At 48.4% G+C, this 57,671-nt stretch carries 44 protein-coding genes and 1 pseudogene (2 of these 45 cut by a window edge); 12 read left to right on the forward strand and 33 right to left on the reverse strand.

Annotated elements, in window-relative coordinates; genetic code table 11:
- From DXD12_RS07900 to DXD12_RS08000, 21 genes are all read right to left on the reverse strand, one after another.
- Window positions 1–205, reverse strand: partial view of a penicillin-binding transpeptidase domain-containing protein gene (locus DXD12_RS07900; RefSeq protein ID WP_118638028.1) — the start only. 1,256 nt of this gene lie to the left of the window's left edge; 205 of the gene's 1,461 nt are visible here — the first part of the coding sequence; its start codon is at window positions 203–205; its stop codon lies off the left edge, out of view.
- On the reverse strand, window positions 189–1,529 hold the full coding sequence (locus DXD12_RS07905) for an FtsW/RodA/SpoVE family cell cycle protein (RefSeq protein WP_117795001.1): 1,341 nt from the start codon (window positions 1,527–1,529) through the stop codon (window positions 189–191). Before DXD12_RS07905 ends, DXD12_RS07900 begins: the two co-directional genes overlap by 17 nt.
- Window positions 1,530–1,576: 47 nt before the next feature.
- Window positions 1,577–3,961 carry a DUF3656 domain-containing protein gene (locus DXD12_RS07910; protein ID WP_118638030.1) on the reverse strand — a complete coding sequence of 795 codons (2,385 nt, stop codon included), beginning with the start codon at window positions 3,959–3,961 and terminating at the stop codon, window positions 1,577–1,579.
- 13 nt (window positions 3,962–3,974) lie between these two features.
- Window positions 3,975–5,180: a cell division protein ZapA gene (locus DXD12_RS15290; protein WP_182457044.1), complete on the reverse strand. Its 1,206-nt coding sequence runs from the start codon at window positions 5,178–5,180 to the stop codon at window positions 3,975–3,977.
- An 88-nt stretch (window positions 5,181–5,268) separates the two neighbouring features.
- A complete protein-coding gene (ruvB, locus tag DXD12_RS07920; RefSeq protein WP_107001650.1) occupies window positions 5,269–6,291 on the reverse strand; it encodes a Holliday junction branch migration DNA helicase RuvB in 1,023 nt (340 codons plus the stop codon).
- Window positions 6,292–6,449: 158 nt separating this feature from the next.
- A complete protein-coding gene (ruvA, locus tag DXD12_RS07925) occupies window positions 6,450–7,073 on the reverse strand; it encodes a Holliday junction branch migration protein RuvA (protein ID WP_022360178.1) in 624 nt (207 codons plus the stop codon).
- A 256-nt stretch (window positions 7,074–7,329) separates the two neighbouring features.
- Window positions 7,330–8,856: an FGGY-family carbohydrate kinase gene (locus tag DXD12_RS07930; RefSeq protein WP_118638032.1), complete on the reverse strand. Its 1,527-nt coding sequence runs from the start codon at window positions 8,854–8,856 to the stop codon at window positions 7,330–7,332.
- A 3-nt stretch (window positions 8,857–8,859) separates the two neighbouring features.
- Window positions 8,860–9,681 carry a BtpA/SgcQ family protein gene (locus DXD12_RS07935; protein ID WP_118628788.1) on the reverse strand — a complete coding sequence of 274 codons (822 nt, stop codon included), beginning with the start codon at window positions 9,679–9,681 and terminating at the stop codon, window positions 8,860–8,862.
- Between the two features lie 14 nt (window positions 9,682–9,695).
- Window positions 9,696–10,532 (reverse strand): sugar phosphate isomerase/epimerase family protein, encoded by an 837-nt coding sequence (locus tag DXD12_RS07940; RefSeq protein ID WP_118492038.1) that lies wholly within the window; start codon window positions 10,530–10,532, stop codon window positions 9,696–9,698.
- A 29-nt stretch (window positions 10,533–10,561) separates the two neighbouring features.
- On the reverse strand, window positions 10,562–11,398 hold the full coding sequence (locus DXD12_RS07945) for a sugar phosphate isomerase/epimerase family protein (RefSeq protein ID WP_118638034.1): 837 nt from the start codon (window positions 11,396–11,398) through the stop codon (window positions 10,562–10,564).
- A gap of 108 nt (window positions 11,399–11,506) precedes the next feature.
- A complete protein-coding gene (locus DXD12_RS07950) occupies window positions 11,507–12,874 on the reverse strand; it encodes a sodium:glutamate symporter (protein WP_118638036.1) in 1,368 nt (455 codons plus the stop codon).
- Window positions 12,875–12,905: 31 nt separating this feature from the next.
- Window positions 12,906–13,316: a hypothetical protein gene (locus tag DXD12_RS07955; protein WP_022360184.1), complete on the reverse strand. Its 411-nt coding sequence runs from the start codon at window positions 13,314–13,316 to the stop codon at window positions 12,906–12,908.
- Between the two features lie 391 nt (window positions 13,317–13,707).
- Window positions 13,708–14,685 (reverse strand): SIS domain-containing protein, encoded by a 978-nt coding sequence (locus tag DXD12_RS07960; RefSeq protein WP_118523858.1) that lies wholly within the window; start codon window positions 14,683–14,685, stop codon window positions 13,708–13,710.
- Window positions 14,686–14,724: 39 nt separating this feature from the next.
- Window positions 14,725–15,582 carry a fructoselysine 6-kinase gene (locus DXD12_RS07965; RefSeq protein ID WP_022360186.1) on the reverse strand — a complete coding sequence of 286 codons (858 nt, stop codon included), beginning with the start codon at window positions 15,580–15,582 and terminating at the stop codon, window positions 14,725–14,727.
- A gap of 259 nt (window positions 15,583–15,841) precedes the next feature.
- Window positions 15,842–16,603, reverse strand: a complete 762-nt coding sequence (locus DXD12_RS07970; protein WP_338108872.1) for a GntR family transcriptional regulator — start codon at window positions 16,601–16,603, stop codon at window positions 15,842–15,844.
- A gap of 379 nt (window positions 16,604–16,982) precedes the next feature.
- Window positions 16,983–18,290, reverse strand: a complete 1,308-nt coding sequence (locus DXD12_RS07975) for an AMP-binding protein (protein WP_118628790.1) — start codon at window positions 18,288–18,290, stop codon at window positions 16,983–16,985.
- A gap of 104 nt (window positions 18,291–18,394) precedes the next feature.
- The gene (locus tag DXD12_RS07980; protein ID WP_107001661.1) at window positions 18,395–19,540 is read right to left on the reverse strand and encodes an acetyl-CoA C-acyltransferase; all 1,146 of its coding nucleotides are present in this window, start codon (window positions 19,538–19,540) and stop codon (window positions 18,395–18,397) included.
- 135 nt (window positions 19,541–19,675) lie between these two features.
- On the reverse strand, window positions 19,676–20,245 hold the full coding sequence (locus DXD12_RS07985; RefSeq protein ID WP_022360190.1) for a biotin transporter BioY: 570 nt from the start codon (window positions 20,243–20,245) through the stop codon (window positions 19,676–19,678).
- A gap of 182 nt (window positions 20,246–20,427) precedes the next feature.
- Window positions 20,428–21,069 (reverse strand): hypothetical protein, encoded by a 642-nt coding sequence (locus DXD12_RS07990; RefSeq protein WP_118696022.1) that lies wholly within the window; start codon window positions 21,067–21,069, stop codon window positions 20,428–20,430.
- Between the two features lie 84 nt (window positions 21,070–21,153).
- The gene (locus DXD12_RS07995) at window positions 21,154–22,290 is read right to left on the reverse strand and encodes an FAD:protein FMN transferase (protein WP_243105362.1); all 1,137 of its coding nucleotides are present in this window, start codon (window positions 22,288–22,290) and stop codon (window positions 21,154–21,156) included.
- A gap of 21 nt (window positions 22,291–22,311) precedes the next feature.
- A complete protein-coding gene (locus tag DXD12_RS08000; protein ID WP_147354018.1) occupies window positions 22,312–26,757 on the reverse strand; it encodes a hemoblobin-interacting domain-containing protein in 4,446 nt (1,481 codons plus the stop codon).
- Between the two features lie 451 nt (window positions 26,758–27,208).
- On the opposite strand from DXD12_RS08000, the gene DXD12_RS08010 reads away from it, so the two are divergent.
- A complete protein-coding gene (locus DXD12_RS08010) occupies window positions 27,209–28,624 on the forward strand; it encodes a spore germination protein (RefSeq protein WP_022360194.1) in 1,416 nt (471 codons plus the stop codon).
- Window positions 28,625–28,721: 97 nt separating this feature from the next.
- On the opposite strand, the gene DXD12_RS08015 is transcribed toward DXD12_RS08010, so the two are convergent.
- Window positions 28,722–30,224 carry a PLP-dependent aminotransferase family protein gene (locus DXD12_RS08015; protein WP_118638040.1) on the reverse strand — a complete coding sequence of 501 codons (1,503 nt, stop codon included), beginning with the start codon at window positions 30,222–30,224 and terminating at the stop codon, window positions 28,722–28,724.
- A gap of 188 nt (window positions 30,225–30,412) precedes the next feature.
- Here DXD12_RS08015 and DXD12_RS15295 point away from each other — a divergent pair, with 188 nt between their 5' ends.
- The gene (locus tag DXD12_RS15295) at window positions 30,413–30,739 is read left to right on the forward strand and encodes a transposase (RefSeq protein ID WP_207665262.1); all 327 of its coding nucleotides are present in this window, start codon (window positions 30,413–30,415) and stop codon (window positions 30,737–30,739) included.
- Between the two features lie 618 nt (window positions 30,740–31,357).
- On the opposite strand, the gene DXD12_RS08030 is transcribed toward DXD12_RS15295, so the two are convergent.
- From DXD12_RS08030 to DXD12_RS08040, 3 genes are read right to left on the reverse strand one after another with little or no spacing between them, the layout of a single operon-like run.
- On the reverse strand, window positions 31,358–39,952 hold the full coding sequence (locus tag DXD12_RS08030; RefSeq protein ID WP_118638044.1) for an S-layer homology domain-containing protein: 8,595 nt from the start codon (window positions 39,950–39,952) through the stop codon (window positions 31,358–31,360).
- Window positions 39,953–40,327, reverse strand: coding sequence for a hypothetical protein (locus DXD12_RS08035; RefSeq protein ID WP_118467306.1), 375 nt, complete (start codon window positions 40,325–40,327; stop codon window positions 39,953–39,955).
- On the reverse strand, window positions 40,302–40,691 hold the full coding sequence (locus DXD12_RS08040; protein ID WP_118638046.1) for a response regulator transcription factor: 390 nt from the start codon (window positions 40,689–40,691) through the stop codon (window positions 40,302–40,304). The genes DXD12_RS08035 and DXD12_RS08040 overlap by 26 nt, the downstream gene beginning before the upstream one ends.
- Window positions 40,692–41,033: 342 nt before the next feature.
- Between DXD12_RS08040 and DXD12_RS08045 the strand changes: the two genes are divergently transcribed.
- From DXD12_RS08045 to DXD12_RS08055, 3 genes are read left to right on the forward strand one after another with little or no spacing between them, the layout of a single operon-like run.
- Window positions 41,034–41,762 carry a LytTR family DNA-binding domain-containing protein gene (locus DXD12_RS08045; protein ID WP_182457047.1) on the forward strand — a complete coding sequence of 243 codons (729 nt, stop codon included), beginning with the start codon at window positions 41,034–41,036 and terminating at the stop codon, window positions 41,760–41,762.
- Window positions 41,759–43,753: a hypothetical protein gene (locus DXD12_RS08050; RefSeq protein ID WP_118638050.1), complete on the forward strand. Its 1,995-nt coding sequence runs from the start codon at window positions 41,759–41,761 to the stop codon at window positions 43,751–43,753. Before DXD12_RS08045 ends, DXD12_RS08050 begins: the two co-directional genes overlap by 4 nt.
- A 1-nt stretch (window position 43,754) precedes the next feature.
- A complete protein-coding gene (locus DXD12_RS08055) occupies window positions 43,755–45,656 on the forward strand; it encodes a GHKL domain-containing protein (RefSeq protein WP_118638052.1) in 1,902 nt (633 codons plus the stop codon).
- 58 nt (window positions 45,657–45,714) lie between these two features.
- Here the strand turns inward: DXD12_RS08055 and DXD12_RS08060 are convergent, their stop codons facing one another.
- The 8 genes and pseudogenes from DXD12_RS08060 to DXD12_RS08090 form a co-directional block, all read right to left on the reverse strand.
- Window positions 45,715–46,194, reverse strand: coding sequence for a hypothetical protein (locus DXD12_RS08060; RefSeq protein ID WP_118482267.1), 480 nt, complete (start codon window positions 46,192–46,194; stop codon window positions 45,715–45,717).
- A gap of 116 nt (window positions 46,195–46,310) precedes the next feature.
- Window positions 46,311–46,466 carry a hypothetical protein gene (locus DXD12_RS15305; RefSeq protein WP_182426611.1) on the reverse strand — a complete coding sequence of 52 codons (156 nt, stop codon included), beginning with the start codon at window positions 46,464–46,466 and terminating at the stop codon, window positions 46,311–46,313.
- A 245-nt stretch (window positions 46,467–46,711) separates the two neighbouring features.
- Window positions 46,712–47,410 (reverse strand): annotated as a pseudogene (locus tag DXD12_RS08065) (site-specific integrase).
- A gap of 40 nt (window positions 47,411–47,450) precedes the next feature.
- Entirely contained in the window at window positions 47,451–47,819 is a 369-nt protein-coding gene (locus DXD12_RS08070; protein WP_118628800.1) for a hypothetical protein, read from the reverse strand.
- Between the two features lie 12 nt (window positions 47,820–47,831).
- A complete protein-coding gene (locus DXD12_RS08075) occupies window positions 47,832–48,071 on the reverse strand; it encodes a hypothetical protein (protein WP_005609451.1) in 240 nt (79 codons plus the stop codon).
- A 116-nt stretch (window positions 48,072–48,187) separates the two neighbouring features.
- Entirely contained in the window at window positions 48,188–48,544 is a 357-nt protein-coding gene (locus DXD12_RS15650; protein ID WP_243015324.1) for a winged helix-turn-helix domain-containing protein, read from the reverse strand.
- A 372-nt stretch (window positions 48,545–48,916) separates the two neighbouring features.
- On the reverse strand, window positions 48,917–49,441 hold the full coding sequence (locus tag DXD12_RS08085; protein WP_118638054.1) for a flavodoxin family protein: 525 nt from the start codon (window positions 49,439–49,441) through the stop codon (window positions 48,917–48,919).
- A 301-nt stretch (window positions 49,442–49,742) separates the two neighbouring features.
- Window positions 49,743–50,207, reverse strand: coding sequence for a hypothetical protein (locus DXD12_RS08090; protein WP_055215903.1), 465 nt, complete (start codon window positions 50,205–50,207; stop codon window positions 49,743–49,745).
- Between the two features lie 399 nt (window positions 50,208–50,606).
- On the opposite strand from DXD12_RS08090, the gene DXD12_RS08095 reads away from it, so the two are divergent.
- The 7 genes from DXD12_RS08095 to DXD12_RS08130 form a co-directional block, all read left to right on the forward strand.
- A complete protein-coding gene (locus tag DXD12_RS08095; RefSeq protein ID WP_003499594.1) occupies window positions 50,607–51,767 on the forward strand; it encodes a hypothetical protein in 1,161 nt (386 codons plus the stop codon).
- Window positions 51,764–52,315, forward strand: coding sequence for a hypothetical protein (locus DXD12_RS08100; protein WP_003499596.1), 552 nt, complete (start codon window positions 51,764–51,766; stop codon window positions 52,313–52,315). Before DXD12_RS08095 ends, DXD12_RS08100 begins: the two co-directional genes overlap by 4 nt.
- A gap of 250 nt (window positions 52,316–52,565) precedes the next feature.
- Window positions 52,566–52,967: a hypothetical protein gene (locus tag DXD12_RS08110; protein ID WP_003499603.1), complete on the forward strand. Its 402-nt coding sequence runs from the start codon at window positions 52,566–52,568 to the stop codon at window positions 52,965–52,967.
- Window positions 52,968–53,007: 40 nt separating this feature from the next.
- The gene (locus DXD12_RS08115) at window positions 53,008–53,718 is read left to right on the forward strand and encodes a hypothetical protein (protein ID WP_003499607.1); all 711 of its coding nucleotides are present in this window, start codon (window positions 53,008–53,010) and stop codon (window positions 53,716–53,718) included.
- A gap of 13 nt (window positions 53,719–53,731) precedes the next feature.
- A complete protein-coding gene (locus tag DXD12_RS08120) occupies window positions 53,732–54,727 on the forward strand; it encodes a hypothetical protein (RefSeq protein WP_003499609.1) in 996 nt (331 codons plus the stop codon).
- Entirely contained in the window at window positions 54,728–56,104 is a 1,377-nt protein-coding gene (locus tag DXD12_RS08125; RefSeq protein WP_003499611.1) for a C39 family peptidase, read from the forward strand.
- A 33-nt stretch (window positions 56,105–56,137) separates the two neighbouring features.
- A protein-coding gene (locus tag DXD12_RS08130) for an ATP-binding protein (protein WP_003499613.1) crosses the window boundary here: on the forward strand, window positions 56,138–57,671 show its 5' portion. The gene runs 1,523 nt beyond the window's last position; only the first 1,534 of its 3,057 coding nucleotides appear in the window; its start codon is at window positions 56,138–56,140; its stop codon lies off the right edge, out of view.

Consider the following 57,671-nt stretch of genomic DNA (forward strand, 5'->3'; position numbering starts at 1 on the left):
CGCGGGTCACCCGGTCTGAGAGGAGATCGAGTCTCGCATTATAAGAGCTGCCGATCACATTTTCACTCTTAAACTGGATAAACCAGCCAAAATAAACGGCCATCGCGATAAAGAGCGCCGCAATCCCATAGGTCAGCCACAGAATATGACGGTTTGAACGCGCTCTCGCATTTTCAGTTCTTTCCATTTCATCCTTCTGCCTCATCAAACTGCTGCTCCTCCTCTTCTTCCTCATTCCGTTTCAGGACATATAGTCCCTGTATCACGCCAAACAGGATAAATGTGCTGAGAATCGAACTGCCTCCATAACTGACAAGCGGCAGCGTCACGCCGGTAGACGGAATGAATTTCGTCACGCCGCCGATCGTCAGGAACACCTGCACCACATACTCAATTCCCAGACCAAACGCGATCAGCTTGTAAAATAATGCCTGCATCCGGGTCGCAATCAGCATGAACTGCATGAAACAGCCCAGACAGATCAGGAGAATACAGAGCGCATAGATGCCGCCCAGCTCCTCCGAGATCGCCGCGAAAATGAAGTCCTTCTCAACAACCGGGATCTTCTTCGGCATCCCCTGGTAAAGTCCCATGCCAAACCAGCCGCCTGTGCCGATCGCAAAGAGCGCCTGCGTAACCTGATATCCTTTTCCTGCGATGTCACTCCACGGATCCTGCCATGCTTCCACGCGGACACGCACATGCGAAAACAGCTTATACGCCAGCATCGCAGCCGCACAGCCGCTTCCAAGACCGCCTGCCAGATACAGCCAGTTGGAGGTTGCAATAAACAGCATCAGGACATAGGCGAGGAAAAAAATCAGCGCACTTCCCAGATCCTTGGATAACACCAGAATCAACACGTGCGCCGCCGCCACGCCGGTCGTGATCGCCACATTTTTAAACTCCGTTGAGCGGTAAAACATCGTCGCCACGAAGAATACAAAGCTGATCTTAACAAACTCGGACGGCTGGAACGAAAATCCGCCGATACTGATCGAAAGCTGCGCGCCGAAGCTGGTATTGCCGATCACACAGACAACCAGCAGCAGCGCCAGACCTATCAGGCCGTACACCCACGGTATCTTAGCGAGCTGCCAGGTTCTATCTATCACATATGGTATAATCATTGTGATAACCGCTGCAACTGCCATGATGATAAACTGGCGGACCGCCTTGTCCATCGAGATGCGCGTCAGCATGATAAAACTGGTGCACAGAAGCATACACGTGTTGTTCAGCAACAGTCTCGACGCATTCCGGTAAAACAGCCGGTATAAGAGCTGGTACAGGACAAAAAAGACAAGCTGCGCGCCGAAAAACAGCACAACTGCCTCATCCTCGGTTTGTAGATAAATGATCGTACCCGACAGAAGAAATATCAAAAACAGCGGTACATTCTGCAGACGACAGAGCCGGAGTTTCGACTCGTCATCCGGCAGTGAAAAAAAGCGGAAATTATAATATGTATAAATCAGTATCAGCAATATCATCAGATACCTGGACATCGTTGTCACAAGATTTATCATGGTGATCCTCCTTTTCATGTGTACCCGGAAGATTCCCGGTACACACGCTACTCTACGCCCCTCTTAAAATGACCTCTTGTAAATTCGCCCTCCAGCTCCACCGGTTCCTGATGGAGGAAGGTCTTCACGTAGGCATCCAGCACTTCCCCGGTCTGTGCCGCACTCTCCGACGTAAATGCCAGACGCAGCACCTCCGGCTGCAGGCGGTCTATCTGCTTTTTATCCTTCAAAAGCGACAGGGGGCTGGAATTGTAGATCGTATTGCAGCAGAAACGGCACTGGTTCCTTACCGGAAATACCTTCTTTTTGCGATCCCGCAGATACAGATATTCCGGACATTTACTGCATCCTTCCACTGTTTTCCGGATGCACTGGGCGGTTACCATGACCGGGATCGAACCATATACGAGAAGTTCCCGTTCCCGGCTGTCGCGCGCCTCCAACTCCCGGCTGTTGAGCTCGACCGGAAGGGTAAAACGCATCGAAAGCTCCGGCGCCATCTCCCGCACAAAATCCTCCGCCCGGTGATTCATCGTATAAATACCATAATCCATCACAAGCGGGATGGAAATCTTCCACTCGCGCACCAGTTCCAGCTCTTCCCATGCCCGGATGACAAGACCGTCAAATCCCGCCGATTCCAGCCTGGAACGATGTGTTTCAAAATATTCCTTTGCCCGATCGCGGAAAATATGCGGCATTACCAAAAGACACTGCTTGTCTGCCTCATGGCAGCGCGATACCCATTCGTTCCACTGTTCGACGCCAAATTCAGCACTATCCAGATAGATGGCTCCGACTTCCGGTACGGATAACGCCACTTTTAACTGTGCCGGGTGTTCGACCGAAACGTGGATGTGGTACAGAGCTGTTTTATTCCCTTTTTTATTCTCAAACAGCATTTTCTGGCTCTGTACAGGTAAACCCGCTGTGAGTTCAACGTCCTGAGCCGGGCTGGTTTTTTCTGATTCCGAACCTGTCTGGTTATTTTCTTCCAGATTCTTTTCTTCCGGATTTTGCCACCCTTTTCCTGTCCCGCACGCCCTATTTTCCGGTATCTCCCGGCGGTATGGACGCAGTATCTCCTCGGTCAGCTGCTCAAACGCAGAGCGGCGGAGTTCATTTAACTCCTGCACCGGCACAAAGGGGCTGCCGCCTGTCTCCACTTCCAGATTTTCAAAATAATACGGCGTATTTCCCGTTTTTCCGAGCTGTTTCTCAATCCGTTCCTTGCTCATCGGCTGTTTCACTGCCGTCTGGACAACTGCTCCGATTCCGCCTGCCATCCGGCTTTCTCCCGTCAGCGGATCTTCGTATTGAAGCGTCAGCTGCAGCGGTTCGCCTTCACAGACACGCGCAAACCCCTGAACCGGTTCTTTCACCTCTGCTTCCACATACGTTTTGTCCAGATACTGGTAAAGTTCCCGGTTTTCCTGGCGGAATGCCGGTTTCTCATGGCAGACCACCATATCGCGTCCATTGTGCTCGGTATAATAGCCTAACGTCTGACCGCCGCGGTCAAACAGATCCAGCAGCTCCTTTCGGTCTTTCGGGTCAACCCGGTAACCTTTTCTGCCATTCTTTAAATATAAATCTACGTATTTCCGGTACAGGCGCACCACGCCTGCCGTATAGCGCGGACTCTTCATGCGCCCCTCGATTTTCAAGGAATAAACGCCTGCTTCCAGAATATCCGGCAAAATATCCAGCGTACAAAGATCCTTGAGACTGAGCACATACTTGGAATCGCCCGGATTTAACACGCCATTTTCTTTCTTTTTGTTTTTGTTTTCATTCGGGTTGTTCTCATCCAGCCGCCGAAGGACATCAAACGGAAGCCGGCAGGTCTGAGCGCATCGTCCCCGGTTGCCGCTTCTGCCGCCGATCAGGCTGCTGAACAGGCATTGTCCCGAATAACAGTAACAGAGAGCCCCGTGAACAAAGCTCTCTATCTCCACGCCCGTCTCCTGATAAATGCGGCGTATCTCTTCCAATGAAAGTTCACGCGCTGTGACGATGCGGACCGCGCCCATCCTCGTCATAAGCGCCGCGCCCTCCGGTCCGGTAATCGTCATCTGTGTGCTCGCATGAACCGGCAAATCCGGAAAATACTCCCGGATATAAGAAAATACCCCCATGTCCTGCACGATCACGGCATCCAGTCCCGCCTGGTAATACGGAAGCAGATAGTCGTATAAGTCATCCATCTCGTCTTCCTTTACCAGCGTATTGACCGTCATATAAAGCTGGCGCCCATGCAGATGCACGTAGTTGATCGCTTCCAGCATCCCCGTTTCATCCGGATTTTCCGCATATGCCCTGGCTCCGAAACGGCTGCCGCCCATATAGACTGCGTCCGCCCCCGCAGCAACCGCCGCTTTCATGCTATCGAAGGGACCCGCCGGTGCCAGAATTTCCACCTTTTTTTTCATATCATTTCACCCATTATAACCGCAGAATTGCATCTTTCAGTTCCACCGTTCCCTGTCTCTTGGGAAATGGCTTCCGCTTCATATATGCCTCCACCTGTGCCTGACGGACAGCTGCCAGTTCCTCACGTGCTGCCCCTGCCTCCTGGAGGCTCTCTTCCAGATCTTTCTTTATCGTCTGTTTTTCCTGCTCCAGCTGGCTCAGCTGCTCTTTTACACTTTGTTTTTCCTGTTCCGTCTGCATCAGACGTGCTTCCAGCTGCGATTTTTCCGTCTGCACAGCTGTCGCCGCCTGTCTTGCTTCTTCAAGCTGTTGTTTGAGAATCTCCAGCTTGTCCTGCAAAGAAGCGATTTCACTCTGGGATGACTCGACCGCCAGACGCTGATCTTCTGCCTCCTGCTTCCAAACCTCTGCTTCTCCACGGAAATCGTTTGCTTCCTTCTTTGCATCCGCAATCTGTTCCAATGCCTCTTTCTTTGCAGCTTCTGTCTGCTCCGCCCTGGCAGCGCGATCCTGGGCTGCTTTTTCCGCGGATTCCACGCGCTCCTGTACCTCTCTCTTCGCACGTTCAATCTGCTCCTGCGCTTCTTTTCTTGCAGACTCAACCTGTTCCTGTGCTGTTTTCTTCACAGCCTCGATCTGTCCCTGCGTTTCTTTTCTTGCAGACTCAACCTGTTCCTGTGCTGTTTTCTTCACAGCCTCGATCTGCCCCTGCGCTTCTTTTCTTGCAGACTCAACCTGTTCCTGTGCTGTTTTCTTCACAGCCTCGATCTGCTCCTGCGCTTCTTTTTTCACACGCTCGATCTGTGCCTGTACCTCATTTTTAGCAGCTTCCGCCTGCTCAGCTGCCTCTTTTGCCGCCTTCTTTGCCGTCTCCAGTTCTTCCTCGCTGACGGTGCGCTCATTGCGGAGACTCTCGAGTTTCATCTGGGTGCTGACCATCTCATGTTTCAGACGGTATGTCTCTTTTTCCATGCTCTCTTTGTCGGATGCAAGTGCCTTCGCACTCTCTTTTTCTTTAAAATAATCATCCGCCAAATTCAGATAAGTCATAATACTCTGGTAGTCTTCCGGCATTTTCAAAAATCCCGGCTGCGCCTTGAGCTGGAAAATCTTCCCATTCAGATACGTGGCAATCTGCTGTACATATCCTTCCGTCTCACTGCCGCCCAGGCTATACACTTTTCCATCAATTAATACATCTATATACTGTTTTGCCATCGCATTCTCTTCTTTCTATCTATAATAAATATGGTTCGACGTTGTCACGTCACCCACACAGAAATACCACCTTCAAATCAATCAAATATCAAATCTCAGAAATACCGTTTTTTGCTTGATTCCAAGCATACCCGAGATGCCGGTACGCTGCTTCGGTCGCCATCCGCCCACGCGGAGTCCGGTTGAGCAGACCGTTCATCAGAAGATATGGCTCATACACATCTTCCAGTGTCCCAGCATCCTCGCCCAGCGCTGCCGCCAGCGTCTCCAGTCCGACCGGACCGCCGGAAAACTTGTCGATAATCATATGTAAGATCGCACGGTCGTTGTTGTCAAGTCCCAGCTTGTCCACATCAAGGATATCCAGTGCAAAATCCGCGACTTCTTTCGTAATCACGCCGTTGTACTTGACCTGTGCAAAGTCCCTCACACGTTTTAACAGGCGGTTTGCCAGACGCGGCGTTCCTCTCGAACGTCTCGCAATCTCATAGGCGCCCGTCTTATCAATCTCCACATTCAGAACTCCCGCCGTCCGCAGGACAATCGTCTGCAGCTCTTCAGGCGTATAAAAATCCATCTTCTGCACGATGCCGAAGCGATCGCGCAGCGGCGCCGTCAGAAGCCCCGCGCGTGTCGTCGCGCCTACCAGCGTAAATTTCGGCAGATCCAGACGAATCGAGCGCGCCGTCGAATCTTTTCCCAACATGATATCGATCGCATAGTCCTCCATCGCCGGATAAAGCACCTCTTCCACCTGGCGGTTTAAGCGGTGAATCTCATCCACAAAGAGGACGTCTCCCTCCTGGAGCCCGTTGAGAATCGCCGCAATCTCCCCTGGTTTCTCGATTGCCGGACCGGAAGTAACCTTCATACGGGTTCCCATCTCATTGGCGATAATGCCGCTGAGTGTCGTCTTTCCCAATCCCGGCGGTCCATAGAAAAGAACATGGTCAAGCGCCTCGCCGCGGGATTTCGCCGCATGGATAAATACCTTTAACGTCGATTTGATCCGCTCCTGACCGATATATTCGTCTAAGGTCTGCGGGCGGAGACTTCCCTCAATCCGCTTATCCTCCTCCGTCACCTCGGTTGTAATCGTCCTTCTGCTCATACTTGTTTCCTGTCTTTCCTGTTTTTCTCTCTCATTCAATTAAGCCATGACAGTTCCATTTTCTCATATCTGCCACACATTCCAAATTTTCATCTGACGCACAAGCACCACTATTTTTTATGATCCTGCAATTTCGAATGTCCGACACATAGGTTGTTTTACAAAAACGCCAGATATTTCAGTGATGCCTTCAATACCGCCTCGGAATCCATCTCTTCCGTCACATTGGCGCTCTTGACCGCCTTCACCGCCTCGGCATTCGTATATCCCAGCGCCACCAGCGCCTCCACGGCTTCCTTCACCGCATTGCCTGAAAGCCCGTTCCCCGCAGCCGGCGAAACCGCCGCACTGCCATCTAACAGCGGTGTCAGCAGATCCTCTGCCTGTACTTTATCCTTCAAATCGAGAATGATCCGCTGTGCCGTCTTTGCCCCAACGCCCGGTGCACGGGAGATCGCCTTCGCATCCCCAGTCATAACCGCAAGACGCAGATCCTCCGGACGCAGCGCCGACAAGATGCCAAGTGCCCCCTTCGGACCAATGCCGTTGACCCCCAGAAGCTGGCGGAACATCTCCAGATCCGAACGGCTTAAAAAGCCGTACAGGCTCATATCATCCTCCCGCACCTGCAGGTGCGTATATATCTTTACCTCTTCCCCGAGCGGCGGTAAAACTTCCAGCACCGACATCGGGACAAAAATCCCGATCCCCATCATGCCGGACTCGACCACGATACGGTCCTTTGCTTTCTCCGCCAGGATGCCTTTTACATACGAAATCACGGTAAATTCCTTCCTTTTCTCACTGGTTCAAGATCTGGTTCAAACTAAAAAAAGAACGCTTCAAAATGCCTCCAAATCTTCTTTTCAGTATACCATAGCACAGTTTTCATTGCAAGGAAAGTGCGGAATTTCGAACATATATTCTGCCCGGTTGATTGAATTTCATTTTTACACATTATCGGGAACCTATAAATGAAAAAGCTTTTCAATTGTAATATCAATGATTACAGTCAAAAAGCCTTTCCATATCTTTTATTTACTTGTTATGCTTAGATAAACTATGTAATATTTCCTGATTACACCTATATAATTCATCAAATAGCTTTCTAAATGGCTTGTATAACTCATGCCTCTCTAAATCCGGCTTATAAATACATTTCTTTTGGATTACTTGGCGCAAATCTGAAAAACCTTGGTAGAATCCGACTCCAATCGCTGCCATCAGTGCATCTCCATAAGCTGCCCCTATGTCTTCCTTTGGTGTTTCCAACGATACCCCTGCTATATCCGCCACCATCTGCATCCAAACTGCGTTTTTCGTTCCTCCCCCCGCCGCTGCAATCCGGTTTACAGGCAAACCATTTTCACGGAATATGTCAATATGCTGTGCAACTGAATACCCAATTCCTTCCAATGCCGAGCGATACAAATGTCTTTTTGTATGACTCAATGAAAGTCCCACGATCATTCCTCTTGCGTCCGGATCATTCAGCGGTGTCCTTTCTCCCGCAAAGTAGGGTAAAGTTATCAAACCATCTGATCCGGGTGAAATCTCAGAAATTCCTTTCATCATTTCTTCATATGCATTCAATCCTGCTGTTTTTTCCTTTTCCAAGCATTCAGAAAATAACTGTTCCAAATACCATTTTTGAAGTGTGCCTCCATTATTAGTTCCTGCTGCTACACTATAAGTTTCTGGAATTAAAAATGGATTTCCGCGCACTCGCTCATCCTGAATCAGCCGATCTGCACAACAATAGAAAAATAAGGACGATCCAAACTGTACCATCAGATCGCCTGGTGCAAGTACTCCTACACTGATTGCCTCAGCTGCTGAATCTCCAGTTCCAGTAATAACTGGCGTTCCTTCTTTGAGTCCTGTCTCCTTAGCTGCCTGCTTTGTTACCGTTCCACAAATATGGGTAACCGGCATTCCTTCTGCCAACTGCTCCGGCATACAAATCGGTTTACACATTTCTTTATGGATGCTCCCATCCGGATAATACAGCGGACGAAATGAAGCCATCCCCAAAAATGTATCTATTACATATTTTCCAGTTAGTTTAAATGTTAGATAAGAAGAACCTGTCAAAAACTTGTGTGTGCGTCTATATACCTCTGGTTCATGATTTTTTATCCATAAAATTTTAGCAGACACATCTCCACTGCAAATTGGACGTCCAAATAGTTTTTTTACTTTTTCTGTGCCATAATACTGTGAGAGATACTCCATTTCTTCCACGCAACGTGCATCAATACCATATAAAATTGCTTTTCGTAAAGGATGCCCATCCTTATCAACTGGAAGGCAATCTGCTCCCAATGTGCTTCCCCCTACACAAGCAATTTTTTCTGGTTCTACACCACTCTGCTGTAAGAGCATTTTTGACAAAATGCAAAAATCATTCCACCATACCTTATCCGCGTCCTGCTCATAATAACCAGGTTCTGGATTTTCCATTCCGTGATGAGTAACTGCCCGACTTACCACCTTTCCAGACTCATCTGTTAGAACTCCTTTACTTGAATATGTACCAACGTCAATTCCTAAAAAATAATGCAACGTCTATACGCCTTCTTTCATTGTACAGCGATACGCCTTAACTACATCCATAAACTCCATGACTCTCTGTTTTTCAACAAAGTTCTCAAATTTACCATCTTTCTTAAAAGCAGTCCCTACACAAGCGCCATCACATTCACTAAGTTTTTCAACCACATTTTCCTTCGTACACCCTGTATTACAGAAAACAGGAACAAATCCAGAAACTGCCTTGACCCTGCGTACCAAACTTGAATCCGTTTCCTGACCAGCACTACTTCCAGAAACACACAGACCATCTGGAAAGCAATGAAAAATCATGGATTTTGTTATTTTTTCCAGGCTTCTCTCTGCTAAATATACATCCGACTCTGGATTTACCTTATATAGCAATTTCATTTTATCTAGTCCAAGTGCTTTTTTTCTACGCAAGACTTCTGGAATATTCGTATCTGTAATTCCATTTTCACCTATATAGGCGCCTGTAAATGTGCTTCTTACAAAATCCGCCTCGACTGCTGCTGCCAAATCGATCGTCGCCAATGGATTAGAAACAATATTGACACCAAATGGAACTTTTATCTCTTTTTTTAATTCTCCCACAATCCGTCCCATCGCTGCCACAGTTACGTAGGAAACCTTTTTTTCATACGGAAGGCTGAATTCATTGGCAATCAAAATTCCATCTACTCCTCCCTCCTGGAGCGCCTGAAGTTCTCTGGCTGCATTTTCAATTACCTCTCCCATCGTTGCATCTTTTTCATACAGAGGATCCCCCGGCAGCGCCCGCAAATGCAACAGTGCAATGATCGGCTTTTTTACATGAAATAATTCATCTGTCCACATATTCTTTCTCTCCTCTATTCCATGTACATTCGCAAATTCTGCACATTTCTTTTGTCATAACGAAATGGATCCAGGTAATACGCCGGTGCTGTCAGTTCCTGCGTAAAATATCCCTCATATCCATTTTTTACCATGTCCTCTAAATCCTTTCTTAAGTTTCTCTTCCCCTCACCCCAGATGTAATGCCCATAGGGATCACAATCCTGAAAATGTGCATGTACAATGTTTTCCTTTCCAAAAACATCAAACCACTGCTGAATCGTTTCACCAGAAACCGACATTGCTGTCAAATCAATCATAACTTTAAAGCGCGGATGATCGACTAAATCAAATAACTGTTTCATTTGCTGCAAACTATACCCAATTCTTGATTCCTGCGGCCGTAAAGACTCTGCCACAATTGTCACGCCATTTTCCTCTGCGACCTCACAAAGTCTCTGATGCATCTCAGCTGCCCGTTTCAATCCATCCTCCTCCGCTTCATCCCAGTAACCCCATCCGGAATTTGCTTCCATCTTCTCTGCCCCCAGCGCAGCCCCCAGACGTATCGCATTTGCAAAAAATCCAAATGTTTTTTCTCTCAGTTCTGGTTCTTTTACACCAAATTGATAACCAAACCGGCAATTCTGTGGTGTAAATACCGGACACTTCAAACCGTGTTCCTGTAATTTTTTACGGACTGGCTCTGGATCCTGATATTCCTTTGGATCCAGCCAAAGTCCTTGATGTCCTCCCAGCAATTCTACATTTTTGATTCCCAGTTCCTGCATACAATCCAGGAAATAATCCAACGTATATTGGCAATAATGAAGATTCAATACCGAAAGTTTATCAAAATCAACTATTTTCATTTTCGCTTCCTCCTCATACAATTACTCCATTAATCCATTATAAACGGTTCCAATTCACGCATATTCTGCCGATCGGCTGCAGCCGGATCCTCCAGGTAGCGTGCATCATTCAGTGCCAGGCTTAGCAATCCTTTATATTTGTACTGATCCAGACAAATCAATTGATCCTCTAACGGTCTCAAACCATCTCCCCATGCAAGGCATCCCTGCGGACGTCCATCCAAAAAACGGATATGGTATATTTTGTCTCCAAATGCTTCAAACCAGTCTTTCATCGACTCTCCTGCCACTCCAGCACTCGTCAAATTCAGGGCAGCCTGTATCTGCGGCTCATTAACCGACTCCAAAAGTTTTTTTAGTTCTGGAAGCATATTAATAACCGTTGCGTCTTCTGGACGTACTGTTTCCACTGCAAGAATAACCCCCTCTTCCGCAGCAGTTTTTGAAAGCCGACGCAAGGTTTGAACCGCACGTTCAAAAATACGCCTCGGATCTTCATTTCTTGCACCGCCGCAGCAATTGAGTACCATCACTTTCGCACCAGCTTCTGCCGCTGCACGGATTCCATTTTCAAAATATCCGATTGAATGCTTTCTTGCCGTCTCGTCATGACAGCAAAGTGCATAATTATAAATCGTACACTCCGGTGAAAAAGCTCCGATTGTCAATCCATAATCTGCTGCATTCTTTTTTAATTCAGCCGCATCCTCAAACCCATAATCATCTAGCAGGAAATGCGGTCTTGCACACCAAAACTCTATATTTTTTATTCCGAGAGCCTGCTGCGTTTTAAAGAAATAATCCAAAGTTCTGTATTTATAGTGCATATTCATTCCTGCAATCTGTTCCCGCCTTATCTTTATCATCCAGTTGTTCCTCCTCTCTACACACAAAGGCACTGCAAAAACCTTCACTCTATCAGATTTCACAGTGCCCGCTTATTTACAGATTACATTTATATCTTTTTTCTTTCCCTAAAGCTTACTTTCATCCCATGCTTTACCTGGATGTTTATGCCACCATTTGAAGACAACCGGGACAATGCAAAGCGCTGCCAGGTAAATCAAAATTGGTGTTACAGCTGCAATCCAGTTTCCCTGAACACAGGCAACCGGAACTGCCGCTAATGCAAAAATTTCAATAATTGACTCAATCGGTGTTACAATTGCTGCATCATCCAGTGTACAGCTCTTATTCTCCGGATCTACAATTCTTAAAAGTGCCATGCCGATTGCTGTTACACCGGTCGAGTAACCATATACATAGATACCTCTCTCAAACCACTCCTGTTTTAAGAGTCTCGGCGCAATCACTGTAAAGTGGAATACAACCCAGACAATTCCAAATAACATCAGCAGACCAAACGGAACTGCGTACTCAATAACAACCGGAATCTTAATTGATGCCACACCGAAAAATACAAGGAAATCAGTTGCACAGCTTCCCATACGGGAAATGATGCGGTTATCTACATATTTATCGGCTTTTATTCCTTTTAATACAAAATGAAATACAATCGCTACCAGGAAGCCGACAGAGAAACTCGGAACGCCAAGTCCGGTTGCTCCCTGAATTACATTTGTTAAAAGATATCCAATACCGGTTGGAATCAGAATCAGAAGAAGATGCCATGCCAGCGGATCAATTGCCATCGGTGAAACGGTTTCTTCGCCTAATACCGGGCGTTTTCCTTCTTCAATGAGTCCCGTGCGCATATCGTTAGGAAGCTGGCTGAAATCTTTTACAAACTTGGTATAGTTTCTTTTTGTTCCAATTTTGATCAAAATAATTCCACCAAAAATACCGGTTAAAATACCTACGGTTGCACTTGTCATCGCCAGATCTGTTGCATCTTCCCATCCAAGTGTGCCGAGTGTCGCGCCAAGTGCTGCTGCTGTACCATGACCTCCCTGAAAGCCTGCAGGAATCAACATTCCAAATGCCGGATTTAAATCAGGAGCAAACATTTTCAGGACTACCATTGCAAAAATAATCGGCATTGCATACTGAAATGCCCAGCCAATATTGCGGAAGCAGTAGTAGCTGCCAATCCGATCGAAATTTGTTTTCCAGCCACCAGCTGAAAAATTAAAGCCTCTCAGCCCAATTGATACAAATACTGCGATAATCAGCAGACCTGCATAAGAACCAAACTGTGAAGAAAAACTGATAATTCCAAAACCATTCTGTCCTAACGCAAGCCCGATAAATCCAGCCAGCAGACTGACCGGAACAAACAGGCTCTGCAGAATCTTGATTTTTTCCCTCAGCATTTTCGCCACAAACAGGAAAATACCTGCCCACATGAAATCCACCAACATGGAATACGCATTAAACTCCATCTTTTGTCCTCCTCATTTCTTTTTTATGATGCTACTGCAATGCTTTTTTTGCTTTTTCCCTAACCATACTCAATTCCACTTCTGTCATATCACAGTATTCGCTGTTTTCTGTTGTCGTCCCCGCATCCTGCACATATATCAGCTTTGTATCCTTCTGTGTGATCGTATTAAACCATGTTCCCTGCAAAACATTGTAAACTTTATTTGGCTCCATCGGAATTACATCAATCTTAAATGCATCATTCTCGCGGGACGCTGTCAAAAGAACTGCTTTTCCCTGAACCAGAATAAACTGCTCATCGGTTGCGTGATGCACTTCCAGATACTGAATCTTCTCAATATCATTATTAGGCTTCCAGTTTTTAATACATACGACCCATTTTTTATTGTCATATACACACTGAATACCTTCCCCTTCATACTCAAACACATCTGCTTTCATGACATTTCCTCCTACCTTCTTTTCAAATTCTTCTCGTTCCTGCAGGTTTCAAGCGAATCATTTCATATCATGTCATTATAATACATCATATATCATTATGTTGTCAATGCTAATTTGTCATTTTACATATTTTTTTTTAGGGGGTCAGCCTCTCTTCCTATCATATTTTTATTACGTTTTCTTTTTCACCACACACATCCATATCAATTTTCACAATTTTTTTCACTTGTCTGTTATCTTTTTCAGCAATTCTTTGATGCCAAACGTTCTGATTTTTTACTTACACTATACTCACTCTAAATTAACTTGCCCGTATAGACAAAACAGCGAGGTCTGCTCCATACGGTCAGGCCTCGCTGTCTGTCTAAGAAAATATTTAATTAGAGGATCTTTAGTATTCCACTTTCCACATATAACGTCTTTCATCCATAGAATGGCCACGCACTTCCGCCATCTGGGAAACATAGTATCTCTCAATCGGAATCATAACAACCGGATTAAAGAATTCTACGACGCTCTTATCGATTTTACCGCCATTTAATTTTTCAAAATCAATTACAATATAATTTTCCGCATAAGTACGCAGGAATTTTAAGCAGCGTTCATCCAATGCGCGGGTTCTTCCCTCACTCATCAGAAGGATCATCGGAAGCTTCTTATCCGTTGTTTCAAATGGACCATGGAAGTACTCACCCGTGTGCAGGCACACAGCATGCTTCCACTGCATCTCCATGAAATGACAGCAGCACATGGAATATGCAACTCCATAGTTTGAGCCAGATGCCAGCACGTAAAATACAGGTTCATCTTTATATTTTTCTGCCCAGGCTTTTGCATCCGCCAAAACATTTTTCTTGCCTTCTTCTATAATTTCATCAATGTAACGGTATGCTTCCATCGCCTTGTCATAATTCTCCCAGTTTTCAAACTGTTTTAACAGCTCAAAACCAATCCGAAGGGAGTTCGCCTGGTTAGAATCACTATATACCTGATCATCTCCATTTGAATATGTCACAATATACTGTCCAACTTTTGCCATACCTGTCTGCATATTTCCTGTCATAGCGATTGTCACTGCACCTGCAGCATTGGCTGTTTTTACTGCCTCCACGGTCTCAGGCGTTGCCTTTAATGAACAAATAACTGCGACGCATCGCTCATCCAGTTCTTTTGGGGTTGCATGAACAAACTCATTGCTTGTATATGTAGTAGCGCTAAAAGTTTTTGCCTCACTCTGAAGAAGGTACAGCCCTGGGAAAATAGCTGCCTTAGATCCGCCGCAAGCTACAAAATACACATGCTTTAATCCACCCAGTTTGTCCATCTTTTCTTTGATCTCTGCTACAATTTCTTTTACTGATTTTTCCATCTTTCTGATCTCCTTTTCTTTTTTTGTATCAATTATTTGTCAAAATGACTTTCCATGTCCAAAAGCCCCCTGAACCATACAGGTTTTCGAAGAAAACTCTGCCCCTGCTTCCAGTGCTTTCCTTATCTCTTTTTCATAAATGCTTTCTTTCATCTGTATGCCATACTTTTTCCGGCTCTCCAGAAACGAAAGCAGAAATGCCGTTGCAAATGAATCCCCTGCTCCCAGCGTATCTACTGCTTCAACCAGATGCGGCGGCTGCTCATAAAACTGCGTTCCATCAAATAGAACTGCTCCATAGCTTCCTCTTGTTGCAATTACCATTGGGCATCCAGCACGAAACATTTTCTTACAAATTTCTTCCGCATCCTCTCTCGAAACGGAACCACATGAAAGAAACGCATACGTAATATACGGAGCAACCTTTTTTACTCGTTCTTCATCGATCCACTGACCCGAAAAATCATACGATACAGAGATTCCCTGTTCTGCCAATTTAGGAAGCTGTTCATCAAAATAGCTATTATTGGTCGTGTGCACATGATCAAATGTTTTAATATACTCCAGATCTTCCACGTCCAGATTTAACGGATTTTCTTTTAATACGCCGCCTTTGTTGCTTCCGAGAAAGACACGGTCTCCGTCTACCAGCGTAACCCTCGCATAACCATTTTCTCCTTCATACTGACGGCACCGGCTGTGTTCTACCTGCAGCTCATCGAGTGTTGCTATCACATGTTCTGCAACCTCATCCCGTCCGAACACTCCCATATAAGCTGACTCTGCCCCCAGCATTCCTGCATAAACCGCAAAGTTTGCAGCCTGACCTCCCGGAAACATAAGCCTGAGATGTTCATATTTGTCGCACACATTGTCCCCAATTCCAATGACCCGCATTTTTTCATCTCCTTTGGATTGATTATATATCATTATATAATGTTATGATATCATATTATACTTATGTATGTATTTTGTCAAGTGATTTCTGCATTTTTTTACATCACTTTTTTCTAGGTACTGTTCACGCATACGTGCCCGGTAATGGAATTTCTATCATCTCCGTTTCCATGTTCCTGATAAAAAGAAAAGGCTGACTCCTGTTAGCGCAAATTTTTCTTGCTTCCTAACCTGAATCAGCCTTTTCTTTTCAATTAATTTACTCTATTCCTATTGTAGATTCACAGACATAAAATGAGCATTTTTCTCCATTAAACACCTGATGCCCTACATAAATGGGTTCCTTCTCAGCCGTATATGCCACACTTTTGATAAAAAGCATCGAAGTTCCTTTCGCCATCTGCAAAAGCTCTGCTTCCGCTGCTGTCGCCTTGCAAAGTTCAATCCATTTTTCTGAAATTGCCACTGCTGTATGAGAGTGTTCCTTCAAAAATGTAAACAATGAATTGTCATCAAATCGTTCTTCCAGAAGAAATGCATATTTAAGTGGAAAATAGTTACGCTCAATCGCCATCGGCATACCATCCGCATAGCGGACTCTGGATATATAGATAACCTGGCTGCCTTTTTCCACATTCAAAAGCCGGGCTATCTTTTCACTCGCCGGTTCCAGCCTGTTTTCAAGCATACGTCCTCCGGCCTTCATTCCCATATGAGCACACATTTCCGAAAAACTCTGCAATTTTTTCATATCCTTAGTTACTTTGCGCTGGCAGACAAATGTTCCTTTTCCCTGTTTTTTTTCTACAAGTCCTTTTTCCACCAATTCGCTGACTGCTTTTCGAACTGTAATAATACTGACTCCAAACGATTTTGCCATTTCACCTTCCGTTTGCAGCTTTTCTCCTGGTTTATATTCACCATCACTTATTTTTTGTTCAATTTTTTCTTTTAATTGGACATACAGCGGCACTGCGGCACTACTATTTAACATTTTCTTTCTCCCTGTTCCTAATAACATGAATGATATAACTCTTTATATAACAATATAAACTATATCTAAATAAAAAGCAATCCTACATTGATGCCAATGGAAAATCTACTTCCAGGACTATTCGAAAACTTGGCACCTTAAAAGAATTGCTGGTTGAACACGGTCCTACAAGAGATGACGTTATGGCTTGGGCAAAAGAACAGGCCCGGATTGAAACAGACTATGAATTTATCACAAAACGAAAAAGCACCGCCGGAAAAGCTATATAGAATAAGCCTTTCTGCGGTGTTTTTCCAAACATTACTGTCAAAGACGGGAATATACCACCCTTTTCCAATTTTGTCAACGTCACTTTTGTCATTTTGCACAATAAGCAATTTTCTTTTTTGACAAGAAAAAGCATTTTTCACAGTTCTTTTTTACGAATCTTTCCGCTTTCAGTCTTTGGAAACTCCTTTAGAAAGACAAATTCGCGTGGAATCTCATAATCTGCCAGTCTTTCTGCCAAAAATTCCCGAATTGCCATATTGATACAACCACTTTTTTCGCTGTCACTTCCGGCAATTTCTTCCCTTTCAGCTTCTTTCTCCCACACAATCCACACTTTCAGATAATCGCGCCCATGCTCATGGACTGCCTTCACTGCCGTCTCTGCCACTCCCGGAAATGTCCGCACCGCTTCTTCGACCCGGAGGGATGACACTTTTCTCCCATTTATGTTGCAGATATCATCATCCCGCCCATCAAAATAGAAGAGTCCCTCTGCATCTGTGTGACCGCAGTCCCCAATCACCGCGTCATTTCCAATTCCAAGAATTCCATACCGCGTTTTTACATGGAAATGGTCGTTTTCAATCCAGACATCCACCTCTGGAAATGCACGACCAACCAGCGTCGTATCTTCTTTCATCTCACTTCCATGGATATAGGTAATATAATTCAGCTCGCTGGCGCCATAATACAATGTAATCTCCGCTTCGGGAAATGCCTTTTTAAACTGCACTGCCTCCGCACCGCCCATACTCTGGGAGCCGCTGACAAAAGAAATAATCCGGTAATTGACCGCCTGTTCCCGCTCATAGATACGCCGCAGCGCCCGCATCTTGACAGGAATCAGATAGACGCAGGTCGCCTGTTCTGCCTCGATCATCCGCTTCCAGAGGCGCGGATCAAAGGAATCCGCCGCAACGACGCTTCCGCCGGACGCAAGCTGCGCCATATAAAGGTTCAGGTTGCCCGTAAACGCCAGGCTCCCCTGCATAAACGTAATGCTTCCCTCTCCCATTTTGAAAATTTTATTCTGAAGCTTAAAAAAATCGTGCCAGCTTTCAAAGGAGCGGAACAATACTTTCTGACGACCGGAGGTTCCCGACGTCATCACACCCATATATGCCCCTTCCGGAGGTGTCACGTCACGCAATTCATCGGAAATTTTTACATCGGACGGTGCAATCACCGGAACCGTATTTCCGTCTCCATATGCCAGAAACTGAATAAGCTGATGCGCGATCGTCGGTTCCTGGATCCAGTGGATGTGACGTTTTCCCTGTTTTTCTTCTATCTCTTTCGGATGTTTCCTTACACGTTCTGCCGCCTTGATGAGCTCCCCGAACGTATAGCGCTCTTTCTCCGTGATCAGGGCTTCCCACTCTGGCGGGTATGCCCGGAGTGCATCCAGATATGTATTTATACGTTGTGTCTGTATTTCTTTCATGATTAATTCCTGTCTTTTACTTATTTTTATATAGAACTTTTTACCAATTTGAGCTTTTAAATTTACCACATTTACTTTTTATATCATTCAAGCACTGTCTTCATCTACTTCATTACTTTCTCCACCAGAATACTGCTTCCGATCCCTCCGGCGGCTGCCACGCAGCACATTCCCAAGTGCCCATTTTTATGTTCCAGTGCTTTCATCAGATGCAGCAGAATCATTGCGCCGGAGACTCCATATGGATGCCCATAGGCAAGTGCCCCGCCCCAGATATTATAACGGTCTTCAATCCCCGGAAATGCACGTTCAAATAGAACATCAATAACGGCAAACGCTTCATTGACCTCAAAAGCATCGATCTCCTGATAAGAATGCCCCGTTTTTGCAAGTATCGCCTTAGCAGCGCTGACGGCTGATTTTGGGCTCATCATCGGATCATCCCCGATCGCTGTACCAAACCGGAAACGGCATTCTGCTTTCCGTCCCTGTTCCCGCAAAAACCGTTCCGAACAAAGTACCACAAATGCCGCGCCATCGTGCATCAGGCACGCATTTGCCGCCGTGATTTTCGTGCCATTTGGAAGCAGATACGGCAGGCGGTCGATCAGACGCTGGCTCATTGTCGGACGGATTCCCTCATCCCGGCTGCTACCGTCGATGGAAACCGTTATATCCTCCAATATTCCCTCTTTGCGCGCCTGCGCCGCCCTCTTATGGCTCCGGAGCACCCAGGTGTCCATCTCTTCCTTAGAGACATTTTCCCGGATCGCAGTCTCCTCCGCGCCCTCTAACATAACCTGCTCACCGCGCTTTCCCGGCACAAACTGTGCAACCGTATACACCTTTCCACCGTCATACTCCGGATGGTTCGGGGACATCATGCGGTACGGCTGTACCGAAGAACTCTCCATTCCCCCGGCAATGACCAGATCCGCCATCCCGCTCTCAATCTTGGCTGCTGCCGCGCTGATCGCCTCCAGCGCCGACCCGCACTGCAGATCCAAAGTAACCGCCGGAATCCGCTCTGGAAACCCTGCCGAAAGTGCCGCCAGACGCGTGATATTGCCGCCTCCCCCGACCGCATTTCCTCCTATTATATAGTCGATCGCATCGGTTGGAAGCTCAAATCGCGAAACCACCTCCCGCAGCACCTCCGCCCCCAGCTTTTCCGCCGGGATATGACGGTACATTCCATCTTTCACCCCGATGTAACTGCGCAAACCGCCCAGAATATATACGTGATTCATACTTTTCTCCTGTTTTTCTTCTATTCCTAATTAAAATTAAAGGGATGCGGCAACGGACTCCTCATACCTCCTGGCTACATTTCTGCACTAAAAGGCTGATTCTGTTCACTACCACATCCCATCTTTATTTTCTATCTAATTTCCAAATAAGCCCGTCCGCTTCAGCGCCTTTCCAAGTGCTACCGCTGCCACACACTTAACGATGTCCAGCGGAATAAACGGAATTATCGACTGCACGATAACTGCACCCCACGGCTGTCCGGTCACGTGTTTCATCCAGCCTGCACCGAATGCGTAAATCACCGGAATACCAACTACAATCAGGAACGCTGTCTGGAATGCAACATTTTTCCATTTCCGGCAAAACAGGGAAATCAGGAACGCTACAACCAGAAATCCGATATAGTAACCGCCGCTCGGTCCAAGCAGTTTTCCCGGTCCTGCGCTTCCGCCGCTGAATACCGGCACGCCGCATAAGCCTAACAGCAGCCAGCTCGCCATAACTAAAATGGTATCCTGTGGTGCAATCAGCAGACCGATCAGGTTGACAATCATCGTCTGCGCTGTGATCTTTGCATCCGAAAACGGAAGCGGAATCGCAATATACGAAGACACACTGATAAGAGCCAGCATCATCGCCAAAAGTGTAAGCCGCTTCGCGCTCCATGCGCCGTGTACGTTCACTGCACTTGTCTCTGAACTCATTATATATACCTCCTCAGTGATAAAATTCTAAGCCGTGTAATGCATTTTCCTATGAATCACACACAGAGAATCTTTGCTAGAAAAGAGTATATCGGAATTTCAGAGGATTGTCAACCTTGTTTTTATAAATGGTTTACATATGCATCCATAGCTCCTCTGCACCCACTTTATCATCGGCATCCCTATTTTTCTGTAATCGAAAGAATTTCCTTTCCCTCTTGCTTCGTTCTCAGATACACCGCGTTTCTTCCCTCCTGCCCCGAATCCGACAGATATACCTCCTCATCAGGACGAAGTGGGGCAAGAAAACGTACTTCCAGAGCGGTCTGTCCCTTCATCCAGCCCTTCTTCCACAGACGAAGCAGGCAGGCATTCATAACAAGAAACCCCGGCAGAACTGCCGCTTCTCCCTGATGGATCGGATTGGTATCTGCCGCCTCCCGGAGATATTCTTCCATCTGGCTGCGGCTAAATGCCAGCGTATCATCATCCTCACTGCCCAGTTCCGTAATTGTTTTCATGAGCGGCATTTTCTCTTTTTCCGGGACAAGGACGCTCTGGCGCGGTTTTACCAGCAGCACTTCCATCTCCTCATTTTCCCGTTCCTTTTCCTCCTCCGCTGCCGCTATGCGGACCCGGATTGCCGAGCGGCCTTTTTTGATGATTTCCGGAGTTAATTTGGTATGGCAAAACTCATTCTCCCCCTGTTTGGGCTGCCAGTCCAGATGAAGTGTAGTTGTGCCTATCATCCAGCCCTCGTATCCTTCCAATGTGGAGAGAGCGCGCTCAAAGCAAAGAAGCTTCTTTTTCAATCTATCATTCACGGTATTTTCGACCTCTTCGTTATAAATTATAAATCTGACTCGTATGCACTTTTCGCTGCTCATTATACTAGATCTGTTCCAGAATCACAATATCCGAATCTCCCGCGTCTCCCCCTGATCCACCGGAATAAATCGGTCTTTTAAGCCCGGCGTCAGCCAGATCGTGCCGCCCTCGTCAACCAGGACTGCCTCATAGTCCTGATGCGCCGCCCAGTGTGCCGCTGCCTTTTCCCGTCCCATGACAAACAGGGCGGTCGAAAGCCCATCGCAGCGCAGTCCGCACGGTCCGATGATTGTCACAGAAATCAGCCCGCTATGCGCCGGCGCCCCAGTGGACGGATCCATGATATGCCAGTAAATTGTTCCGTCCTCATCCGTGAAATAGCGCTCATAGCCGCCGGAGGTAATGACCGCCTCATCCTGCACCCTGACTCCGCCCAGATAGCCGTCGCTCTCCGGATCCTTGATGCCGACATACCATTTCTCGCCATCCGGTTTTGTTCCGATCGTCTGGATATTGCCTCCAAGACTGAACAGTGCGCTTGTCACGCCGTCCTCCTTCATAGTCTTTACCACCTCATCTCCGGTAAATCCCTTTCCGACGCCGCCTAGATCCACCATCATTCCTGGCTCGATCGACGCCGTATCTGCTTCTAAACCGACCAGACGATAATCGACCGATTTAAGCAGGCTTTCCCGCTCGCTCTCACTGGGGACCCGGTAATTTCCCGTTGTAAATCCCCAGCTTTGCACAACCGGGTAAATTGAAATATCGAGTGCACCATCTGTTTCCGCTCCCAGCGCCAGCGCCTCCTGCATCAGATAACGCGTATCATCGGAAAGTTTCGCTGTTTTCTCCTGATTTAGATAGAAAATATCGCTGTTTTCCTGCGTTGTCGAAAACTCCCCTTCCAGCTCTTCCACCCGCCGTTTCACTTTTTCCTGCAAATTTGCACTTCCACCGTAGGCATCAAACTGCATCACAGTATCCATCGCAAACACCGTCCAGTTCTGCCCTCCTCCCGGATTCTGGTTCGAATTTGAGGGATTTTTCTCTAAATTTTCGTTTTTTTCTACTTCTGCCACATTTTCTGCCGTCTCTTCCGTAGACGCAGATAAACGAGGACGGTCATTCTGGACCGCCCCCGTTTGATCCGGCTGCGATGAAACACCGCAGCCACACAGCAGCAGGGTTAATAAAATCCACCACTTCTGTTTCAATTTTTACTCCTTTAAATACAACTACTCTTCTTCGGAAACAGACTCTTCTTTCTCAGAAGCATCGCCTTTACCGCCGTCGGATTCTTCCTTATCAGAAGTATCATCTTTTACGCCACCGGTCTCATCCTTCCTGGAATCATTGTCCTTAGATTCGTCCGTTTCATTCTTCTTGGAATCGTCACCAGTTTCGCCGGATTCATCTTTCGAATCATCCTTGTCAGCATCGCCTTTATCTGAAGTTTCGTCTTTCTTCTCATCCGAAGTATCCTTGGACTCGTCCGAATCCTCTTTCTTGTCCTCGTCTACTTCCGGTGCCTTGTTCGCATCGTCTGTCTCGTTCTTCTTATCGCCATCCGGTACATCTGCCTTGTTTTCGTCATTCGTCTTCGGCTCTGCCGGTGTTTGCTCCGGTGTGGTTACTCCCTCGGTTGGGGTGGTGACGATCTCGCTTGGGAGGACTTCGTCGGCGATGAGGGTGGTCTCTTCTTTGATGAGTTTGTAATTTTCATCAATTTCAAAAGTCAGTGTTCCATATCCTGTTGCCGTAATTTCGATAGTTGTATTTCCTTCTGTACTAAATTTACTGGATGAAATCTTTAAGCTATCATAACCATTATAATTAATCGAATTCAATGCATACTGATCCTCACCCATAAAACTTGCATATGTTGCTTTTTCATATTTATTATCATTTACTTTAACTTCGGTAACAGCCTCCAGATATGCCTTCACATCTTTAACGCCATTAAAACTTACAATATAATTCGCTGTTCCATAACTATATTGTTCTTTTACAAAACTAGAAACCTCAACTTCTTTAGTTTCGGAATTTTCCACTTTAACCCGAATTGTCTGATCCTGATAACCTTCTGCCTCAATCACAATCTCAATCGCACTTCCATCTGGTCCTGCGGTTAAATCACTGGTTGTGATAATCAGTTTATTATCCTGAACTTTAAATCCAAGTTCTTCACCATCTGATGTTATCACCTTGATTGCTTTCAGGTATTTCGCAAGCTCATCCGCATTATCTTTTCCAGTCAGGGTTAAATTACCTCCCTCGGAAATCTTTTCCGGTCCGGTCAGTGTCGGTGCATCAAGAAGTTCCTCGTCATCCTGTTTGAGATTTCCATTTTTATCAACTACAATCGTTACTTCTGGATAATCTCCATCTGCATTAATCGTAATTGTGGTATCCCCATCCGTATTAAATGCACTGTCAGAAACAAGCAGGCTATCTTTGTAATTGTTATGTGCATCATCATAAATATCTGGCGCATATTCCTTATCTCCTAATGTCCAGCTTGACTGTGGAGAATACTTAGTTGTTCCTACCACTACTGAATTGATGCTCTTTACATATTCTTCTAATGCTTTTTTGTAGGCAAAATCAGAAGGTTTCATACCAGTTCCATCAGAATAGGTAAACTGTATTACATATCCCTTTTCACCATATCCATTTGCCTTTCTGATTTCCGAAGCACCAATCTCAATCTCCTGCTCATCTGGGATTTCTTCCTCTTCCTTCTCAACCACAAATTCACATCTCAGCGCCTCTGTGTAGTAATTCGAACGAAGAGTCAGCTTATAGCTTCCCGGCTGAACCTGGTGAAGAATCAGCTTCTTGCCATCCCCGGATACTTCATAGTAAACATCGTTGCTGCTGGACACGCCTTTCGTGTAGATATTTCTCTCAACCGCATCTTCCTCGTCAGAAAGCAGGGTAACAGATTTCAGGTTCTTCAGGAAATCTCCCTTGCTGCCATTAACGGTAAATTCAGCATCTGCAAAATAGTAAGTCTTATTAGAATCTTCTTTTTTCTCAGCTGCAAACGCCTCTTTATCATCCGCATAATCAACGGTCAGCGATAAATCGTTTTCCAGCACCTTATCGTATGTAAATGCAATACTCTGGCTCTTATATCCCGTTGCATCGACAGTCAGCTTATACTCCTCACCAGCCTTGAATACATCCGCCTCTATGGTAATGGTGTCAGCTTCTTTATCGATGGAATATTTGTCCTTGCTGAGTGCCTGCCAGTTTCCGTTGACAACGATACTCTGAACCGCTTCGATATACTCTGTATCCTCTGTCCGCAGGACTACCGGCTCGCCCTCTTTGTTCTGTACAACTGTAATCGCCGGTGCATCCTGACGGGAGAAGGTTCCATTGTACTGGATATCGCCGAGCAGACCATCTTCAAGAACCTCTTTTGCCGTTGCCGGATGGTTCGGATCCAGTGCTCCATTTTCACGGTAATCTGCAAATGGGAGCATTCTGTTCTCTTCGTATTTCTGATTCTCGCTCTTATTTACGTAGTCTGTCCATCTGAAGAAATCATCATCTCCAGTATCAAAGACTGCATCCGGAATCGCATTGTACCACCACTCCATCACTGCCTTGGACGCATCATTTTCCATCTTGGTCTGTTCAAGGAGATGTGCATTTACAAGCAGATCTGAATCAAAAATCAGGTTTGCAGAGATTGCAGAGCTTCCTGAGCTGCTGCCGCTGGAGCTTCCACTTCCGCTGGAACCAGTCGATGCAGTGCTGATACCGTCGAATCCGTATGACGCCATTTTCTGACCATTGGTCTGTTCCTTCTCTTTTACCGGCTCTGCGCCCGTTTTCACCTTGAAGCTCTTGGAGAATGACTGGAAACCATTTGCATATACAGTGATCTTGTAATTGCCCTTGTATGGCAGATGGTCTGTATTATCATTGTACAGAACAAATAAATCCTGGCTGTAGAGATACCAGTCATCGATCATCTTAAGGTCGCTTACTGTTCCGTTCGGATCTTCCAGGGTCACACGCTCGATCGGTGTCTCAATTGCGTATACCAGATCGCTGACTGCAAAATGGAGATTCTTACCGGACTGCGGTGTTTCCTTAAGCTCCAGCGTCGGTACTGTCTCATTGACGACATGAATCGGGACGAGCGCGGAACCGCCTGCCGACGATACAACCCGCACATAATAACGTCCATTATTGTAGAAATTGCTCTGTCCTGTCTGGATAGTCAGCTGTCCAACGCGTCCCTGTCCATGCGCCACATTCTTTTCACTGTCAAATACGAGGCTTGAATTGATTGTGTTCTTCTGCTCATCGTATTCAACCAGTTCCAGCTTACGGATGCCGTCAAACCACTCTTTTTCCTCGTCTGTATTGTAGTTAAACAGAATGGTAACGGCTGCTTTTCCATTTTTTGGAAGAACCGCATCCGGCGAATAGCTCGGATGAGTCTGCTTCTCCTCATTCAAGTTATACGTAGTCTTTTTCGGAGAAATGCGGGCATTTCCGTTTTCATCGTAATTGGTCAGATAATAGTCCCAGTAAGCAACTGACTCATGCGTCAGAATCTTCTCAGGCAGATAGCCGTCGTTTTCCTCATATACAGCATCTTCCTGGCTCTCATTGCTCAGAACCACCGTCTCTTCCTTTGCCGCATCTTCTTTGCTGCTGACGGTTACTTTGCCCGGTGTGCCAAGAAGCGCCAGTTTTGCCATACGTCCGTCATCTGTGATCGGAGTTAAAAGATTGGTTACATCTTTTCCATCGACCTTAACGACCGTATTGCCTGCATTGTATCCCTCATCAAATGCGATCGGAAGCCACCAGCCCAGGGAATTTACTTCGGTAAGCTTTGTCTTCGTCTCATCTACCAGCGAAACCATCTGCGGCTTGTCTGGATTTTCAGTGTTTCCGTTATCTCCTGTATTTCCGCCATTCTGGTTTCCGTCATTCCCGGAATTACCGTTATTTCCAGAATTACTGTTATTTCCAGAATTACTGTTGCTTCCAGAGCCCCCCGAATGGCTGCCGCCGGAACTGCCAGAATTCCCTGAACCGCCTCCTGATACGCTGCTTCCGTTGCCGTCTGCTGCCGGGCTGCTCGCGTAACCTCTATCCGCACGGGTCTGGACCTCTCCATTTTCATTGACCCACTGTCCATCCGCATTGACGCTGTAGCCGTCCGGCGTCCGACCTTCGGTGTGCATCTGACCATAGTTTTCTGCACTCAAGTTATCAAAATAATAGCATTTTCCATCAATCCACTGCCATCCGGTCACGGTCATACCTTCCGTTCCATCGGATGCAGTGCTGAAGAAATACCATTTTCCTGCATTGTCCTTCCACCAGCCGCGGCGCATCTGTCCTTCCACGCCATCGGCAGTTGTGTTCATATAGTACCGGCGTCCATCGACGGTGATCCATCCAGTCATCATCCGTCCGGTCTGCGGATCCAGATAATACCAGCCATTCTCGGTCTTAACCCATCCAGTCTTGAGCGTTCCGTCCGTTCCCTGATATTTCCAGTCCTGTCCTTCCTGAATCCAGGCGCCGGTCTGTACTCCGGGCTCCGATGCCGGTCCGGTTGAAGCATAAGCAGTACCTGCCTGCGCCGCCGCTAACACGGTCACCGCTGCCAGAATTGCCTGCCGGGATCTTCCCTTACCTTTCATACATATTCCTCCATATAATCTTTTGTAATATCTTACTCTCCGCACCGGATTAGGCATCCCTAACTCAGGCGGCCGAGGAGGTTAGTATAAACTAATCCAATAAAATCTGTCAACTATTTAAATCTATTTAAAAATGAGAATTTTTATCTATTTTAATTGAATTTTATTCTCAATAAAGCATTACTTTTTTAGTTGCTAAAACTAACATGCAAATTTCTTTTTCCATTCAGCACATGTTAAGTCTCATTTTGCAGCGATTTTTCCGCCTTTTTCCCTGATATTGCCTCGCTTGTCATGAATTTTAAAAAAACATATTTTGAGAATTTTTATCCATTTGCTTCATTTCGTATATTTTTATCCTTTTTGCACATACTCCATCTGTAAACATTTTGTCCCATTCCAGTCCCTTCGCGGTCACTGATATTGGCTTCTCTGATAGGAGATTTACACGATGCAGATTTCTTCATCCATTGAAAATAACCGGACTTTTTTTCAAAAAAAGCTCCGACCGGACATCAGTTTTGATGTCGTAGATCGGAACCTGATGATCGGCGGGCGCGATGCCTGCCTCTACTGTATTGATGGTTTTACCAAGGACGATACGCTTTTAAAAGTGCTGCAGGCGATGAGCAGCATTGAAACCGCCCAGATGCCTGACAATGCAAACGATTTTGCCGCCCTCTACCTCGCCTACGGCGAAATCGGGCTGGAAACGGATTCGGACGCGCTGATTATCCAGCTTCTCTCCGGTGTTCCTTTTCTTCTGATCGACGGATATGCACAGGCACTCACGATAGACTGCCGCACCTATCCCGCTCGCGGAGTCAGCGAACCTGAAAAGGATAAGGTATTGCGCGGCTCGCGCGATGGTTTTGTCGAAACGCTTGTGTTCAATACGGCTCTGATCCGGCGGCGCATCCGCGATCCGAAGCTGCGGATGGAAATCATGAATATTGGGGAAAGTTCGCACACCGATATCGCCATCTGCTACATGGAAAACCGGGTGGACACCGAACTTTTAAACCGCATCCGCACCCGGATTCAAAAAGTGCATGTCGATGCCCTCTCGATGAACCAGGAAAGCCTTGCCGAATGCATTTATCCGCACAAATGGTTCAATCCGTTCCCAAAATTTCGTTTTTCAGAGCGTCCGGATACCTCCGCTGCCTCGATTCTGGAAGGAAATATCATCATTCTGGTGGACAATTCGCCATCCGCAATGATTCTGCCATCCTCTGTTTTCGATATCATCGAGGAAGCCGACGACTACTATTTTCCACCGCTGACCGGCACCTATCTGCGCCTGTCGCGGACGGTCATCTTTTTCCTGACCTTATTTCTGACACCGCTGTGGCTGCTTTTTATGCAGAATCCCGGCTGGATCCCGGAATGGCTCGCTTTTATCCGTGTCACCGATGAGATCCATGTGGCGCTGATCTATCAGCTTCTGATCCTGGAATTTGCCATCGATGGTCTGCGGCTCGCGGCAGTCAACACCCCCAGCATGCTGACGACACCGCTCAGTGTCATCGCCGGTATCGTGCTTGGAGAATACTCGGTCAAATCCGGCTGGTTCAACAGCGAGACGATGCTCTATATGGCGTTCGTCACGATCGCCAACTACTCGATGACGAGCTTCGAACTCGGCTACGCACTCAAATTCATGCGCGTCCTGCTCCTGATTCTGACCTTTTTCCTCAATCTCTGGGGCTTCATCGCCGGAACACTCATTGCCGTCGGCTGCCTTGTCTTTAACCGGACAATCGCCGGAAAAAGTTATATTTACCCGCTAATTCCATTTCACTGGAGTGAATTAAAAAAGCGGCTGCTCCGGAACCGGCTGCCGCATGAGGAGAAAAACGGGTAAGAATGTCGCATAAAATGTCCGCATACCCACAACTGCCCGGATGGTTCCGGGTACTGGCTGTGGTTTATGCGGACATTTTAACTTCTATATCTATCTTCTATTTTTCTTTCTTATACACTACCTCTTTCAGCACCTCCAGCGCCTCCTCATACCGCTCTGCCCCCATCGAGGCACAGGACAACAGGAGCTTCGGATATCCCTCTTGAAAATGATGCTCCTGTTTTTCCAAAAGACTCCCGACCGACTCCACCGGGCGGACGGCGACGCCTGCCTGTGCCGCACGCCCGGCAATTTCCGCCGATGTAAGCGGGCTGTCAAGCTCCATGAGAACCAGAAAACCGGCATCGCCCAGATGCGTTCGCGCTTTTTCTCCAAAAATGCGCCGCACCGCATCACACAGACACTTTGCCTTTGCCGCGTACAATTTCTTGGACTTTCGGATCTGGCTTTCCAGATGTCCGTCCCGGATAAACTGGCAGAGGGCAATCTGCTCTGCCTTGGACGCCGTCTGGTTATAAAAACGCCCCCGCTCCTGATACCGTTTCAGCAGATCCGGCGGCAGGACCATGTAGCTCATGCGGATCGATGGCAGAAGCAGCCTTGAAAATGTCCCCAGATACACGACGCCCCGCCCGCCGGAAAGCCCCTGCAGGGACGGTGTCGGGCGGTTATAATAGCGGAACTCACTGTTGTAATCGTCCTCAATAATCAGCATATCCTCGCGCGCCGCATCCTTTAAAAGCTTCATCCGGTCGCCCACCGGCATGACCTCGCCCCAGACTGTCATCTGCGATGGGGTCAGATAGCAAACACTTTTCCCTGTATGTCTCATCGCCTCTGACATCTGTTCGGATAACCCTGTTTTCATCTCTCTTGCACATACATCTGGCTTTTCTATTCCGCACAAATCCTTTTTTGAGGACTCAATCCTCCTATCATTATTTTCCCAATATTCTCTTATATCCCCGGTCCGAAACCCATAATCCTCAAAAATCTGGCGTCCCTGCCGGAACGACGGATTAAAAAACCATGCGCTGTCCCGCTCCCGCAGCATCGGGCACAAAATATGCAAGAGGCTCTGCACACCCGCCCCTACTACGATACTGTCCGGCGTACAGATCACATTGCGGTGGCGCCCCAGATACGCGCAGAGCGCCTCCCGGAATTCCCGCTCTCCCTGCGGTTCGCCATAAGAAAGCAGCCGTTCATCCTGGCGCAAGGCGCTCTTGACATAGCGCCGCCATAAATCAAACTGGAAGCTCTCCCGATCCACATTCGAAGACGCAAAATCATACCGGATTTCCGGGCGTTCCTCCTGACGCGGCACACCGTGCTCTATTTCCTCCCGGTTTGCAGCCGCCAGCACCGCATCCGTTACATAAAACCCACTCTGCGGACGCGAAATGATATAGCCATCCGCCGCCAGCAGCATATACGCCGTCTCCACCGTCGTCCGTGAAAGCTGCAGCTGCAGGGAACATTTGCGGATCGACGGCAGCTTCGCTCCCGGCTTCATCTGCCCGGACACGATCAATTCTTTGTAATATTCATATACTCTCAGATACCGGCTCTGTCCCGGTTCGCTTAAATTCAGTTCCATCGTATTTCCTCTATCTATTTATGTAAACGGCGATGCACCGCATCGATCATCCGCATCATCCCATATCCCAGACAACCGCCCCTCTTTCCGTCTTCACAATATTTTTCATCTCCACCACTTGTCCCTCTTATATCCAACTGCCTTCCTCAATTATACCGTTTTCTCCTGCTTATAGGCAATCCCCAAAATTGAGTACTGTTACTGTTCACGCATACGTGCCCAGTAACGGAAATTCCGGGGAAGAAATCAAAGAGCCTCTTCTTCCTAAGAAAGAAGAAATCCCCCGCATGATTCCGGCTGAAGTTGGTCTGGCATACTGCAACAAGCTTTTCTTTTTGGAAAAGCCGTTCCGTGACCTTACTCCGGAAGAGCGAAAAGACAGACGTCTGGAAACAGAAGTGCCGGTATGGGAAAGCTTTTATGCATGGTTGGAACAACTCAATCCTGTAAAAAGAAGCAAGCTGGAAAAAGCTGTGATATACGCAAAAAAACATAAAGAACCACTGCCTGTTTAAGGCGAAGGATACCAAGGGGGCAGTGGACAATACGATGGATTATTCATCGCTTACGATTTACTAATTTCCCTAAACCATCCCACATTCAATCAAATTAAAAAGAGGCACGGCATAAATTATTCTGATAGATTTTACATCAGATTTCTTTATGCCGTGCCTTTTATGTTATCATAATGATTGCTACATACATATAGCAGGCTTCACCCTCCGTTATACACCGGATTCGCATTGATTTTCGGTACGAAGGCAACAGCCGTTCCGCAATTTTCACCATCCTCCCCATACTTCTTCATAGATCTGTCCGGCAGAAAATACCCAGAATGGATGTTTTGCCAAGTATACCAATGTTGCAAATTCCCGACGAGTCATAGAAATCAACTCACCGTTTCAGTATACTGTTCTCTCCTTCAGCCGAAGCTCCAAGCCCGGAAAAACAAGAGTGTTACAAGGGTGGGATGTCACAATATGGTCAAATCCTGGCTCGACCGCAATAATCTCCATAATTCTACTGAGTATATATTCTTCATGGTCGGTAAGCGACATTACCAGAAACTTGCCCATATTGTTCACATCCCTCTTTATTGATATTATTTTTGCATTACATTACGGGTTCATTTTTCATCTGTCGGATGCGGTATTCACCGCCATCGTCCCATCTGCATAGAAGTAGTACCACTTACCATCGATCTGCTTCCAGCCGCCGGCAAACATCATTCCGGTGGCCTTATCCAGCCAGTACCACTTCTGATCATCGGAGAGCCAGCCTTTCACCGGCTCCCCGTTTCTGTAATAGCTCCACTGGCCGCTGTCATTCTGCTGCCAGCCGTTTGCGGTCTGCGGGTCAATGACGATCTCCACAAACCGCCGCAGGACGGTGGCGACTTCGGCGCGGGTGGCGGTTCCTTTGGGGTCAAAGCGGTTATTTGCCTTGCCTGCCAGGATGCCCGCCTGCTGCATGGCCTTAACCGCATCCTTCGCCCAGCTACTGATCTGTGCGTTGTCCGCAAAAGTCACAGCCTGGAGGGTTTTCGGAAGGTCGTAGCCCAGCTTTTTGGCGTAATTTGCCATGATGACCGCCATCTGTTCCCGGTTGATGTTGGTATCCGGTGCAAAGGTGGTGGCAGTAACGCCGCCCACAATACCGGTCTGCGCCGCCCAGTTGACATAGGACGCATAGTAAGCGTTGGCTTTCACATCGGTGAATTTCCCGGTCTTGTAGCTATCCGGGTTGATGTCTGCCAGCCGCCCCAGAGCGGTGACGAACATTCCTCTGGTCATGCCGGTGCCCGGACTAAAGGTGGTGTCGCTGGTGCCGGAGAGCAGTCCCCGACTGGCTGCAAAGAGGATGTTGTCCGCAGCCCAATGGTTATGAATATCGGTAAAGGCCGGGGCAGGGTTCTTGTAGCCCACGCCATAGACGCTGAAATGACCGGTTTCAAAAACCACCGCTTTCAGGCTGGCATTGTAGCTGGATTTGGTGATCCATTCCACCTTGCCCGCGTCATCTACATAGACTGCGTACAGGTTTCCGGCAGCTTCTCCCTTTGCTGGGGTGTAGGGCAGGCGCACCGAGACAGTATGGCCGTTTAGGTTGGTAATCGGCGTCTCCTTGCCGCCGGAGAGATACACCAGCGACAGATCGTAGGCCGGTCTTGTGCCGATAGCGGCTTTGGCCTCGGTGGAGCGCAGTGCATCCACCTTATCTACCCGGAGAATGATGTCCCCACCAGCGGAGACGCTATCCAGCTGCTTCAGAGTGTCCAGCCCGATATTAACCGAAACCAGATGGTCTGTTGCTACAGTAAACTGCCGGACGTTTTCTTTAACCAGCAGATCCAATGTCTGTGCCTTGATGGTCACGTTAAAAGAGGTCTGGCCTGTCGCCGGGGTGATGGGAACGGTAACGGCAATCCCGTTTTCGGTTATGCCGTTCTTTTTCGCATCCTGTTTGGCCTTGCCGATGGCGGACTGGACAGAGCTGTTGTCCACCGATACATTACCGGTTTTATCCGGCTTAACTGGCTTGGTTTCTCTGGTGACAGGAGAATCCGGTTTGTCCGGTTTGCCGGTGTCCGGCTGACTGGTATTTCCAGAGTTACCGGAATTGCCGGAGGATGAGCCTCCACCGCCGGATGAACCACCAGAGGAGGAACTGCCGCCGCTGCCCGAACCACTAGAGGAGGAACCGCCGCCGCTGCCCGAACCACCAGAGGAGGAACCGTCGTCGCTGGAAGATTGCTTGGAAACGATCAACGTTCCAGAAACATAGGTGATCTCATAATTGTCATTTGACAGCGTACCAGTGATGTTGATCGCGGTTTCTCCGGTTTTGCTCATATCCGGCGTCTGCGCGTAGGCCAGTGTTACCGTGCCGCTCAGGGTATCTGCACCAACCAGACCCTCCACCTTGTAGTCCTTATCTGCTTCCGGGCTGCTCAGATCGGGCGCGGTGCTGCCGGTGTAGGCGCTCTTATCAAGCGCTGTAACGGTAACTGACTTTTTCGCTGCGGTCACAGTCAATCTTTGCTCTGCCACATCTGCGTACTCTGCGTTTCCCTGAACCTTATACCAAACAGTGTATTTCCCCGCGTTTTTCGCTGTGGGGATCTGCTCGCTCCACTCAGAATCGTCAAGCCGGTAGAGCATCGTGCCGCCAGTGGTCTTGCCTGCTGTAACCAGAGCCTGTTCTGCACCGTTGTAGGTCAGGGCGTTTGCCGTAGGTGCCGTAACAGTGGGGACAAGCTTGTTGGTCGCATTGACATTGACGGTCAGCGTGATGTCCGCATAGTTTGCGCTCTTGATTACTACGGTCACTGTACCCACAGAGCCGGTGGTTTTCACGTCATTTTTCTGAATGGGCAGGGTCAGCGCGCCGTTTTCCACCTTCGCGCCGCTGGTGTAGTAGCCGCCACCCAGTTTGATCTCGCCCAACTCATAGGTGGGTGCACCGTACTCCTTGGGAGCCTCCAGCACAGGCAGGGCGGGGAGCGTCACAGTGTAGGTCTTTTCGTGGCCGTTTACAATGACGAGCGTAGTTTCCTTGGTGAAGTCAGGCGCGGCGGCCTTGGTGATGCTGCCAGTAGTAGGGAAGCTGCTCTGCTCCAGGGCGTAATTCTTCGCGGCCTGCCCCATCAGGGTCACTGTGGCAGTGATGTTCTTGCCGTTGCCCACACTGGCATCGTCAAAGCTGGCGGTCACGGTGTAGTCTGTGCCTCGGTTCAAGGTTACGCTACCCTCGAAGGTCACGCTGGGAATGCCCGCGTTTGTCGTGCCATCATAAGGCTTGGACGTAGCCGTTACCCCGGTGAGCGTCAGCGGTTTCTTTCCAATGCTGACCTCCACGCTGGCGGGTGCGGTATCATTGTGGTTTGCATCGCCAATCACCCGATACCACACGGTATATGCTCCGGCATCGGTGCCGGTAGGGATGTCCGGGCTGTATGTGCCGTTCTCGGTCAGGCTGTACTGCATGGTGCCACCGCTGGTCACACTGTCCGCAGTAATCAGCGCCTGCTCCTGTCCGGTATAGGTCAGATTTTCCTGCGCCGTGGGAGCGTTGAAGGTGGGGGTAGCCTTGTTCACCTTGATGGTCACAGTTCCGGTCGCGGTCGCGTATTCCTCATAGCCCTCCGCCGGGGTGAATATCCACTCAGCCTGATAGTCGCCGGCTTTGTCGGGCTTGGTACTAGGATTCGTCCACTCGAAGGTGCCTTCGACCGTCTTGCCGTCGTCTTTCATCGTGCCAGTAATGGTGCTGACGCGCAGGATCTGGCCAAAGGTGATTGGCGTTGCGGTGATCTCGCCGTCCAGCACGGGAACGATCTTGTTCTTCGCGATGACTTTAACGGTCAGGAGCATGTCCTGATAGTTGTCCGTGGTGATCTTGACGCCTACGGTTCCGACGGAACCTTCGGTCTGAGATTCGACAGCCGGGACAGTCAACTGGAACTCATCGTTTGATGTGATCATTGCCGTCGAATTTGCGTAGCCGCCCTCTCCAATCAGATTGAAGTTGCAGGCCTCATATTTGATGGAGCCGTACTTACAATTATCGCCCAGCGTCGGCAGCGCGGGAAGATTGACCAAGTAAGTCTTTGCCAGCCCGTTGATAACGGTCAGCTCTATGGGCTGCATCGTGGGCGCGGCCGCCTTGGTGATGCTAAACTTCCAGCTATCCGCCGTCAGGCCGTTGGCCGCAGCATAGTTCGTGCTCTCGGTTACATCGATCTTGACGGTGTATTCGCCCGCGTTCTTAGGCGTGGCTTCCTGACCGTCTTTATCGTAGTATTTTACGATGACCTCGCCCGTACCGGCCTTTGCGGGAGAAACTGTCGCGCTCTTGACATTGCCGTCATAGGTCAGGCTTGTCGGGGCGGTGAAGGTGAAGTCCTCCGCCTTGGGGGTAGCTTTGCCAATGGTATAGGTCACGCTGGCGGTGGCGCTGCCCATGGTGATGCTGGCGGTGTAGGTGCCGGCATTCGTGGGGAGCGCGTCGTTTTCCAATTTCTCTGGACCATACTTGCCCGTCTTCGTGTAGCTGATGGTAATCTTATCCACCGCCGGACCCTGCCAATCTCTGCTTGCAGTCACCGTGGCGGGTTTGCCGCTGCCGTTGTAGGTCAGCTCGGCGGGGGCCGCAATCGTCACGCTGCCGCCGCTGGCGTCGTCCTGGCTGCACTTGGCAGTGATGGTCGCGTCGCTTGCCGTGTACGTCCAGCTATGCTGATGCCGGGTCACGGTGAACGGCTCGCTGTAGCAATTGTAGCCATTGCTGCACTGGACGTAAATGTGGTACTGATAGCTCTTGTCTACGGGCAGCCCGGAGATCGTGAGCGTCTTGCTCTGCCCGCCGGTATGCGTCGCAGTATTAACTTTTTTGAAACTCGTGGTCCAGTCGTTGGTTGATTCGTTAAACAGCTCCCACCAGTAGTAGTAGGTGTCGCCCTCCGTTTCGGGCGCGATTACCGCAGTCAGCATGATATTGCCGTCCGTCGCAAACGCCGAGTTTCCGGTGTAGTTCGTATCGCTATTCGGATAAATCTTTTCGACCGCGAAGGGGGCTTTTTCAACGGTGACTTTTTCCGAGATTGAATTGGCGTTGGGGAGCCATTTGTTATCCCTTGTTTTTTTGTAAGCGTACCCCTTCGCCAGCAGCGCGTAGGGCTTGACATAGCCGGCGTCGCTCGTGATCTCGCCGTAGCTGCCGCCGCTGAGGCTGGCGCTGCTACCGTCGTCCTTTACAGCCACACGGCTGAAGGTGCCGTTGCTCAGCGAAAGCTTTCCGCCGTTCTGCGCCGTGACAATGGCGAGCTTCGTATCCTTGTCGTTGACGGTCAATTCCGCGTCTTTGCCCTCCACCGTCACATTGAAGCCTCCGTTGCTGCCCGTGACCGTCAGAGAAATGCCCTTGGCGGTGAGGTTTGCTCTTGTGACACTTTTCCCGCCGGTCGCCAGCGTCACCGGCCCGTGGGTCAGCTCATAGGTGGTCGAATGCCCGTCGGCATAGCCATTCACATCCTGATACAGCGTGATGGTCTTTTCGCCGTCCGCCGCGTTCGCCGCCTCGATGGCAGTGGCAAAGGCCGCGTACCAGCTCGTCTTGCCGCCGACGGTCAGCGACGCCGTCATCTGCTTGCCGCAGATGCTACAAGTGCCCTTGCCGTCCGTGCCGCCGTTGTGCGTATGCGACACGACCTTGACATTTTCCAGCGTATTCAATCTATCATTGGTCACAGCCTGATTATCACTTGCTCCGTAATACGCCGCGCCCTCCGCCAGCAGGTCGGCGAGTTTGCGGTCGCCGTTGGTTTTGATCATCGTAAATGTGCCGCCGGAAAGCTTGACTTTGGTGGTGTAAAAATCCGCGAAGACAAACGTGCCGCCGGAGATCGTCCCCGTGACATTGTAGTCAAACTCAACGCCGCCATATTTCTTTTCATTATTAAAGCTGCCGCCGCTGATGTTCGCGATGCTGCTGCCGTTGAATTTGACATTACCAGTGAAGGTACCGCCCTTGGCGTTCAGCGTGCCGTTCACCGTGACGGAGGCGTCGGTGAATGTGACGCCCGCCTCCACCGTCGCCGTGCCGTTGATGGTCGCACCTTTATAGCTGCCGTTGGCAAAGGTCACATTCGCGTTTTCAGCGACCGTCACATTCTTGGCGGTGTGCGTTCCGCTCTCCAGCGTCAGCGTGCCGGTCAGCGTTATGGAGGTGCCGTAAGGCATATCCCGCAGCAGGGTCAGCGTCGGCTCGGTGCAGCCCTCATTGCTCCAGCCGTTCAAGGTCTGGATGGCCTCTACATAGCCGTTTTCCAGCGCACTGTCTTTCGTGAAGTAGGCAGTCTTGGTCGTGCCGTCAGCGGCCTTGGCGGTGATCTTCGTATACAGGTCCTTGTGGCACACAGAGCACACAGGGTTGCTGTCATCGGCGCACTGATGGACGCACTCCGTGAACTGCACCTTGTACGCTGTATAGCCGGTCAGTTCGGAGATTTTCTCCGTCTTGGGAACGATGCTCCATACACTGTCCTTTTCGCCGTACAGCTCGCACTTCGCATAGTCGGTTCCCAGCAGATCGTTAACGGTGAGGCTCTTGCTCTTCGTGTTGTCCGTGATCTTGCCGATGGTGCAGGCGTTTGGATTGCCCTTCCACAGCTTCAGGCCGTAGCCCGTACTTGTGGAGCCATACGCAGCATTGCTTAAAACCAACTCGCCGATTTTGCCGCCAAAGCGCTCCAATGCGCCGCCGGCCTGCAGCTCCACGCGCGAAATCTCGCCGGTGTAGGAGTCGTCAACCGCCAGCGTTCCGTTGGACCCAACCGAAAACTTGACATTGAGCGCCTGCGTCCCGCCGCCCTTGCTAGAATCCTTGACCGTCAGAGTATTGGACTTGTTCCCGCCTCCGACATGAATGTATTTATTCTCGGTGCTGACAGTTTTGCCATTCAGATCCAGCGTCGCTGAGTAGTTCTCAGAAGAGCAATTTCCTGTGAGCGTCACATTCCGCAGCAGCGTCACGGTGCTGCCTCTGGCTGCATTAAACGCATCCGTCAGCGTCTTATAATAGGCGCTATCGCCCACGCGCGCGTCGAATTGCGTTTTGCACTTCTTGCAGGTGTAGCCGGTATCGTCCATCTCGTGCGTGCAGGGCACAAGATAGACCTTGCCGTCATTGCCCAGGCTGGTCACGCTGTCGGCGGCGTCCGCCTTGAAGTTCTCAGCGCTGAGCGTCACGCCGCTTGCCGGTTCGGCGATGGCCCCAGGATTTATGCCTTCACGCACGCCCACACGGATGACCGAATCCTCACTCAATGCGCCTGATACAAGAATGGGCAGCTTCCAATCATAATTGGCGTAATAGCCGGCCTTCACCGAGCCGGAAACGGTAAGTTTAGGGTTTGTGCTTTCTGTTCCGTCGTAGTAAACGTCATATTGATTGTTGTCGGTAACGGTAGCATCGGTGAGGGTAATAGCGCCCTTTCCATAGATGCCGCCGCCCGCAAAGGTGCTGTTGTTTCCGGTGATCGTCACATTCTTGACGGTTACCCCTCTCTCCGAATAAATGCCGCCCCCGTGGCCATACCTTATATCCCCCGTGGCGGACGCCTTGTTGCCGGTGATCGTGGCGTTGGAGATCGAAACATTGCCGGCGTTAAAGTGGATATAGATGCCGCCGCCGTTGCCGGCGGTTGCCGTGTTGCCGGTGATGGTGCCGCCGTCCATGGTGAAGCTGCACTTCTCACCCACATATACGCCGCCGCCACCGCCGTCAGACGCACCCGCAGTGTTATCGGAAATGGTGCCGCCGTGCATGGTGAAGCTCGGCGGGTCGATATGATTCGTCGTGCCGACAAGGAACACACCGCCGTAGTCTTCATTACCGGTAATCGCTCCACCATACATGGTAAAGGACGAGCCGGTCTGATAGTCGGCGCCCTTTTTACCGACCTGCACGCCGCCGGTGATCGTGCCGCTGTACAGTTCCAATTTGCCGCCATTGACGAGCACTTCGCCTTGAACCCTGCCGCTGTCGGAGCAGTCAGTCAGCGTCAGCGTCGCGCCGCTGCCGACGGTGATTTTACCGTTGATCGTCTGCCCGTTCAGGCAGAGGTTGACCTCGCCGTCCGTTGGCACAGTCCAGTTCTCCGACACGGACTTCGTCAGATAATAGTTGCCAACAGAATCAGGCAGGGAATCGGTAGTTGTCCACTCTGTGCCAGCAGTGTCATGTTCGTGCCCGTTGACATCTCCATTCCCGCCGCAGACGCAGTGGGTATGATCGGCCTGCGGCAGCGCAAACGCAGCCAGCGCCGCACAAACGGCGTTATAGCGCGTCATGTCCAGCTTGGCGGCCTGCTCATCGGTGAGGGCCTTTATTTCTGCATCAATAGTCTTCAGCTGCTCCTCAATTTCGGTCGCATTGTCCTCCGTGACTGTTTCAGGCAGGGCGTCAATGAGTGCCTGCACAGCCAGCACCGCCTCCTCTTTTCCAAGGCAGGCGGAGAGGTCTGCACCCTTAGCAGAGCAGACGGTGCATTCAGGGTTCACAGCATCAGCGCCGCATAATTTCTCACAGATGCAGGCGGCTTCCGCTGTGCCTTTGCAGGCGGAGAGGTCTGCATCTTCCGCAGAGCAGACCGGACAGTCGGAATTGACCTCCTCTTTCTCACAGCGGGTTTCGCAGATGCACTCCACCGGAGCATTCCCGGACACGCCGGGAACAAGCCCGCTGTCCTGAGAATTGCACTGCTCGCAGGTATACCTGCAGGGCGTCCCCTCTGTGGCCGGGATGTAGCCGCAGCTATCGTCATGCTCGCCGCGTTCATGAGGACAGCTTAATTTTTTTGTGATACAGCCGCTTTCCTCACTGCATTTATGGGTACACTCGGTCGGCTGGACCTCCTCTACTTCAGATGAGGTCGCCGTATTTTCTGATACGCTGCCTTCCAAAACAGGGTAACAGCTTTCGTCATGTTTATGGATACACTTCTCCACAAGGGTGTAGCAATCCTCAGTATGTTCATGTTCACAGGCTGCCCCTTCGGTTCCTTCCGTATATCCGCAGTCCTCTGTATGTTCCGGGTGATGCTTGCACAACCCCGTATGGACGGCGGATACACCCGCTTCCACCGCAGATGCCGGAACTCCCGGCATCGTAAAAATCATTGCCGCCGCCAGTAAAAATGCGGCCGGCCGTTTCCATTTCCATATCATTTATTCATCCTCCTCACGCGGTTCGTTCCTTCTCGTTGTTTTCTGAAGCAGCTGGGATACCGCCTCCCGCAGCTGATATTCTGTCACAGGCTTTACCAAAAAGGTGTCCGCCTGCATCCTGCGGCTTTGGGGTTCAAATTCTGCCTGGTCGCTGATCCACAGGAGCGGGACATCCTTGCTGTACCCTCGTATGCTCATGCAGAAATTCATTCCCCTGGCTCCGTCCTCCATGACAACCACAGCATCATAAGGCCCATCCCGCTGCATGGCATAGACGCAGAATACGCCATTGTCAAAGCGGTCTACTTTGCCAAGCTTCATCAGTAACGCCGTTTCTTTCTCCTTCTGACTATAACTGCACAGCGCAATTCGCATTTTCGCACCTCCATTTTGTGATGGGTTTTATCGCCTCATATAGCTCCTGATCGGAGCAGTCTGCCGAAAGGAACGCAGGGATACGCAGGTGATATGCGATCAGGGCAAAGTTTTCATCATCGCTCCACCAGACAAGCGGTGTTTCCGGTGCCAGCTGCTTTGCCTGAATGGCAGCCTCCAATCCCCTTGCCCCGGTCATGGCGATGACAACCGCATGGTAGCGGCTCCGCCGCAGTGCCTGAGATAGCTGTTTCTCATTCCATAGCTCGTCGATGACAAGCTGTCCGTCCCCAGCAAAAAGGGAGCGCAGCCTGCTCTCAAACCATTCTGCATTCCTTAATTCCGTACAAAGTGCGATTTTCATGCTGAGCCTCCTTTCCTGAAAAGAAAAACAAGAAAGAATGTGCCTTGGCACATTCTCGCGCCGATCGCGATCGCTTGCGACATGTTTCTTCTTCGCGCGAGTGCGCATCTTTGGCACGTTAGTGCCTTTTTTATGTGACAGGGAATTCTTCGGAATTTCCTGTCACATAAAAAAACCAGACCTTCTCATCGGAAAGTCTGGTAGTATAATTAGAGTAGCATCTTGTCAAGAGAAATGCAACCGACTTTGTTTAAGACGCAGGTTTCCTGTTTAAGACGCAAGTTTTTTCCTGCGGTTTTATGTTATACTAATATTGGATTATTGTGCAAAGGAGATGGCACGATGCAGATTGCGATTGTGGATGACAGAGCAGATGACAGAGCCGAACTGTCTGCCTGCCTGGAAAATTATATGAAAAAGCATCAGCTGGACTATACGCTGACAGAATTTGAGGACGGAGAGAATTTTCTGAAAGCTGCCGCCCAGGTCAATTTTCAGCTTGTCTTTATGGACATCTATATGGAGAACATGGATGGAATAGAGGCCGCCAGAAGGCTGCGCCAGAAAAACAGGCTTTGTAAGATTGTTTTTCTGACCATTACAGAAGATTATGCCCGGATGGGGTACAGCCTGTCCGCCAGCTATTATCTGCTGAAGCCGCTTTCGCTCCATCAGGCAGATTTTGAAGAAGCGATGGAGCTGTGCCAGCTAAAACCGCCCTATGAAGTGATGACACTTTCGGTTATGGCTGACCGTCAAAAGCTGGAACTTCCCACAGAGAAGATTCTATACATAGATTATCAAAACCGTATGACACGGATTCATACGGCAGAACGCGTGATACCGGTAAGCGGAGGCTTTCAGGAGGTTACTGCCGCATTGCAGAAGGACAAGCGTTTTTTGCCCTGCTACCGGGGCATTTTAATCAACATGGATTACATCAGCCAGGTTGACAGTCAGACCTTCCGTTTGATAAACGGGGAGGAACTTCCGATTGCCCTCCGCAATGGAAAACAGCTGCGGGAAACCTACCGTCAATATGTTTTCTCTGGAATGGGGGGTATCGTATGAGAATGAAGCAAATGCACAGGCGTATTCTGGAGGGCTGTCTGGCCTGTCTCCTCTGCTTCACCTGCAGTATCCCAGCATTTGCCGCCGAAACTGCAACCCCATCCAATGCCGATGAAAGAAGGGAGATTTTGCCGGATTTAGAAAGCGAGACTCCAGGGACACTGGAGAGCAAAACCCCGGAAGCATCGGAAGAAGTATCCCTCGTCCTTGTCACAGAAATACAAAAGGAAGACGAACTGCTCTCCCTGCCAGATTTCACCCTGCCCCTTAGAACCACATCGTCTGATGATGACCTGAAGGAAATTTATCAGCTGGCCCTTCGGTATCAAACCGTCTGCGCCACGGTAACAGCAGGTGAAGAAATCCGGCAGGAAACATTTTCTGTCGCATGGGATTTTTCGGACATTGACCAGACCACTCCAGGCAAATATACCGCAGCAGGCCGGATTGAACTGCCGGAGGGGTATGCCTTTGGTGAAGCTGTCTTGCAGGAGCTTCAGATTTCCGTCCGGGTGAAAGAAATGCCGCCTGCTGTCATCACCTCCATAGAGAAGTGGTATCCTTATACGGACGCGTTTGCGGTTCAAGAGGGCAGCGAAACCGAAACGCTGGAAAATTTGTTTGCCTTTTCCCCTTACTATCTGGAATGCTATGCGGAAAATGGAACCAGCTACACCGCTGTGGTGGAATGGGATTTTTCTGGTATTGATTTGAATACTGTGGGACTGTACCATGCAGCAGGAAGGCTGACTGCACCGGAAAATACCATATTTGCAGATCGTGTCGATTTCCCTGAAATTTCAATTCCTGTTTCTGTACAGGCTCCGGGCAGCCCAGACATCAACTGCTTCCTGGTTCGCAGAGGAAGCCTTTATTTTCCCTGGGTCACACCGCCGGGGGAACTGGATGAGATCAGCGTATGGCTGTCCGAAAACAACGGTTCATGGAACCGCCTGGAAAGTGGCGTTTATGTGGGTCAGGAAATGCTCTCGATTGCTACCCGTCTGCTGATGCCGGGCAGCAGTTACCGCCTTCAGGTGGATTATGACGGCGGACAGACCGGCATCCTGTCCTTTACCTACGCAGATGGAATTGTCCTTGAAGGGTATCATGAAGGCGACCGGGATGGAGGGGATGCAGGCGGGAATCCACCCGATACCATCATTCAACCGCCTCCTGAAGATACCGACGATCAGGATGACGGTTTCGCAGACAGGCCCTCCACAAAGCCTCCAAAACCGCCTGCAACAAATGGCGGCAGAGTGGATTCCAACGATTCTGAAAAAACACCACCTGTCAGTGAAGAAAATGATCCTGCGGATCATGAACCATCCCACAAGTCTTCCGAGCCATCCTGGGAGGGAAAGGATGATTCCATAGATATAGATAAAGACGATTTCCCATCGGAACAGGCAAACGGTGATACAGAGGAAGATGCGGATTCCAAAAGCCCTGATTTTTCAGAGTTCTTCGATGAAACCACCGACCGGATTTCCGGCACGCGCTTTTTGATGATGCTGCAAACAGGGGAGCAAAGAGCCGTCTTTTCCAAACAGGGAATCACCATCAGCATACCAAAAGACGCCTTGCCGGAGGGCATCCAAAACGAAGATCAGATTGAAGTCATCATCCAAAAGGATACGGACGGCGGTTTTTCTTTTTCGTTTTCCATCAATGGAACTGCGCTCAGCTCCCTGCCGGATGTTTCTGTCATGCTGCCCTGTCCAAATGACCCGGCAGCCGGCACATGGTTCCTCTGTGATGAAAGCGGCGTGGAAATTCCCATGACCGGTTATGACGATGCGGCAAAAGCCGTCTCCTTTCAGATCAGCCATACAGGGGCATACACCATTGTGGGAAAGGAAGATGCCGTTTCCCTGGCACAGGCCGCCGACACAGAGCATAGCCGGTCGCCCATACTCCTTTTGATTCCGGCCTGTCTGCTTCTTCTGTCTGCCGGTGTGTTTTTCCTAAGGAGGAGGCGAAAATAAGATGGTATCTTCTGCGGTAAAAAAATATGCTGCCTTATGTATGGTCTGCCTGTGCTCATCCCTGTTTTTTCTTGGCCTGTATCAGTTCAATAATAAATATAGCCAGAACACAATCCAGGCGGCAAATGGGATTCTGGCGCTTTCTGAGGAAGAACTTCAAAAGTCACCGGTGCGCTTTCTGGTATCCGGCTGGGCATTTTATCCTGACGCGCTTTTAACCCCGGAAGAAATACAAGATGAAAGCCATTATATGCGCTACCTTTCCATTGGAGAGCAGACCAATTTCTCCAGCCCTGCAAACCCTTCTCCCTATGGCTGCGGGACTTATCAGATGACATTCTTTCTACCGGAACGGAAGGAAACATATGCGCTGGAAATCCCGGAAGTGTTTTCTGCTTACAACCTTTATCTGGATCATGACCTGATCCTGCAAATGGGGGAACCGGCACAGGGGACACCATTGGTTCAAAACCGCATGGTCACTTTTCATGGCGGAAAACCGGTCACACTCACCATAGCGGTCAGCAACTATGACCACTTTTACGGAGGGATTGTCTATCCGCCTGCTTTCGGAACGATGCTGGCGGTCAATACAACCAGAGGAATCCGGTTTGCATTCTGCCTGTTCAGCTGTACGGTTACCTTTGTCTGTGCGCTGCTGTCCTTTTATTTCAGCCGCCGGATGAAACAGAAAAATACATTCCTGTTCGGACTGATCTGCCTTGCCATGTGCGGCCTGTCATCCTATCCTGTGCTTCATATGCTGGCTGCGGTTCCCGTATTCCCCTGGTACACGATTGAACTGTTCTGTATCTATCTGGTTACCTGGCTGATCGTAGTTCTGCAAAACCGGATATGCAGGCCGGGCTTCCTGCCTGCGGCCATCAGTAATGGAGTGGGCGCTGCCTTCCTGGTATATGCGTTTGTGTATGGCATGATGGCTTCCCATCTCTCCCTTGGAGCGATTCGTTTCTTCTCTGCATCGGTCTTTTGTTATAAGGCGGCATCTGCGCTCTATCTGCTTATCATCGCTGTGCTTGCCATTCACAGAGGAGAAAAACGGAGCAGGCCGATCTTCTATGCTGCGGCAGCCGCAACCTGCGCCTTTATATGGGATCGCCTTCTGCCGGTTTATGAACCGGTTATCGGCGGTTGGTTTTTGGAATGGGGCAGCTTTTTCATAGCAGCAGCCATCGGTTATTCCCTCTGGCGCGATGTGATAGAAGGATATGGAAACAGCCTGATTTTCCAGGAAGAACGCAAGCAGGTCATCCGTCAGCTTTCTATGCAGACCGAATACAGCCGTCAGGTTTCAGAGGCAGCGGCAGAAAACAGAAGGCTGATCCACGACATCAAACACCATCTGCGCACCATAGACCGCATGGCCTCTGAACGTGGGCAGACAGAGATCTGCTCCTTCCTGTTACAGGTAGAGGAACAGGTTGCGGCATCATCGGGTCACTCCCCTGCCCAGTTCTGCAAAAATCCCGTTGTAAATGCACTGATTGAATACTACTACGGCATGGCGCAGACACAAGGGACAGAATTTCAGGTACGGCTCGATCTTCCCGATCAGATGCCGCTTACCGATGTGGAACTGTGTACGGTGCTGGGCAATCTTTTGGACAATGCCGTTGAGGCGTGCAGCCGCCAAAAGCAAGGGGTGCGCCGCGTTTTCATTGCAGGCGAAACCAGAGGCAATATGTACTTTTTGAAGATTGAAAACACTTACGACGGTCTGGCCTTGCAAGAGGGAAAAACATTCCTCTCCCGAAAGGGCGCATCCGCCGATCATGGAATCGGGCTTTCCTCTGTCCGAAAAATCATTGAAAGCCATGGCGGTGATCTTGATCTCGTTCCCGGTGAGGAATCCTTTCTTGTTGGAATTACAGTGGGTTTATAAACATTGCTCATACAAAAGGACACCATTACTTACATTTGCATAAGCAATGGTGTCCTCTCTATTTTCCAAGTTCTTCTTCCATAATATTCCTAATCGCTTTAATATCCGTAAAAGTCAATTTTATTCCACGATTATACATAGCCAGTACTTCATTCAGATTTTCAACAAGTACCTTATCCAACTTTTTATGTATCGTTACAGGCTGTTCCTGAATCGTATGAACATGGTCAAAATATTTTTCAATAACAGGAAATGTATTCTGTATCAAAAAAGCATTTTCTTTCCCTGCAAATAATCCAATCACTATCGTATTGCATTTACCATATCGTTTCTTTTTCTTTTCAACGATTTCCTTGTATTTCTCAGCTTGTGAGCTAATTGGTATCATCCAATACAATTTTGGATTTTTTCTATCCTGAATTGCATAGTAATGAGGACGATAGTTCCCCTGTTCCTTATTACTCATCAAATATTTATCCTGAACCAAGTCAAAAAATTCATCCTTGATATGATACGAATATCCCTGTTGTATCTCCATAAATAACCTTTCCTATGTGATAAAATTCCCCATCAGAATTCACTGATGGGGAACATTTACAAACTATACTATTTTTATCCCACCTGTATAGCAAGTGGCTTCATTTACGAACTGAATTATTTATACCCCGCACCATCAGCAAGCGGCAAACATTTACTTCTATCTTTAGTATATACAGTTTCTCTGAATTTAGCAACCTGTTTTTTAAGTTTAGAAATATTTTTTACTATATCATGGCTCATCATTTGTCGTAACTCTGTCGTAAAATACAAATTTAAGCCTCTTAAATTGCTTGAAAACGCCCTGTTTTCGGCATTTTATTTCTCCAAACTCTTCATCGTCGGGAATTTTTTTAATTTTTCTTCATTACCCTTCGTGATGCTTCGCTGTGCTATTTCTATTAAATTGTCTTCTCTTCATTACCATTCATGATGAATCATTGTAAAATCATATCTGTTGTCAATTTGATCTCATTTGGTTATTTCTGTTGTCAGATGAAAGGGTTCATAAGCCCTTCTTAAAATACATCCATTGTTGCAGCCAAATGTTCAAATGTTTCCTGTTTTTTCTTCTCTGTCGCTTCTGCATAGATATCCACAGTGGTCTGAATATCCTTATGCCCCATGATCGACTGGATTATTTTCAGGTTCGTTTCTCTTTCACAAAGCCTTGTGCAAAATGTGTGTCTCAAGCTGTGCGCTGAAAAATCCGGCAAGAGCACCGGCTCCCGGTGCTCTTTTTTGCCTCTATTTCTTCTGTTGCGTTATAAGCAGATGAGATTCTCTTGATTGCCCGATTAACTGACTGGGCATTCATTATATTTCCATAACGGTTACAGAAAACAAAGCCTGTCATCCCATCAATCTCTGCATCTGTCCAGCCATTTTCTTTCTGCTCTTCCCAGATCATTTCAAAAGCATCTTTCACTGTATCCAACATGGGAATCGTACGCATTCCGGCTTCTGTTTTCGGCGTTGAAATGTGATTTTCCAATGCCCGGTCTTCTCCTACCGGATAATACGTTAGATTATATATCCAGACCGTCCATCTGATCTTTCATGAGCTGTGCTTCTTTTTCCCGAAGCGTTACAAGGTCTTGTGCATAAACATATTTACGTCTTCCGAGAGGATCCGTATAAGTATATACATATCTTCCGTCTGAACGTCCCTGTGATTCACCTTTTTGCATGAAAAAAGCAGCTAACCTATTTTTCATAGACTAACTGCTCGTGTTAAGTTCCATATTCAGTTTTATTCTATAAATCCGACAGTGAAATTCGGTCGTATGCACCATTTTTCTTATCTTCCGGGTGTGGTTCCAATCCGATAATCGTAATGTCTTTCTGAGCTGGTCCATAAACCCAGTACATTCTCATTGCGCCACTGGTTTTATTTTCCAGATAAGACTGCCACACTTTCATTCCATAACGTCTGGACAATGGCTCTATTTCATGGGTTTGAAGACTTGGATACCCTGGATCTGCCGATAGCAGCTTTAAAGCCTTTCCCCATTTTTTATACAACTGTTCTTCCTTCTTTTTTATATTCCCAGAACGATATTTCTCCTGCAGATCTAACCAAAGTTCCTGCATTTCAGGAATTCCCATTCGTATATTAAAGTTCATTCTTTGTTCCTTTTAAAAATCTGACAGGTCAATAGCCGGAGAAACATCTCCTCTTTTAAAGTTACTTACTGCACGATCCATATCTGCCAGGGTTCTGGCTGAAATGCTCTCTGGCACTGCCAGTTCCCGAGGTTCCAGAATAATGCAGCCATTTCCATATTCTTTTACATTATAATACTGATAAGCAGCTCCTCTGAGGGTAATCCTTTTTTTATTGTCCAGATGAGCAACATAATCTTTCATTGCTTCCATTATCAACACCTCCTACGCAAGTATTTGTGTGGGAAATCCCACCTCTTGCTATTATAATACGCTTTTCTATATTATCTGTCAATCTACTTTTACTTACTCCTGATACTTGAAAGTATTCATGCACCGGCAGACGGCAGGTGGCAGATGAGTCCGACATAACTAAGCTCTTTAATAGCAAAATTAAACTTAAAATCAAATTTTTTGTACTGATTTCCTGTTTTATTAGATGTATATAGTTTCTGTTCAAATTCAGCAATATGCTCATCTAACTCACTAATTCTGTCTCTAATTTCAGAACGCTCTAACTGTCCACCTGCTTCCTGAAGGACTTCACTCATTTGGACAAAGGGGTATGAAATGCACACCCAAAATCGCTGCTTTTCAAAAAATTTTTCAAAAAATTTTTCGAAATAAAAAAAGCCGCCTGCTCCGGTTAGGAAACAGACGACAAAACACGTTCTAAATGTATTCAATTTTCAATTTCTTTTTCTTTGCTTCAAGCACTTTACATAGAACATCATCTACTGCATCGGTGTATCGTCCCTGAGCTGCTAAATTGTTCTTCAGTGCAATGAGTGATTGTATCACTGGGCTTCGTTCTTCTTCATTTAAGTATCAGGTGTAAGCGGTAAGTTCTTCTCCGACCACTCCGAAACAAGCTCCGGGTGTACTTCTGCTAAACTGTTATTCATAGCCAAACCTCAACCTCCTTGTGCTTAGAGTATATGAAGTTTTGGCTTTATCTTGTAGTTTGCGAATATCCGTATAAATAGAAAAAACCCTTTGAGAAAAGGATTTCTCCTCTCTCAAAGGGCAAGTTGGCAAACTGGAATTTGGTGTGTGCTTTATAAATTTTTTCCGATCCACTCAAGTTCGTTCATGGAATCCTTATTTTTTTCAAGTTCATCTCTGGCTGCTGCATAATATGATTTTTTGAAAAGCATATCCCATGAAAGATATTTTGCCATACAGTCAAACTGCTTATCAATCAGCTCATACTGGATACTGCCTACGGGAGAACCACCTACAACAATTGTGCCAACTTTTTTGTTTTTTAACTGCAATCCACGGCAGTAGCACTTATCAATGATAAGTTTCAATTGTGCTGACATTCCCCACCAATAAACTGGTGTAGCAAAAAGAATCATATCTGCGGCAGCAATTTTATCAATTGTAGAATTTGTATCATCCTTGTCGACGCATCCCTTAGAGCATTGACAGACACCACATCCCTTGCATGGTGCAATGTTGAGTTTGTCGGGTTCAATGATTTCAATTTTATTCTTTTCTGACGCTCCTTTTATAAATGCATTGATTGCTGCCAGCGTATTTCCTTTTCTGGCACTTCCATTAATGATTACAATTTTCATGCGTGTATCCTCCAACTTCCGATTTGTATTTCTGTTTGTTTTAAAAATGGGCAACTCCGATTGGAATTGCCCACTCATTGCACTAATTATGCGATTTTTTCTTGCTTGCACCGATTTCTGCATCAATTGATGTAAGTTTGATGTAAATCGTTGTTTTTTTAGTTTTTTATCAAATGAAGTACGTCCCGTCTATTCGGTAAAATGGTACATCTTTACATCACGTCGACTGGCGTCTCCGTGCGTTTTTCGCCTTATGTCGGTGTTCGCAAGCGCACACCGCCGCAAGGCTCAGTTTCTCATCTTAATAGAGCTTTGCACCTGCTGGAATGTGGTTATCAACCATGATCAGATGCAGTTCTTCATCTTCTGAGTCTTTCAGATTATTTACCGCTGATAATAACATACCGCAAGACTCAATTCCCATCATCTTTCTTGGTGGAAGGTTTGTGATGGCGATCAGTGTTTTACCAACCAGTTCTTCCGGCTCGTAATAAGCGTGAATACCGCTTAAAATCGTACGATCTGTGCCTGTTCCATCATCAAGAGTGAACTGAAGGAGTTTCTTTGACTTCGGTACTGCAACACACTCTTTAACCTTTACAGCTCTGAAATCTGACTTGCTGAATGTATCAAAATCAACTTCTTCCTCAAATAAAGGCTCAATCTTTACATTAGAGAAATCAATTTTTTCCGGCTCTGCTTTCATTTCTTCGGCAGCCTGATTTTTTACATCATTTTTCTTATTTACATCACCGAGTGACTTCATCGTCGGGAGCAAAATTCGGCTCCCTTCATCCTGTTCCATGCCGCTCTGTAAGGGTTCAAAACCCGCACAATACTCGATTCGTGAAATTTTTTTCATTCGTCTCGTGTCCTCTTGTGCCATCCTTTTCGCTTCAAAAGTTGTAGAAAAGTTGTAGAAAGTTGTAGTGCGCCTGTTATGGCATATCGCTGGCATAGAAATGGCAAAAATTTGCTGCGTTACTCAGGATGCTATATCTAACATGATCTCTACACAAAGAACGGCTTGATCGTTTAACCGCAGACGCATACATTATTATATAATAACCTTCAATTCAATCTAAGTCAACGATTTTATCGAAACATTTTATTACTTTTATTGCCCCACCTTTAATACATAATACATAATAAAGAGGAGACTGTCATGCCAGAATACCAACTTCAAATTAAACAAGTGGTAGATTACCCACGATGCCGGATTTATCGTGAGTTCATCCACAAACTGATCAACGACCGGAGCATCCGCATAAACGGAGGCTCCGGCCTTTTTCATTTTACTGTACTTTGCAGCTATGCAAACTTCCGCACCTCATATCGCCGTATTGACGGGATCAGTTATACAGTCTCGCCCGGCGAATGGGTGTGCACCGTCAAGGAACTGTCTTGCTGGTTCCGCACCCGCTTTCATCGGCAGGCGCTGTCCATGCTGGATACCCTTCAGAAGCAGCACTTGATTTCCTATACACTGCTGGGCCGTGGCAATGTAGTAAAATATAAAATCCTCCACTGGGCCCGCCACAATTCCGCACTGGAGTACAATGCCCCATGCCAAAAGGATACCGGTTTTTTCTTCCTGCCAGTCTCTGTTGCCCTGGAACTGGTCAGCTCTGCCCGCTGCTCTGAAATGGACATCGTTCTGGATCTGTGGGTATCCGCTGTCTACAACGATACGCAGGTGCAGGGGTCAGAGGTCGGCCCGGTAGCCTACTTTCGCAATGGTACAGGAAACCCGTTGGTCAGTTATACCGAACTCTCCTGCCGCTGGGGGCTGTCACGCGCTACCGTATGCCGGATACTGAAAAAGCTGGACGGTCTTGGGTATATCTCTATCATGTCGTTTCCCGGCCGGCATGGAAGCGTGATCTACCTGCAGAACTACCTATCCACCATGTTTGAGATTTCCGATGTTTTAATCGACAAGGAGGAAGTTGCCATGACCTTAAACATTCATCTGGAGCTTCCGGAAACTGCTGAAACCGAAGAGAGCCATTCCATCTCTGAGCATGAGATCATTGTTTCGGATGCACTTTCCAGCGTTTCAAAATCGCACATTGAAACGATACTCCGCAAGATGGCTGACATCCTATCTACGCAAGGGATTTCCTGCTTTTCTTGCCCGCTCTCCCGCTATAAGTTATATCCCTTATCGGACGACTGCTGGGAAGAGTTGATTCCGCGTGCGCGAGGGAAATCCACAGCCCACTTTGGTCTGACCATCCTCTGCGGCACAAACACTTCAATCGCCACTTTTGAACTTACACTCACTCCCTTTGAGGAGCACGAAAATAGGAGGAACTTGAAATGAGAAAATTTGTTGAACCTGATGTTGCTGATAATCCCCTGTACCATGATACCTGGAAACTGCTGAAAAAATACCGGGATGTTGTGTGGAGTCTGGAGCTTTCTGTCCAGCATGTCCGCACCAAGTTTGAGATCGAGTATGGCACCTCCATCGAGGATTTTCTGGATTCAGTCTATCTGGCCGGCGCCGATCTGGCCGGAAGTGACATTGAGCATCATGCCAAGTGCATTGAACGCAGCCACAAAATGCTTAAGCTGCTGGATTCCGCAGTCGAATTGCTGCGTACCAAGCACAAAAACGGTGAGGCATATTACTGGCTGCTGTACTACTCCTTCCTCTCGCCCCAGCAGCTCAAAAATGTTGAGGAAATCATCGAGACCCTGCGGCCGCACATTCGTGACATCAGTTTCAGAACCTACTACCGCAAACGCCGGGAAGCTATTGAAGCCCTCAGTTCCGTCCTTTGGGGCTATACCTCCAAGGACAGTTTAGACATGCTGGAACAGTTCTTGCCAGAGACAAAATCACCTTCCGGACAATCGGGCAAATAATTGGCACATTTCGGGAACAAAATTGGCATGGTTCTGCTCTTTCAGTGCAAATACCGATGTGTTAAACTGAATATGCTCAAACTTGCACCCAAAACCGAACAGGACAGTAACGGCACCTTTCATCAGGGTGCTTTTTTGCTGCCCAGATGGCCGCCCGACCATTTGAAAGCCCACATTTGTTTTGACAGGTGTGGGTTTTTCTGTTCCCTATTGAGCATCAAAAAATCATTCAGAATTGGAGGATCGCAAATTGAAGAAAACGAAAACCCCTCAAACTCCGCAGCTTCAGGAGCCGGATACCCAGTCCAAGCGCAGGCTTTCGCTGCCCAAAGTGGCTTACAGCGCCTTCCTGTGTGTGATGATGTCCATGATGTTCTGTCAGCCGGCTTATGCGGCAACAGATGTATGGACCAAGGCCAAAGAGATCATGCAGGATGTATACACCCAAATCCTTGCCATCTCCACTATCGCCGCCATCGTCACTGCTTCGGTAGCCTTGCTGCTCATGAACTTCTCCCGTTCCGGACGGACGGTGGATGAAAGCCGCGCCTGGCTCAAACGAATCTGTATCACCTGGGCTATCCTCAATGGCTTGGGCTTTATCATGGCGTATGTGACGCCGCTCTTTAGTGGCGGACAATGGACAGGCTGATTGACCGTCTGATTGCTCGCCGGAAAGGAGGCTTGCATTTATGGGCATTTTAGACGGCATAGTGGAATGGATCGCAGAACAGGTAATGGCCGGTCTTGATCTGGTGACCACATCGGTTTTGGGTGCGCTGGGCTGTGATATGGCTGTATTTCTGCGTTATTTTCCCGCAGCAGAGACTATGTACTCTGTTTTCGTGGCTCTGGCAATCGGGATCATCCTGCTCAACTGGGTCTGGCAGTTATTCAAAAACTTCGGTCTTGGCGCAGGTGTGGAAGCAGAAGACCCGGTAAAGCTGAGTATCCGTTCCGTTATTTTTATCCTGCTGACGCTCTTTTCAGATGAGATCGTCAATATTGTTCTTACCATCGGCGGCACCCCCTACCACTGGATCATGGAGTCCGACCTTCCTGCATTAAGCTTTGCAGACTTCAATTCCGTGATGCTGGTCATCATCGGTGTGTGTGCCAATGGGGCTGTGGCGCTGATTACCTTGATTTTGGTTCTCATCCTGGCCTGGAACTACCTAAAACTTCTATTCGAGGCAGCCGAACGGTATGTGCTGCTCGGTGTACTGGTCTACACGGCTCCTGTGGCTTTTTCTATGGGCGCCAGCCAGACCACAGCAAACATCTGGAAATCCTGGTGCCGGATGCTTGGCGGCCAAATTTTCCTATTGGTCATGAACGCCTGGTGCCTGCGCCTGTTCACAAGCATGGTGGGGTCCTTCCTTGCGAACCCGCTTTCGTTGTAAGGAGGTCTTATCCTTGAAGAAACTCAAAAAATTTTTGTTTGCGGCCTTTACAGTCGCAATTCTCTCCTGCCTGTTCTGCCAGCCGGCTTTTGCCGCTATCTCCGAAAGCGATGTGCAAACTCAGGTAGACGCTGTGGGAAAAGAAGCCGTTTCCGGCAATGTGTTTATCTGGTTTCTCTGTGCTATCGGCTTTCTCAAAGTCGGCCAGAAAATCGATTCCTTCCTCTCCAGTCTTGGTGTCAATGTAGGACATACCGGCGGCAGCATGCTGGCTGAGGCTATGATCGCTGCCAGAGGCATCGGCGGCATCAAGAACTTTTCCAGTCACCACTTTGGCGGCGGGAGAAACAGCAGTTCCACCAATGTCAACGCAAACGGTAGTAAAGGCAGCGGCGGCTTTGGAGCAGGGTTTGCCAGCGGCGGTCTTGCTGGAGTGGTGAGCCGAAAAGTCACAAACAGCGCCATCAAAACAGCCACCACAACTCCCGGCTCCAAGCCTTCCGGTCTTGGCAGTCTTTTAGGCGATGCTGCAGCCGGAGGGATCGGCGGCCATATGTACGCTTCTTCCGTTAGTAAGGGCGGCAATTTTGCCAACAATGTAATCGGCAGCGTAGCCACGGGCAGTATCAGCCAGATGGGTTCCATTTCCGGTGAAAAAGCCGCCGAAGCCCTGCACTCTTACATGGGATATGCGGCACTGGAATCCGGAGCTGAAAATGTTCCGACCTTCCAAAATGTCGAAATTGGCGGCGGCCGCATCACCGGCACAGAAGTGACTGCGGAACATCCCGAAGGCATCTCCTTTGGTATGTACCACGCAGACCAATATGTTGCCCCGGAAGGCCAGTACACCACCATTCATGCCGTGGATGGCACAGCATGGTATAAACAGTACGCTGTGGATGCTGTTGACAAATCGCCCTATATGGCTCCTGACGGTTCTATCGCTTTCAACGAGTCCATTGTCAAAAAGCTGCCTCCATCCCCGAAGAGAAAGGACAAGATATAAATGCCAGAAGATCAAAAAAGCAGTTTTTCCGAAGCTGTGGAGACCGGCGCCTCCGCAGCGCATACCATCTGCGGCGCAATCAAAACCGGAAAAGCTATTTCCTCCGCTGCCAAAGGCGCTGCCGCAGGCGGTCCTTACGGTGCAGTTGCAGGCGCAGTGTGGGCAGGTCGGAAGCATATCGGAAAAATCATTGTGGCAGTCATTGCCCTGCTTATGCTGCCGGTATTATTTGTTCTCATGCTCCCTGGTCTTATTTTCGGTGGACTGACCAATGCCTTTTCGCCATCTGACCCCGAAATTCCGATTTTGAATAGCGAAACAGCGATTATTGAGAACGCCAACGAGATCACCTTTACCCTCAACGGCATCTTGGGTGAGGCACTGGATGATGTACTTGCCCGGATCGAAGCTGACTTTGCGGCATCGGGAGCCGACCATATGGAGGTCAAAAATGCCTATTCCGGCGGTCCTATTTATAACGCCAACCTGTTTATCTCTCAGTATTGTGCGGCCAAAGACAAGGATTTTGAAAGCATTTCTCTGAATGACCTTGCCGCCACCCTGCGGGAAAACAAGCAGCATCTATATTCCTACACCAGCAAGCAAGAGATTCGTGAGAGCACCGTGACTGATCCGGAGACTGGGGAAGAAACAACGGTGTCCGAAACATGGATGGTCTATACTGTCCGTTACAACGGTGAGTCCTATTTTTCTGATGTTGTATTCCAGCTTACCGATGACCAAAAGGAGCTTGCATCTGATTACGCTTCCAACCTAAGCCTGTTCTTGGGCGATGGTCTGCTGCAGAATCTGGAAGCGTGGACCGGAAACAGCATCACCGCTCTGGGCGATGTTACTTTCACCGACGGGATCACACCTGTTGTTTACTACAATCAACTGGATGAACGCTATGCCGGTAAAGCATATGGTACGGACAATATTGGCGGTTATGGCTGCGGCCCTACCGCTATGGCAATCGTGGTGTCCTCTCTGACAGACGATATGGTTGACCCTGTGGAGATGGCCGAGTGGTCTTACAACAACGGCTACTGGTGTAAAAGCAGTGGTTCTTACCATGCGCTGATACCTGCCGCCGCTGGGGAATGGGGGCTTCCGGTTTCCGGCTGTACCACTGCGGAACCACAGCGCATCACAGACGCACTGGCTAATGGTAAACTGGTAGTAGCAATCATGTCTGAAGGCCACTTTACCTCTTCCGGTCACTTCATTGTCCTGCGTGGCGTAAAAGACGGCAAGATCATGGTGGCTGACCCTGCCAGTTACACACGGAGCGAACAGCTCTGGGATCTGTCCATTATCTTAAATGAGGCCAGCCGGCGCGCTGGAGCTGGCGGTCCGTTCTGGATTATCGGCTGATGTGCCCGCCCGGCTTCGGAAACGAGGTTAATCATGAATCATAAAATCGACCGAGATACCTACATAATACCACCGAATTTCATCGAGTCAGGCACCTTCTTTGGTGGTATGTTCAAAGCCCGCAATGTGATTGAAGCCGGCATCCTGGCATTTGCCATTGGTGTGCCGGTTTTTTCATTGCTTCCTCTTGGCCTGACTGCCCGTATCATCGCTTTGTGCCTGACCGCACTGCCAGCAGCATTGGTGGCGCTTATCGGAATTTCCGGTGAGAGCCTTTCCTCTTTTCTGCTGATTTTCATAAAGTACCTGCGAAACCGCCGCATTGTAGGCGGTAACAGCGCAGAAGATGCGGTTCCTGCGGCAGAGCATGGCGGCAAGCATATTAAAAAGAAGGCACACAAGCCCGATAAGGCTCCCAGGCGGTCACGGTGCTCCGGCAGAGAGGGTTTCCCAGCGGAGTTTGATGAAGTTCGTAGCTACGAAATCCGCCAAAAACTCCGTCCTGTGAAAAAGCAGAAGCCTGCCAAGGAGAAGAAAGCCGCCAAGCAAAAAAAGAAGGTCTCCAAGGAGCGCAAAGTAAAACGCCCTATCCGCACTCAGGAGCCGAAGCCCGCCTGCCTTAACCCGGTAGCAGATTATCTGCCGATTTCCAAAATTGAAAACGGCATCATCTACACGAAGGACCACCGCTATGTCAAGGTCGTCGAGGTAGTACCCATCAATTTTATGCTGCGCAGTGCCCAGGAACAGCGGAACATCATCTATTCCTTTGTATCCTACTTGAAAATCAGCCCCATCAAGCTGCAAATCAAGGTACTGACACGCCGGGCAGAGATCAACCGCCATCTGGATACCGTTCGGAAGGAGATGGAACAGGAGACCAATGAACAGTGTCTGCTCATGCAGGAAGACTACCTCCAGTTCGTTCAGCAGATTGGTTCCCGTGAGGCAATTACCCGACGTTTCTTCCTGATTTTTGAATATGAGCCGTGGAGCAACACCAAGCGCTCTGATGAAGAAGGCGAGGCAATCAATGCCCTGCAAAGTGCAGTCCATACTGCTACCAACTACCTCCGTCAGTGCGGTAACGAGGTCATCGTTCCGAAAAACTGGGATGAGTTTACCGTAGATGTCCTCTATAACCTGCTCTGTAGAAATGAAAGTGCTGTAAAGCCACTCTCCGTCCGGGCACAGGAGGTTGTGGCTGAGTACCTTGCCAAAGGGCGCGACAGTGAGATCGACCATATCCCTGCCACCGAATTCTGTGCGCCAAAAAGCATTGACTTCACGCATGGTCACCATATCTGCATTGACGGTCTGTATTATGCTTATTTGCTGGTGCCCTCTGATGGCTACAAAACGCAGGTTCCAGCCGGCTGGCTCAGTCTTATCGTCAATGCCGGTGACGGGATCGATATGGATATGTTCCTCTCCCGTCAGCCCAAAGAAACCATCATCCAGAAAGTCGGACAGCAGCTACGTATCAACCGTTCCAAAATCAAGGACGCCAGCGACACCAACACCGACTTTGATGACATTGATGGTGCTATCCGAAGCGGGTACTTTC

The sequence above is a fragment of the Clostridium sp. TF11-13AC genome, from assembly GCF_003481065.1.
GTDB classification, from domain to species: Bacteria; Bacillota; Clostridia; order Lachnospirales; family Lachnospiraceae; genus Otoolea; species Otoolea fessa.

Bases quoted from the DNA above. Each gene is read 5' to 3' on its own strand.
- DXD12_RS08100 (WP_003499596.1), top strand. From the start codon at position 51,764: ATGAGAAAATTTGTTGAACCTGATGTTGCTGATAATCCCCTGTACCAT.
- DXD12_RS07945 (WP_118638034.1), bottom strand. From the start codon at position 11,398: ATGATAAAGATAAGGCGGGAACAGATTGCAGGAATGAATATGCACTAT.
- DXD12_RS08060 (WP_118482267.1), bottom strand. From the start codon at position 46,194: ATGGAGATACAACAGGGATATTCGTATCATATCAAGGATGAATTTTTT.
- ruvB (WP_107001650.1), bottom strand. From the start codon at position 6,291: ATGAGCAGAAGGACGATTACAACCGAGGTGACGGAGGAGGATAAGCGG.
- DXD12_RS08045 (WP_182457047.1), top strand. From the start codon at position 41,034: ATGCAGATTGCGATTGTGGATGACAGAGCAGATGACAGAGCCGAACTG.
- DXD12_RS08125 (WP_003499611.1), top strand. From the start codon at position 54,728: ATGCCAGAAGATCAAAAAAGCAGTTTTTCCGAAGCTGTGGAGACCGGC.
- DXD12_RS07985 (WP_022360190.1), bottom strand. From the start codon at position 20,245: ATGAGTTCAGAGACAAGTGCAGTGAACGTACACGGCGCATGGAGCGCG.
- DXD12_RS07955 (WP_022360184.1), bottom strand. From the start codon at position 13,316: ATGAAAGCAGATGTGTTTGAGTATGAAGGGGAAGGTATTCAGTGTGTA.
- DXD12_RS07940 (WP_118492038.1), bottom strand. From the start codon at position 10,532: ATGAAAATAGTTGATTTTGATAAACTTTCGGTATTGAATCTTCATTAT.
- DXD12_RS08050 (WP_118638050.1), top strand. From the start codon at position 41,759: ATGAGAATGAAGCAAATGCACAGGCGTATTCTGGAGGGCTGTCTGGCC.
- DXD12_RS07980 (WP_107001661.1), bottom strand. From the start codon at position 19,540: ATGAATCACGTATATATTCTGGGCGGTTTGCGCAGTTACATCGGGGTG.
- DXD12_RS07905 (WP_117795001.1), bottom strand. From the start codon at position 1,529: ATGATAAATCTTGTGACAACGATGTCCAGGTATCTGATGATATTGCTG.
- DXD12_RS08040 (WP_118638046.1), bottom strand. From the start codon at position 40,691: ATGAAAATCGCACTTTGTACGGAATTAAGGAATGCAGAATGGTTTGAG.
- DXD12_RS08095 (WP_003499594.1), top strand. From the start codon at position 50,607: ATGCCAGAATACCAACTTCAAATTAAACAAGTGGTAGATTACCCACGA.
- DXD12_RS08055 (WP_118638052.1), top strand. From the start codon at position 43,755: ATGGTATCTTCTGCGGTAAAAAAATATGCTGCCTTATGTATGGTCTGC.
- DXD12_RS07950 (WP_118638036.1), bottom strand. From the start codon at position 12,874: ATGGAGTTTAATGCGTATTCCATGTTGGTGGATTTCATGTGGGCAGGT.
- DXD12_RS08000 (WP_147354018.1), bottom strand. From the start codon at position 26,757: ATGAAAGGTAAGGGAAGATCCCGGCAGGCAATTCTGGCAGCGGTGACC.
- DXD12_RS08030 (WP_118638044.1), bottom strand. From the start codon at position 39,952: ATGATATGGAAATGGAAACGGCCGGCCGCATTTTTACTGGCGGCGGCA.
- DXD12_RS07975 (WP_118628790.1), bottom strand. From the start codon at position 18,290: ATGAAAGAAATACAGACACAACGTATAAATACATATCTGGATGCACTC.
- DXD12_RS07970 (WP_338108872.1), bottom strand. From the start codon at position 16,603: ATGTTATTAGGAACAGGGAGAAAGAAAATGTTAAATAGTAGTGCCGCA.
- DXD12_RS15290 (WP_182457044.1), bottom strand. From the start codon at position 5,180: ATGGCAAAACAGTATATAGATGTATTAATTGATGGAAAAGTGTATAGC.
- DXD12_RS08085 (WP_118638054.1), bottom strand. From the start codon at position 49,441: ATGAAAATTGTAATCATTAATGGAAGTGCCAGAAAAGGAAATACGCTG.
- DXD12_RS08075 (WP_005609451.1), bottom strand. From the start codon at position 48,071: ATGGAAGCAATGAAAGATTATGTTGCTCATCTGGACAATAAAAAAAGG.
- DXD12_RS08070 (WP_118628800.1), bottom strand. From the start codon at position 47,819: ATGAACTTTAATATACGAATGGGAATTCCTGAAATGCAGGAACTTTGG.
- DXD12_RS07965 (WP_022360186.1), bottom strand. From the start codon at position 15,582: ATGCGGGTCATTGGAATTGGGGACAATGTGTGCGACAAATATGAACAT.
- DXD12_RS08035 (WP_118467306.1), bottom strand. From the start codon at position 40,327: ATGCGAATTGCGCTGTGCAGTTATAGTCAGAAGGAGAAAGAAACGGCG.
- DXD12_RS08015 (WP_118638040.1), bottom strand. From the start codon at position 30,224: ATGGAACTGAATTTAAGCGAACCGGGACAGAGCCGGTATCTGAGAGTA.
- DXD12_RS07935 (WP_118628788.1), bottom strand. From the start codon at position 9,681: ATGTGGACAGATGAATTATTTCATGTAAAAAAGCCGATCATTGCACTG.
- DXD12_RS07960 (WP_118523858.1), bottom strand. From the start codon at position 14,685: ATGGAAAAATCAGTAAAAGAAATTGTAGCAGAGATCAAAGAAAAGATG.
- DXD12_RS08115 (WP_003499607.1), top strand. From the start codon at position 53,008: ATGGGCATTTTAGACGGCATAGTGGAATGGATCGCAGAACAGGTAATG.
- DXD12_RS08010 (WP_022360194.1), top strand. From the start codon at position 27,209: ATGCAGATTTCTTCATCCATTGAAAATAACCGGACTTTTTTTCAAAAA.
- DXD12_RS08090 (WP_055215903.1), bottom strand. From the start codon at position 50,207: ATGAAGTCACTCGGTGATGTAAATAAGAAAAATGATGTAAAAAATCAG.
- DXD12_RS07910 (WP_118638030.1), bottom strand. From the start codon at position 3,961: ATGAAAAAAAAGGTGGAAATTCTGGCACCGGCGGGTCCCTTCGATAGC.